Genomic DNA, 55067 nt, shown 5'->3' with positions numbered 1-55067 from the left:
TAAATTTGTAATTGACTTTTGGCGCTGCACCCGCTATAATCATAATGGAAGCAATAATATGCTTGTGAAATAAAATTTCATATTGGGCTGTCACTGGTAATGCAGGCAAAACCAAAGTTTTACAGAACGTATTATTCGTTCTGTGAAATTTTGGTTTTTTGTTTTTCACCAGAAAGAGTGGATAGGATATTATGAAAATTTATAAATCCATAAATAATAATATCGTTACGGCTCTGGACAGCGATGGTATGGAGGTCATCGTTGTCGGAAAAGGGATCGGCTATCATGCGAAAGAAGGAACGGAGCTGAATCCCGCTTCCATACAAAAAGTCTACCGTATGGAAAATCAGAAGGATACCGACCGGCTGAAAGCGCTGTTCTCTTCTTTGCCGCCCGTGTATATTGAGGTAACGGATGAAATTTTCTGTTATGCCAAACGCGTTTTAAACAAGCGTCTGAATGAACGCGCCTATATATCGCTTGCCGATCACATTCATTTTGCCGCACAGAGGCATCGGGACGGTCTGGATTTTTCAAATCCGCTTCTAAACGAAATTCGCCGGTTTTATTCGGTGGAATATCAGATTGGCCTGTATGCCCTGGAAATCATTCGCAAGCGCCTCAACATCACATTCCCCTGCGATGAGGCTGCCTCAATTGCCATTCATATTCTGGACGCGGAATATGATATCTCGGAAAAAGGCACGTTTGACGCGGCGAAGCTTATGAATGGAATTCTGGATATTGTGGAAAACAAAGAACATTTCAAAATACACGACGGGGATTACTACCATGAGAGGTTTTTGACCCACTTGAAATTCTTGACCCTGCGGATTGTGAAGAACCAACCCTTCAACAAAAAAGGCATATCCGCAATTTGCGGATATGCCTTTTCGTTGCAGAAATGCTCAAACAATCTTTTTGACCTTTTTCATGCATTCTTCAATTTCAGCGAGATTCGGCATTGCGGGGATAGCGCCTTTTTTCGTTGTGGTGAGGCTACCCGCTGCGTTTGCAAAGTCGAGGATTTCATTCCATTCGTCAGCGCTTATCTTGCTGATTTCATCCAGCGACTTTCCCTTCAGTTTCCATAGCATAGCACCGAAGAACGCATCTCCCGCGCCCGTGGTGTCGACAGTTTTTACATCGTAAGTGTTAGAAAGGGCGCAAGATGTTTTTGTGTGATAATAAGCCCCTTTGCTTCCCATCGTTATGATGACAAGCACTGCGCCGTATTGCGCTAATTCTTCTGCGCCTGCTTTGAGGTCTTGCTTGCCGGTGAGTAAAACCATTTCTTCATAGGATACCTTGACAATATCAGCAAGTTTCAATGCTTCCAAAATTACTTTCTTAGCTTCGCTCTCGCTTTTCCAAAGAAGCGGGCGATAGTTGGGGTCATAGCTTATAATTGCACCGCTGTCCTTTGCGATTGCCGCCGCTTTTAGGGTGGTGCTTTTGGAAGGCTCGTCCGTTAAAGAAACCGAACCGAAATGGAATACATTGCAATGTGTGAGCATTTCTTTGTTTAGGTCGTCGGCGGAAAGCATGATGTCCGCGCCGGGCTTTCGGTAAAAGCTGAAACTCCGGTCGCCGCTTTCGGTTAGCTGCACAATGGCAAGCGTTGTGGGAATCTCTTCCGAAACGGCAACAGCGGAAACGTCGATTCCTGCATCTTTCATAGTTGCAGTCAGAAACTTTCCGAATTCATCGTTCCCGACCTTGCCGATAAATGCCGTTTTACCGCCGAGTTTTGTAAACATGGCAAGAACATTGGCAGGAGCTCCGCCGGGGTTGCGGACAAACTGCAGCATACCCATTTCATTTGTTCCGTTTGGAGTGAAATCAATTAAGCTTTCTCCTAATGCTACGATGTCGTACATGTCATTCACACTTTCTATATCAGATTATTTCATTTGGTTTTACAATTACTTTGATGATCGGCACTCTTCTGCATCAAAATGACATTGTAATAAAAATTATATCATTGCTAGGTATACTGTCAATGTATTCTAAACCCCATTTATTAATTAACTACCGAATTGCCATAACTTATGCTGATACATTATTCAAATTCTAAATCAGGAACCGGCGCAGAGAACTCATGCCGGTGTGTAAATTTGGGATTGTTCCGCAAGGTTCATTGTGATAAGATTAAATTAGCTATAACAATTTACATCAACAATTTGCAGCGATAAAGAACGAAGATTCAAACAAGGAAGTGATATCGTGGCGCGAGAGCGTTATCTCCTTCATGCTGGTGAGGATACCATACATGATCCAGAGGCGGAAAAAAAGGCAGAACAGGCTAACAAGACTCCGCACGGGAAATGGGAGAATTTTTGGTATTACAATAAGTGGAAAATTATCTTCGGACTGTTTGTAGCTGTTGTGGTTGTATGGTCCATTGTTACTTCCGTCACGTCGGAAAAGGCGGACTACACAGTCGGCTTGTTGACGGAGAAGACATATCCGGATTCTGTACTGGACACAATTTGCACGGAAATGGAGAAATACGGCAAAGACTTGAACGGAGATGGAAAGGTCGTTGTTCAGGTTTCGCAATTCGTGCTGCCGGGCGAAGAATCCGCAAAGACAGCAACAAACATCTCGCCTTCTTCCGACTTAGCCCAACAGCAGCAGAACATCCAGATGCTGCAGGCGTATCAGGCAAAATGGATCTCCGATATGAGCGTGGGCACCAGCATGATTCTGATTTCCGACAACGCTAATTTTATGCAGCAAGAGAAAACCAACAGAATCTTCTCTTATTTAGACGGAAGCAATCCTTCCGAAACAGCGACCGATTATGATAACATGCGCGTACCGATTGCTAAATGCCCCAAACTGGCTAATGTTGACGTTACTCTGGAAGCGGGCACTACCAGCGTGAAGATGAAGCTGTCGGAGATAATGTCCGACTGCAGCATTTCCATTCGCCGCTACAAAGGCACAGCGATTGATGGAAAAGCCGATGATTACTATAATGCCTCAATGGAACTTCTGAAAAAAATTATTTCATAGACGAGCGGAGGTTTTACCATGAGAAGCGATCAGATCAAGGAAGGCGCAAACCGCGCCCCGCAGCGCGCTCTTCTTCGTGCATTGGGCCTTACAGACAGCGAAATCAAGCGCCCGTTCGTGGCGGTTGTGTGTTCGGCAAGCGACTACATACCCGGCCATAAACATCTGCGCGAAATCAGCGAAGCCGTAAAGGCCGGCATCCGCTACGCAGGCGGTGTTCCGTTTGAATTCCAGACCATCGGCGTCTGCGACGGCATTGCCATGAACCATAAGGGGATGAAGTATTCGCTTTGCTCCCGCGAACTGATTGCAGACTCCATTGAAGTCATGCTGACGGCACATCCTCTGGACGCGGCAGTGTTCATTCCGAACTGCGACAAAATCGTTCCGGGCATGCTCATGGCGGCCTGCCGCTTGAATCTGCCGAGCGTTTTTGTCAGCGGCGGACCGATGCTCCCCGGCGAGTTCCGCGGCGAGCGAATCGGCTTCTCCGAAATGTCGGAAGCCGTCGGCAGCCACGCGGCCGGAAAATTGTCTGACGAGGACCTCCGCGAAATGGAAGAAGCCGCTTGCCCGGGCTGCGGCAGCTGCTCCGGCATGTATACCGCAAACTCGATGAACTGCCTGACGGAAGCAATCGGCTTAGCCCTTCCGGGCAACGGAACCATTCCGGCAGTTTATTCCAAGCGCATCCGCTTGGCAAAGCAGGCGGGCGAAACGGTCGTCAAGCTGTTGAAAGAGGGCAGGAGGCCGAGCGATATTCTCACAAAAGAGGCGTTCCTCAATGCGCTGCGCAGCGAAATGGCGCTTGGCTGCTCCACCAACACGGTGCTGCATCTAACCGCAATTGCTCATGAAATCGGCGTGCCGCTCGACATCGACGTCATTGACGCGGTGAGCCGCACCACCCCGCAGATTTGCAAGCTGAATCCGGCAGGCAAAATCTTCATCACCGACCTCGACAAAGTCGGCGGTATTCCTGCCGTGATGAAGGAACTTTCCCGCAAAGACCTGATTCATCTGGATATCCCCACCGTGGACGGAACGGTGCGCGAGCGTTTGGAAAAAGCGCCTGATGCCGACGGCACGGTTATCCATAAAATCGAAAACCCCTACCGTCAGGACGGCGGTATTGCAATCTTGAAGGGCAACCTTGCGCCGGAGGGCTCCGTCGTGAAGCAGGGCGCCGTTGCACCCGAAATGATGCACCACGTCGGCCCCGCCCGCTGCTTTGACAGCGAGGAGGACGCCGTTGCGGCGATTCAAGGCGGCAAAATCAAAGAGGGTGACGTCGTTGTCATCCGCTACGAAGGCCCGAAGGGCGGCCCGGGCATGCGCGAGATGCTTGCCCCGACCTCGTCGCTCACCGGCATGGGCCTCGGCTCGAGCGTGGCACTGATTACGGACGGACGTTTTTCCGGTGCAACGCGCGGCGCGGCCATCGGCCATGTATCGCCGGAAGCGGCAGCAGGCGGCTTAATCGCACTTGTGCAGGACGGCGACATCATTGATGTAGACATTACGAACCGCACGCTGACCCTGCGCGTTGACGAGGCAGAGATTGCAAAGCGCCGTGCCACTTGGAAGGCTCCGGAAAAAGAGCTAACCGGATACCTCAAGCGCTACGCGAAGCTCGTCACCTCCGGTTCCCGCGGCGCCGTGTTTGAAGACTAATTGTTCCATTGGGAGGCAATTAGTAATGTACACGGTGCAGTACGGTGTATTGAGCACGCTGGAAGCAGATGAGATTTTGGACCCTTTGGAAGTTCGTGACACGAAACTGAGGGAACTGCTTACGAAGGGGGACGATTTCGTCGTGTTCCGGCGCGGAAAAGTCACTTATGCCATTAAGCGGAATCGAATCAGAATGATTTCCCTTCGTGACAAATCTTGGAATAAAAAAGGGGGGCTCCTCAGGAGCCCTCTTTTTTGCTGTGCAGTTAATCCGCGTTGAGAAATCGCCGCAGAGCATCTATGTCGATTACGCGGATTTCACGGTAATGCGTCTGAATCCACCCGCGCCAGCAGAAATCGCTGAGAATGCGGCTGACCGTCACCCGCGAGACACCGGCGAGCGCCGCGAGGTCCTCATGCGTGGCGGAAACGACCTTACTTTCCGCCGAAAGCTGAAGCAGAAGCCGCGCAATGCGCTCATCGGCGTTCTGGAACGCGACGGTGTCAAGCTGAGCCGAAAGCATTCGGATGGTCTGTGCCAGATAGGCGAACAGGCTCACGGCAAGCTGCGGCTCCTGCCGAATACATTCCATCAGTCTTCGGCGCGTAATTGGGACGACCTCGGAGCGCGTAACCGCCCGCGCGGAGGAAACGCGCGGCAGGCCGTCGAAAAATGCGGCCTCCCCGAAAATACGCCCCGGCTTTGTGACGGAAAGCGTCTTTTCCGAGCCGTTTTCCGAGCACAGAAAAATCCGTACCCTGCCGCTTTTCAGGTAATAGAATTCTTCGGCGTGGCTGCCCTGCCAGTAAATCATTTCGCCCTTTTCAAAAATTTTTGGGGGATGGGACTTTTCGAGAATTGCCCATTCGTTCGCTTCCGCACCCGCCATTTCGCCACCGCCTTTCTTTTTTCTAGAATTGTATCATTTGTTACATTCTTTCCGCAAGACCTGTGCCATAATAGACGCAACACAAACTATTATGGAAAATAGTGGAAACAATACCGTCCTCTTACGGGCGGGGAAGGGGGATACGGCAATGGGTATGACAATGACGCAGAAAATTCTCGCCGCGCACGCGGGACTGCCGGAGGTAAAGGCTGGGCAGCTAATTGAGGCAAAGCTTGACCTAGTGCTTGGCAACGACATTACGTCGCCCGTGGCAATCAACGAGTTTGAGAAATGCGGCGCGGATTCCGTCTTTGACCGCGAACGAATTGCGCTCGTGATGGACCATTTCACGCCGAACAAGGACATTAAATCGGCCCAGCAGTGCCTAAAAACAAGGACGTTTGCCCGCAAGTACGACATTAAAAACTTCTTTGACGTAGGCCGCATGGGCATTGAGCACGCCCTTCTGCCGGAGCAGGGGCTTGTCGGGCCGGGCGATTGCGTCATCGGCGCGGATTCGCACACCTGCACCTACGGCGCGCTCGGCGCGTTTTCCACCGGCGTCGGCTCGACGGATATGGCCGCGGGCATGTTTACCGGCAAGGCGTGGTTCAAAGTGCCGTCCGCCATTCGGGTTGTGCTCACGGGAAAGCCGCAGAAGTGGGTCAGCGGCAAGGACGTGATTCTGCACTTGATTGGGAAAATCGGCGTCGACGGCGCACTGTACCGCTCGCTCGAATTCACCGGCGACGGGTTGAAATTCCTCGGCATGGCCGACCGCCTTACCATTGCCAACATGGCGATTGAGGCCGGCGCGAAGAACGGCATCTTCCCCGTGGACGAAATTACCGAAGCATACGTAAAAGGCCGCTTCCAGAGAGAGCCTGTCGTGTATACAGCGGACGATGACGCGGAATACGACGAAACCGTCACCATTGACCTTTCGGCGCTGCGCCCCGTTGTGGCGTTCCCGCATCTGCCTTCTAACACAAAGACCATTGACGAGGCAAAGGGCGTGAAAATCGACCAGAGCGTCATCGGCTCCTGCACGAACGGCAGAATCGAAGATATGCGTGTCGCAGCGGAAGTGCTTCGAGGCCGCAAAGTGGCCGACGGCGTGCGCTGCATCATCATCCCGGCTACCCAGCAGGTTTACCTCGATTGCATCCGCGAAGGCTTGGCGGAAATATTCGTCGAAGCCGGTGCAGTGTTCAGCACGCCGACTTGCGGACCTTGCCTCGGCGGGCACATGGGCGTCCTCGCGCAGGGCGAGCGCGCTGTCTCTACGACGAACCGCAACTTTGTCGGCCGCATGGGCCATGTGGACTCGGAGGTTTATCTTGCAAGTCCGGCGGTCGCGGCGGCAAGCGCCGTTACCGGCTGCCTGACCGACCCGGCGGAACTGGAAGGGAGGAACGGACAATGAATGCACACGGCTTTGTTCACCGCTACGGCGACAACGTGAATACCGACGTCATTATCCCGGCGCGCTACCTCAACACTTCGTCCCATGAGGAGTTGGCGGCGCACTGCATGGAGGATCTTGACAAGGATTTTGTCAAGAACGTGAAAAAGGGCGACATCATTGTTGCCGGCAAAAATTTCGGCTGCGGCTCCTCACGCGAGCACGCTCCCATCGCCATCAAGGCGAGCGGCGTTTCCTGCGTGATTGCCTGCTCCTTCGCACGCATCTTTTTCCGCAACTCCATCAACATCGGTCTACCGATTCTCGAATGTGAGGCTGCGGCGAAGGAAATCGCGGACGGCGATGAAGTTTCCATCGACTTCGACACCGGCACAATTAGAGATGAAACGACGGGCAAAACGTATCAGGCCCAGCCGTATCCGCCGTTCCTTCAGAATATCATCGCCAAGGGTGGACTTCTAAACAGCATTATGAAGTAAACGGCCCCTCCAAACTGCGGACTCTGCGTAACAGATTTTGTTGCGCAGAGCCTTTTTGCTTTTTGATTCCGAACGGGGTACAATGAAAGGCAGAAACTTGGCCTTTGCCGGTCTTATGAATACGTTTTTATGAAAAAACCGGGCGAGGACGGCATTACCGATGCTTGAATTGCTTTGCATTTTTTGGCGAAATGCGGTATGATGCTGTTGAACATGGCAACCGTCAAATTTATAAAATGTTCATATCTTCGACGGAAAAAATTTTAACAATTATGTTTATAGTAGCAGAAAGGTTTTGCGCTTTGCGCAGAGTTTTTTATAGCGTAGAAAAGGGGGACTGCCTTTATGGCGAATGTCAAGATCATGGTGGTCGATGACGACCAGAATATCTGCGAATTGCTCCGACTGTATCTGGAGAAAGAAGGATACACGGTTGTTATCGCGGGTGACGGAAAACAGGCTCTGGATATGTTCACAAAAGAGAATCCGGATCTTATGCTGCTCGACATCATGCTGCCTGGGCTTGACGGCTGGCAGGTTTGCCGGGAAATCCGCAAAAAGAGCCAGTGCCCCATTATCATGCTGACGGCGAAGGGCGAAGTGTTCGATAAGGTTTTGGGCCTGGAGCTCGGTGCGGACGACTATGTGGTAAAGCCGTTTGAAGCCAAAGAGGTTGTGGCGCGCATCAAAGCCGTGCTCCGCCGCATTGGCAAAAATGCAGACGATCAGGTCAAGAAGGTTGTCTACGACAAACTCTCCATTAACCTGACCAATTACGAGCTGAAGGTCAACGGCAAGCAGATTGATACGCCTCCGAAAGAAATGGAACTGATTTATCACCTCGCCAGCAACCCGAACCGGGTGTTTACCCGTGACCAGCTTTTGGACGAGGTTTGGGGCTTTGATTATTACGGCGACAGCCGTACCGTTGACGTTCATGTCAAGCGCCTCCGCGAAAAACTGGAGGGCGTTTCCGACAAATGGGCGCTTAAAACCGTGTGGGGTGTCGGTTATAAATTTGAAGTAAAGGAATGAAATATTCCTGATATTAGGATATATTTATGAAAAAGACCCTTTTTAAGAAGTATCTGCGGATCACCACAGCGGTCATCCTTGCAAGTTTTCTTGTCGTCAGCGTAACGATTCTGTTGTTTGTTACGGATTACTGGAAACACGAAAAGCGAGACATTCTGTTTCGGAGTGCGACGAATGTTGCTACGCTGGCGAAAAGCTATGCCACAGAAGCAGGCAAAAACGTCTACGTCATCAATGCCAACACGATGGGCGCATTCACAATGACTTTTGCGCAGAACATTGAGTCGGATATTTTCATCACCGACACATCAGGCAAGACCATCATCGCGTCGTACGGCGGGCAGGGCGGAGTCGTTGACGTCAGCAAGCCGGTTGATGCTAAAATCATGCGGCAAGTTTTGCAAGACCATTACAGTGCCGAAGGCACCATGAATGGCCGTTACCAGAACAATTATTATATCGTTGGTGTGCCGATTATCAAAAATGAAAACGGTGAACGAATCACCATCGGCGCGGTTTTTGCCGCTTACAACACCGAAACCTTTACCGCATTCCGCTGGTCGATTGTGCAGATGCTTTGCTATGCGCTGCTTGCCGCGTTCGCCGTCTCCTTCGCGGTTGTGTGGCTGTTTACCTACCGTTTGGTTCAGCCGCTCCGCAAAATGGCAAGCGCTGCGAACAGCTTCGGCAAAGGGAACTTTTCCGTGCGCGTCCCGATTTCGCGAGATGACGAAATCGGTCAGCTTGCCGAGGCGTTCAACAATATGGCGGATTCCTTGGCGTCAAGCGAATCTGCCAGCAGGAGCTTTATCGCGAACGTTTCCCACGAACTGAAAACGCCGATGACGACCATTGCCGGTTTTATCGACGGAATCCTCGACGGCACGATTCCTCCCGAAAAGGAAAAATATTACCTCGGAATTGTTTCGCAGGAGGTTAAGCGCCTTTCCCGCCTTGTGCGCACAATGCTTGACCTTTCGAGAATCGACAGCGGCGCCCTGAAACTGCGCCCGGCTCGTTTTGACCTGACAAATACCATCTTGGTGGCGCTGCTTTCTTTTGAGAAGAAGATAGAGGAAAAGCAGATTGAAGTGCAGGGCCTTGAGAATGCGAAGAGCATTTTTATCGAGGGAGACCCCGATATGCTTCATCAGGTTGTGTATAATCTGATTGATAACGCCGTGAAATTCACAAATGAGGGCGGCTACCTGAAAATCGAAATCTTTCAGCGCGACGGCCGAACCACGGTTTCGGTGGAGAACAGCGGCCCGGGTATTGCGCAGGATGAGCTCCCTATGGTCTTTGAGCGGTTCTACAAGACCGACAAATCCCGCAGCCGCGACAAAAACGGCATGGGCCTCGGGCTATATATCGTAAGGACTATTGTTCGTTTACACGGCGGTGATATCAAAGCCGAGAGCGAACAAAATCAATTCACGAGGTTTGAATTCTGGGTGCCCGATAAGCCCCCGAAGCACATGGCTGAACAGAGCCGTTTGGTAGAGACCACAGCGGATTCCCCGGAAGAACATCAGAAATAGAAGAAAGGCAGGAAGAAGCATGGAGAATAATCCATGGAACAACGGTTCAAATGGGCAAAACCCATATGACGAGGAGCAGAAGGATACGCAGCAGAGACCCAGCGGGGAAAATCCTTACGGTTCCGGTTGGGGCCAGAATCCTCCGCCCTACTCCCCCTATGGTACGCCCAATAATTATAATCGCTATGAGAATCCATATTCCCAGCCGGGGGGCCAGCGCCCATGGAATCCTTATGGCCAATACCCGGAGAAGGACCCGAATCACAAAATGAGCGAAGGCTTAAAGGTATTTCTCTGGATTTTGGTTGTGATTGCAATCGGCCTTGTCGGTTCATTCGCCTATTTTTCGTCACATCCATCGCTCGTACAGGATAATACGTCTTCCTCCTCGTCGTCCAGTTCTTCGGCTTCGTCAAGCTTTAACGGTACACTGCCGAAGGATTCCAACTCGGATTCCTCCGCCGAAGAGGAAGTCATCGGCGGTGTGACCGGTGACGGCACCGACAAAAATTCAGCTGGGATTACCATTCAACCTAAGCCGACGGGAACTGCGCTTACCGCTTCACAGGTCTACAAAAAGCTGATACAGAGCGTTGTGGGTGTGGAAACCACCGTTACGGCTGAGAACGGTCAAAGCCAAGTCGGCGAGGGCACCGGCATCGTAACGACGTCGGACGGCTATATTCTCACCAATGCCCACGTTGTGAACTATTCAAAGAGCAATGCGGTCAAAGTCGTCCTGCACAACAACAAGGCATACCAAGCCAAAGTCGTCGGGTACGATAAGACGACCGACCTTGCCGTGCTGAAAATCAACGCCACCGGACTTTCTCCGGCGACCTTCGGCGACGCAAATGCCATGGAAATCGGGGAGCAGGTTGTCGCCATCGGCAACCCGGGAGGCCTGAGCTTTGCCGGTTCCATTACCAGCGGCATCATTTCAGCGCTGAACCGTACCATCGAAAGCCGCAGCAAGAACGGCATGACCTTTATTCAGACCGACGCCGCCATCAACCCGGGCAATTCCGGCGGGCCGCTTGTGAATATGTACGCGCAGGTAATCGGCATCAATTCCAACAAGATTGCGCTGACGGGCTATGAAGGCATGGGTTTCGCCATTCCCATCAGCAAGGCACAGCCCATTATCAATCAGCTGATTCATACCGGCTACGTCTCCGGACGCTGCAGACTCGGCATTACAGCGCAGGAGATTGGAAGCGCACAGGCTGCCATTTTTGGCATTTCGGGCGGCGTTCAGATTAAGTCAATCGCTTCGGACAGCGATGTAGCGCGCGCCGGGGGCAAAGTCGGCGACATAATTACCAAGGCCGCCGGAAAAACCATTGAAACTCTGGATGACCTTTACGCGGTTCTGGAAGACCATAAGCCGGGTGACACGATTTCCCTCACCATTGTCTCTCCGGCTTTCTCCGACAACGATACCAAGACCATTCAGGTAAAGCTCTTGGAGGATAAAGGCGAAACACAGAGGTAAAACCATGAAACGTTCTGCGGAAGAGGAATTCTCCCTTTGATATTATCTGGGGGCATGCAATCCTTTTTACAAAAAGAAAAAGGCACTGCTTGGACTACTAAAATCACGAACTTACGGGATTATGAATCTCAGGCTTGTGGAAACACGGGTGTTTTTTCCATTCGCACAAGCGGGAAAAAGACCGAGCAATTTTCACTCAAATAACCCCCGAAAAATGCAGCGGGCAGGCCGAAAAAGAAATTTTCGGTCTGTCCGATTTTTTGAAAAAAACTGTTGCAATTCCCGTACAGCAGTGGTATTATAATAAAGCACGACTGCGACGATATGCGTTGAAGCGGGAGGTTGCGGCAGATACCTGCCGGTTATTTCCGTGGAGTATGTCCGATTTTAAACCGGGCGACAAATATTTTTGAGTGTGCGGATGACTATTGTAATAGTCGAACTCCGTTTGCTCAGACGTTTTTTAAGCCTAACCCGGATTTTCGATTCGCGTGCAGAAAATCCGGTTTTTTTGCGTAACGGGAAGAAACACCCGGCAAGTTGTTAGGATTTAAGAAACGCCGCCCGCCAACTACAATAAGGAGGCGATCCAAAGTGGCAGTCAAAGAAAAAATCAGGATCAGAATCAAAGGGTACGATCACGAGCTGGTTGACCAGTCGGCTGAAAAGATCGTGCAGACCGCGAAGCGTACAGGTGCAAGGGTTTCCGGACCTGTTCCGCTTCCGACCGAAAAGCAGATCATCACGATTCTGCGCGCCGTCCATAAATACAAGGACAGCCGTGAGCAGTTCGAGATGAGAACCCACAAGAGACTGATCGATATTCTCAGGCCGTCAAACAAGACCGTTGAGTCTTTGATGGGCCTGGAACTCCCCGCAGGTGTTGAAGTCGAGATTAAGCTCTGATTCCAACCAACCAGCGGCCGGGGTCATGTTGGCAGAGTGCCAACCAATAACCTGTCAAGGAGGTCAAAACATGAAAAAGGGCATTATCGGTAAGAAGATCGGTATGACACAGATCTTCGACGAGCAGGGCAGGGTCATTCCCGTAACGGTGGTAGAAGCCGGCCCATGCGCAGTAACCCAGAAGAAAACAGTTGAGAACGACGGCTATGCCAGTGTTCAGCTTGGTTTTGGCGACATGAAGGCTGAAAAGGTCAACAAGCCTATGAAGGGCCATTTTGATAAAGCTGGCACTGCACCGAAAAAAACGCTGCGTGAGTTCCGCTTTGATGACGTCGATTCCTACAATGTCGGCGATCTCGTGAAGGCAGATATCTTTGCAGCAGGCGACAAAATTGATGTTACAGCAGTTAGCAAAGGTAAAGGCTACGCCGGCGTCATTAAGCGCTGGAATTTCCACCGCCTCAAGGAATCCCATGGTACAGGCCCGATCACTCGTATGGGTGGTTCCAACGGCTGCAACTCGGATCCTTCCAGAGTATTTCCGGGTAAAAAGATGGCTGGACATCTCGGCGCTGAGCAGGTCACGGTGCAGAACCTGACCGTTGTGAAGGTTGACGTCGAAAACAACCTCATCGCCATCAAGGGCGCGGTTCCCGGCCCGAACGGCGGCATCGTAGTCATCCGTGACAGCGTTAAAGCTGCCAAGGCGTGAGGGAAGGAGGAACAGGAATGCCTACAGTAGCAGTATTCGATATGGCCGGTAAGGAAGTCGAAAAGATGGAACTTGCCGATTCCGTATTCGGAATTGAGCCGAACGTAGCGGCAATGCACGACGCGGTTGTTGCACATCTGGCGAATATGCGCCAGGGAACACAGTCCGCTCTTACTCGCTCGGAGGTTTCCGGCGGCGGAAGAAAGCCGTGGAGGCAGAAGGGAACGGGCCATGCAAGGCAGGGTTCCATCCGTGCTCCGCAGTGGAAACACGGCGGTGTTGTGTTTGCACCGAAACCGCGCGACTATTCCATAACGCTCAACAAAAAGGTAAAGCGTCTCGCTATGAAGTCCGCCCTTTCCAGCAAAGTGGCTGACAATGAGTTTGTTGTCATTGACAAGATTGCGATGGATTCTTACAAGACGAAGACAATCGCGGCTATGCTCAAGGCAATCGGCTCTGAGAAGAAAGCTCTCATCGTTCTGCCTGAGGTAGACGATAAGGTCATCGCATCCGCGGCTAACATCCCGGGCGTGAAGACCACAGTGGTCAATACCCTGAACGTATACGACATCCTTAACGCTGACAAGTTCATTGTTGTAAAGGACGCCGTGGCACGCATCGAGGAGGTGTATGCTTAAATGGCACCGCAGGACATCATTATCCGTCCGGTCATTTCTGAAAAAAGCATGGCCGGTATTGCAGAGAAAAAATATACCTTCGAGGTAGCAAAGAATGCGACTAAGATTGACGTTGCAAGAGCTTGCGAAGAGCTGTTCGGCGTCAAAGTTGCCAAGGTGAGCACAATTAACGTCCGCGGCCGCTTCCGCCGCCAGGGCAGATTTGAAGGCTACACCAGTTCTTGGAAAAAAGCAGTCGTTACTCTGAAACCCGACAGCAAAACGATTGAATTTTTCGACAGCATGATGTAATTCCGCATTTTGCGGAGGCATGGATGGGGAACCGGCACTTCCCCGCAAAGCCGTCATGAGGAGTGTGAAATATGCCAACTATAAACTTTAAGCCGACCACGGCTTCCCGGCGCAATATGTCTGTTATCGATTACAGCGTTCTGACAAAGAAAGCACCGGAGAAGAGCCTGCTGGCCCCTAAGAAAAAGAAATCCGGCCGCAACAGCTATGGCCGCATCACCGTTCGCCATCGCGGCGGCGGAAACCGCAAGAAGTACCGTATCATTGATTTCAAGCGCCGTAAGTTCGACGCTCCTGCAACCGTTTTGAGCATCGAGTATGACCCGAACCGCAGCGCTTTCATCGCTTTGATTCAGTATGAAGACGGCGAAAAGAGCTACATCATCGCGCCGGAAGGCGTGAAGGTTGGCGATACAGTCGTCGCCGGTACCGCAGTGGATATCAAGCCGGGCAACGCCCTTCCGCTTGAGAACATCCCGGTAGGTACGTTTATTCACAACGTTGAGCTTTACCCCGGCAAGGGTGCACAGCTTGCTCGTGCAGCAGGCATCATGGCCCAGCTGATGGCAAAAGAGAACGGCCTCGCACTGCTCCGCCTGCCCTCCGGTGAGCTCCGCAATGTTCCGATCAGCTGCATGGCAACAATCGGCCAAGTCAGCAACATCGACCACGAGAACATGAAGATCGGTAAAGCGGGCCGTAAGCGTCACATGGGTTGGCGCCCGACCGTCCGCGGTTCTGTTATGAACCCGAACGACCACCCGCACGGCGGCGGCGAAGGCAGAGCGCCGATTGGACGTCCCGGACCGGTTACTCCGTGGGGTAAACCAGCTTTGGGCTACAAGACACGTTCGCGTCATAACCGCTCTGACCGCTTCATTGTGAAGCGCAGGAACGGCCAATAAGCGTACGGAAAGGAGCTTGTGAATTATGAGCAGAAGCATTAAAAAGGGCCCTTATGTTCAGCCCGTGCTGCTTAAGAGAATTCAGGAAATGAATAAATCCGGCGAAAAGAAGATTATCAAGACCTGGAGCAGGTCTTCCACCATCTTCCCGGATTTTGTCGGTCATACCATTGCGGTCCACGACGGCCGTAAACATGTTCCGGTATATATTACAGAAGATATGGTCGGACACAGACTCGGTGAATTCGCACCGACTCGTACTTTCCGTGGGCATTCGGGCTCGAAGACAACTTCGCCCACGGGCAATAACGGCTGAAAGGAGTGCACAGCATGGAAGAAAGCATGGAAGCCAGAGCATACCTGAGATATGCCAGGATTTCACCCCGAAAAGTCCAAATCGTGCTTGACCTGATCCGCAACAAGCCGGTGAACGTCGCCATGGCGATTCTGAAGAATACGCCGAAAGCTGCGAGCGAACCGGTCGCCAAGCTGCTCAAGTCAGCCGTTGCAAATGCAGAGAACAACATGAGCATGGATCCTTCTAAGCTTTACGTTGCCAAGTGTTTCGTAAGCCCGGGTCCGATCCTCAAGCGCATCCGTCCGAGAGCTCAAGGCCGCGCGTTCCGTATCCTCAAGAGGACATCGCACGTGACCATGGTGCTCAAGGAAAAGGAATAAGTGAAGAGGAGGTAAATTATGGGCCAGAAAGTTAATCCACACGGTTTCCGTGTAGGCGTTATTAAAGATTGGGATTCCCGCTGGTTTGCGAAGGATGAAGTCTTTGCCGATATGCTCGTTGAAGACTACAAGCTTCGCAAGATGCTGCTCAAGCAGCTTGCACCGGCAGGCGTTCCGAAGGTTGAAATTGAGCGCGACGCCTCTAAGGTTCGCATTCATATTCACTGCGCAAAGCCCGGCATCGTCATCGGTAAGGGCGGCGCTGAGATCGAAAAGCTTCGCCTCCAGTGTGAAAAGTTCCTGGGCAAGCCGGTTACGATCAATATCGTTGAGATTAAAAATCCCGACACAAACGCGCAACTCGTTGCAGAGAACATTGCGCAGCAGCTGGAGAAGCGTATCTCCTTCCGCCGCGCCATGAAACAGTGCATCGGCCGCGCCATGAAGATGGGCGTAAAGGGAATCAAAACACAGGTTTCCGGCCGTCTGGGCGGTGCTGAAATTGCACGGCGCGAACAGTATCATGATGGAACCATTCCCCTTCAGACCATCCGTGCCGATATCGACTACGGCTTCGCCGAAGCTGCGACAACCTACGGCCGCATCGGCGTAAAAGTTTGGATTTACAAGGGCGAAGTTCTTCACGACAACCGCAAACAGCTTCAGTCCCATAAGGAAGGAGGCGGCAGATAATGCTGATGCCCAAACGCGTGAAATACCGCAAAGTTCAGCGTGGCCGCATGACAGGCAAATGCCTTCGCGGCAATAAAGTAGATTACGGCGAATACGGCCTTCAGGCGCTGGAGCCGGCATGGATTACCGCTAACCAGATCGAGGCTGCACGTGTTGCCATGACACGTTACACAAAGAGATTCGGCCAGGTCTGGACGAAGATTTTCCCGGATAAACCGGTTACAAAGAAACCTGCCGAAGTCCGCATGGGTTCCGGTAAAGGTGCTCCCGAGTACTGGGTAGCAGTTGTAAAACCGGGCCGCGTAATGTTTGAAATGGGCGGTATCCCGGAGGAAACGGCTAGGGAAGCCCTGCGCCTTGCCGCGCACAAACTGCCGATCAAGTGCAAAATCGTAACCAAGGAAGAAACGGGTGGTGAGCAGTAATGAAGGCCTCAGAAGTCAGAGAAATGACCACGGAAGAGCTGGAGAGCAAACTTAAAGATTTGAAAGCCGAGCTCTTCAACCTCCGCTTTCAGCTTTCGATTAACCAGCTCGAAAACCCGATGCGTATTAAGGCCGTCAAGAAAGATATTGCCCGTATAAAGACGGTTCTGCGCGAGAATGAGCTGAAAGAAGAAGCGTAAGGGAAGGGAGGATGCACCGTGAGCGAAAGAAATATCAGGAAGACCGAGGTCGGTAGAGTTGTCAGCAACAAGATGGATAAAACCATCGTGGTTGCCGTAGAAGACAGCGTGAAGCACCCGATCTACAAAAAGGTTATTAAACGTACCGTCAAGCTCAAAGCTCATGACGAGAACAATGAGTGCTCAATCGGCGATCGCGTGCGTGTAATGGAGACCCGTCCCCTGAGCAAGGATAAAAGATGGCGTCTTGTCAAAATTTTGGAGAAGGCCAAGTAGCCTTGGCCCCGTGCAAAGGAGGAACGCACCGTGATTCAACAGCAGACTTACCTTAATGTTGCCGACAACACCGGCGCGAAGCAGTTGATGTGCATTCGCGTTCTGGGCGGCACAGGCAGAAGGTATGCAAATATCGGCGACGTAATCGTCGCATCGGTTAAGAAAGCGGCCCCCGGCGGCACCGTTAAGAAGGGCGACGTTGTCAAGGCCGTAGTTGTGCGCACCGCTTCAGGCGTCCGTCGCGAGGACGGAACATACATCCGCTTCGATGAGAATGCGGCCGTGCTTATCAACGACGACAAGAATCCGAAAGGCACACGTATTTTCGGACCTGTAGCCCGTGAGCTGCGCGACAAGGATTATGTCAAAATCCTGAGCCTTGCCCCGGAAGTGCTGTAATGGGAGGTGCTCTGTGATGAAAAATAAAGTTCATGTAAAGACTGGCGACACAGTCGTTGTGCTGAGCGGAAAAGACCGTGGCAAGAAGGGCAAAGTCCTTCAGGTCAGCCCGAAAGAAGGCAAGGTTATTGTTGAGAAAATCAACCTTGTCTCCAAGCATGTAAAGCCCCGCAAGCCCGGCGATCAAAGCGGCATCGTCAAAGCAGAGGGTGCCATGTACGCCTGCAAAGTACAGATTGTTTGTCCTCACTGCGGCAAACCGACGCGTGTCAGCCACAAGATCTTTGAGGACGGCACGAAAGAGCGCATCTGCAAAAAATGCGGCGAAGCGCTGTAAGGAGGAGAAACATGGCAGCAAGACTGAAAGAGTACTATCAGAAGGAAGCCGCACCGGCCCTGATGAAGAAGTTTTCCTATAAGAGCGTCATGCAGATCCCGAAGCTCGAAAAAATTGTCATCAATGTGGCCGCGGGCGACGCCAAAGAGAACTCTAAGGTGATCGATTCGGTCATCAGTGATCTTTCCGCGATCACCGGCCAGAAGCCGATGATTTGCACCGCGAAAAAGTCCGTCGCTAACTTCAAAGTCCGCGCTGGAATGAAAATCGGCGCCAAGGTTACACTCCGCGGCGACCGTATGTATGAGTTTCTGGACCGCCTCTTCAATGTGGCGCTCCCGCGTGTCCGCGACTTCCACGGCATAAACCCGAACTCCTTCGATGGACGCGGCAATTATAATATGGGCATCAAAGAACAGCTTATATTCCCGGAAATTGACTACGACAAGGTTGACAAGGTCCGCGGAATGGACATCTGCATTGTTACGACGGCAAAAACCGACGAGGAATCCAGAGAGCTTCTCAGACTCATGGGTGCCCCGTTCGCGAAATAAGGAGGGTTCACTGTGGCCAAAACTTCAATGAAGATTAAACAGAGCCGCCCTGCGAAGTATTCAACACGCGCTTACAACAGATGCAAGATCTGCGGCAGGCCGCACGCCTACCTTCGTAAGTTCGGCATCTGCCGTATCTGCTTCCGTGAGCTTGCCTACAAAGGCGAGATTCCGGGCGTTAAAAAGGCAAGCTGGTAAGGCTGAAAAGGAGGTAACGGCATGCAAATCACAGATACCATCGCTGATCTGCTTACTCGTATTCGCAATGCGAGCAATGCCAAACACGATACCGTTGAAATCCCCGCTTCCAACATGAAGAAAGCCATTGTTCAGATTCTTGCTGACGAAGGCTATATCAAGGGATACACGGTTACCGATGACGGCAAGCAGGGCGTTATCAAAGTGACTTTAAAATATGGCGAAGGCAAAACGGCCGCGATTAACGGTCTGCAGAGAGTTTCAAAACCCGGCCTTCGCATTTACCGCAACGCAGACGAACTGCCGAAAGTTATGAAAGGCCTCGGAATTGCAATTATTTCTACTTCCAAGGGCATTATGACGGACCGTCAGGCCCGTAAAGAACATGTGGGCGGCGAAGTTCTCGCGTTCATTTGGTAAGAATAAGGGGGTGCAGCAATGTCGCGAATTGGAAGAAAACCCATAAATATTCCCGCCGGCGTCACCGCAACAGTTGACGGCAGCGTTGTTACCGTCAAGGGCCCGAAAGGAACTCTGACTACGAAAATCCACCCGAACATGACCGTGAAGGTCGAGGGCAATGAGATCCTTGTTACCCGCCCGAATGACGAAAAAGAAAACAAAGCCCTGCACGGAACGACACGCTCCATCATCAACAATATGGTGCTCGGCGTTACAGAAGGCTTCAAGAAAGAGCTGGAAGTTAACGGTGTCGGCTACCGTGTTCAGAAACAGGGCAGCAATCTCGTTATGAACCTCGGCTTTTCGCATCAGGTGATTGTTCCGGAAGTTCCGGGCATCACGATTGAATGCCCCACGGCGAACAAAATTGTTATCTCTGGCCCGGATAAGCAGCAGGTTGGTCAGTTTGCAGCGGAAGTCCGCGAGAAACGTCCGCCTGAACCGTATAAGGGCAAGGGCATTAAGTATGTGGATGAACACATCCGCCGTAAGGAAGGCAAAGCCGGTAAAGGCGCTAAGAAGTAAGGAGTGAATCGCAAATGGTGAACAAGGCCGATACGAACAAGGCCAGACTGCACCGCCACAAAAGAGTGCGCGGCAAGATCAGCGGTACGGGCGAGTGCCCGCGCCTAAACGTATTTCGCTCTGCCAAGAACATTTATGCCCAGATCATCGATGATGAAAAAGGCGTAACACTTGTGGCTGCTTCTTCGCTAGACAAGGAGTTCTCCGGCAGCAACGGCGGAAACAAAGAAGCGGCCCGCAAAGTTGGCCTAGCTATTGCTAAGCGTGCCGTGGAAAAGGGAATCGAAAAGGTCGTTTTTGACCGCGGCGGTTATCTGTATCACGGCCGCGTCAAAGAACTGGCCGAAGGCGCCCGCGAGGGCGGCCTCAAGTTCTAAGAGGAGGAGGAAAACTTTTGGCTAGGATTGACGCTTCAGCAATGGAACTCAAGGAACATGTGGTTGCCATCAACCGTGTTTCTAAAACCGTTAAAGGCGGCCGCATTTTCAAGTTTTCGGCACTGGTCGTCGTCGGCGACGGAAACGGCACTGTCGGCTTCGGCATCGGCAAGGCCGGTGAAGTCCCGGACGCAATCCGCAAAGGGATTGAAGACGCTAAGAAGAACCTGATTAAGGTTGCTCTTCACGGCGATACTATTCCGCACGAGATTATCGGTTCCTACGGCGCAGGCAGAGTGCTTATGAAGCCAGCTGCTCCTGGTACCGGTGTCATCGCCGGCGGCCCGGTTCGTGCTGTTGTGGAAGCTGCTGGCATCCGCGACATCCGCACGAAGGCCCTCCGTTCCAATAATCCGTGCAATGTTGTCCGTGCAACAATGGACGGACTGGCTAAACTGCGCAATGCAGAGCAGGTCGCTCAGACACGCGGCAAATCTGTAAAAGAAATTTTTGCATAAGGAGGGCATAGCAATATGGCACAGCTCAAAATAACGCTGGTCAAGAGCACGATCGGCGCCAAGAAAGACCAGATTGCAACCGCCCACTCTCTTGGTCTTACCAAAATCGGGGATTCGTCGATTCAGCCAGACAACGCCCAGACCAGAGGCAAGGTGGCCAAGATTATCCACCTCATCGAGGTAAGCAACGCATAAGCAAGGAGGTGTGAAACTCTATGAAGTTGAACGAACTGACAGCAGTTCCCGGCTCCCGCAAAGCACCGAAGCGCGTTGGAAGAGGCGCTGGCTCCGGTCAGGGAAAGACAGCTGGTAAGGGACATAAGGGCCAGAAGGCAAGATCCGGCGGCTCCATCCGTCCGGGTTTTGAAGGCGGTCAAATGCCTCTACAGAGACGTATCCCGAAGCGTGGCTTCGTTAATCATTTTGCAAAGAATATCCAAACCGTGAATGTTGGTGCGCTTGAGAAATTCGATAACGGGGCAGCGGTTGATGCCAAGTCCTTAACTGAAGCAGGACTCGTGAATAGGTCCGGCGATGGGATTAAGATTCTCGGGAACGGAAAACTCACGAAGAAACTGACGGTGAGGGCGAATGCTTTCTCTGCCTCCGCAAAAGAAAAAATCGAAGCGGCTGGCGGGAAGGCAGAGGTGATCTGATTTGTTTAAGACAATCAAGAACGCCTGGAATATTCCGGACCTTCGCAAAAAGATGCTGTTTACCATTTTCATCATCATTGTGTTTCGGTTCGGTTCCTCCATTCCGGTTCCGTTTCTTGATACAGCGGCTTTGAAGTCCGTTATGGATACCGTTGCCGCTTCGGGAACCGGATTGGCCTATCTGGATACACTTTCCGGCGGCGCGTTTGCGCAGGCGACTTTGTTCGCCATGAGCGTAACGCCCTATATTAACAGCTCCATTGTTATTCAGCTTCTCACTGTTGCCATTCCTGCTCTTGAGCGCATGGCAAAAGAAGGAGAGGAAGGCCGGAAACGCCTCGGTGCTATTACCCGGTATGTTGCCGTTCTGCTGGCACTGATCCAGGCTATTGTCTACTACTTCTACCTGCGCAACAGCGCGGCTTCCGACGGAACTTACATTGTGAAGTACCGCGAAGGCGGAGCAGGCGTCTTTGCTGCATTCGTCATTATTCTGACGTTTACGGCAGGCGCTGCACTGATGATGTGGCTGGGCGAACAGATCAACCAGCACGGCGTTGGCAATGGTATTTCGATTCTGCTTTTCGCCGGCATTGTTTCCAGAATGCCTCATGTGTTCAATACGCTGGGAACTTTCTGGAATGCGGCCAATCAGGATCCTTCCAGCTACGGAAAGTATTACTTCCTCGTTCCGCTGTTTGTTGTCCTGTTCCTGGTCGTTATATGGGTCATCGTCTTTATGTATGACTCCGAGCGCCGGATTCCGGTTCAGTACGCGAAACGTGTTATCGGCCGGAAAATGTACGGCGGTCAGAGCACTCACATTCCGATCAAGGTTGGCCTTTCCGGCGTTATGCCAATTATTTTCGCAAGCTCCATTTTGATTCTGCCGGAAACAATCCGCTTTATGATGGGCAGCAAAGCCCCGACGTCCGGTTTCTGGTATAGCTTCTTTGAGGCCTTCTCAACGACGGGATGGCTTTATGCAATTCTCTATTTCATTCTGATTATTGCATTTGCCTATTTCTACATGACGATTCAGTATAATCCGATTGAAATGGCCAATAATCTCCGTCAGAATAATGGCACGATTCCGGGCATTCGTCCCGGCAAGCCGACTTCCGACTATATCACTAAGGTCCTTTATAAAGTGACATTTATTGGTTCCCTGTTCCTCGCCTTCATTGCTTTGCTCCCGATTATCTTCGGCGGCACGACCGGCATGAGAAACCTTTCTATCGGCGGCACTTCGCTGCTGATTCTTGTCGGTGTTGCACTGGAAACGGTGAAACAGTTGGAATCTCAGATGATGATGAGACATTACAAGGGCTTCCTTGACTGAGAAGGAGTGAGAAGCAATGGGCATGAACCTCATTTTCCTCGGCGCACCGGGCGCCGGTAAAGGAACTCACGCTGAAATCCTTTCAAAGGATGTCGGCATCCCACAGATCTCAACGGGTAATATTATCCGTGAAGCGCTGAAAAGCGGCACAGAAATGGGCCTCAAGGCAAAGTCTTATATTGAGGCAGGAAAACTCGTTCCGGATGACGTCGTAATCGGCATCATCCGTGATCGTCTTGCACAAGACGACTGCGCAAACGGATTTATCCTTGACGGGTTTCCGCGCACCATTCCTCAGGCCGAGGCGCTGGACAAAATGGTGAGAATCGACCGTGTCATCAATCTTGATGTTCCGGAATCGTTGATTCTTCGCCGTCTGTCCGGCCGCCGTGTCTGCAGCAACTGCGGAGCCTCCTATAATGTCGACACACGCCCGCCGAAAAAGGAAGGCATCTGCGACGTTTGCGGTGGCACCCTTGTTCAGCGCAAGGATGACAATCCGGAAACTGTGCGTGAAAGACTCAAAGTTTACCATGAGCAGACGGAGCCTCTGGTTGATTATTATGAGAAGCAGGGCAAGCTTCGTACTGTCCACGGCACTGACGACACTGATTCCACGGCGCGCGACATCAAGAATGCATTAGAGGCTTGATGATGATTGTCCTTAAAACTAGCAGAGAATTAAAGATTATGCGCGAAGCGGGAAGAATTGCCGCAAACGCACTAAAACTTGCCGGAGCAGCGGTCGAACCGGGTGTTTCCACCTGGGAGATCGACCGTATTGTTCGCCGTTACATTGAGGAGCAGGGTGCAAAACCCACGTTCCTCGGTTACGGCGGTTTTCCGGCGAGTGCATGTGTTTCCGTTAACAATGTAGTCATCCATGGCATACCGAGTAAAAAGCAGCTGATTAAGGAAGGCGATATCGTCAGCATCGACGTAGGCGCGACTTATGACGGCTATGTGGGGGATAATGCGTGGACTTTTCCCTGCGGGAAAGTAAGTGCCGAAGCGCAGAGACTGTTGGATGTAACGCGCGAAAGCCTCTATGAAGGAATTCAGAAAGCGCTTGCAGGAAACAGAATCGGCGACATCGGCAGCGCAATCCAGCGGTATGTCGAAGCTCGCGGTTACTCGGTGGTACGCGATTTTGTCGGCCACGGAGTAGGCGCGAAGATGCATGAGGACCCGAGTGTTCCCAATTACGGCACACCCGGCAGGGGTGTGCGCCTGTTGCCTGGCATGACCATCGCCATTGAACCGATGATCAACCAGGGTGTGAAAGAAGTTAAAACGTTGGAGGACGGCTGGACCACAGTCACCGCCGACGGCAAGCTCTCCGCTCACTTTGAAAAAAGCATCGCGGTCACCCCGGATGGACCTGTCATTCTGACGGAGCCTGATTAAGGGGGGTCGACAATGGAATTCGAGAGAGGGCGTGTGGTGCGGTCGCGTGCCGGGCGTGATGGCAACGGTTTTTTCGTTGTTCTACGTTCTGAAGGACGTAGCGCCGTTATTTGCGACGGTCGCCGAAGAAAACTGGAACATCCAAAGCGGAAGAACCTGAAGCATCTTGCGGCAACCGGCACCGTGCTCTCAGAAGACCAAATGAAGACAAACCGCGAAATTCGCCGGGCTCTTGCCCAATTTCAAAGCAAAGAGCCGCTTTCTAGATGAGGAGGCTGATTTAATGTCGAAACAGGATGTAATTGAAACCGAAGGTATCGTAACTGAAGCCCTACCGAATGCCATGTTCACGGTGGAGCTTCCCAACCACCATACAATACTCGCGCATATCTCCGGCAAGCTGCGCATGAATTTCATCCGCATTCTTCCCGGCGATAAGGTAACCATAGAGCTTTCGCCCTATGACCTCACGCGCGGCCGCATTACATGGCGTTCTAAGTAATTCACGAAAAGCTGACAGCCTGCAAAAGGGAGGGCACTCAAATGAAAGTCAGACCTTCTGTAAAGAAAATGTGCGAGAAATGCAAGATTATAAAGCGCAAGGGTAAAATCATGGTTATCTGTGAGAACCCGAAGCACAAGCAGCGCCAGGGTTAACGGCGCAAATCAAAATTTGGAGGTGCAACCACTATGGCGCGCATATCAGGCATCGATCTGCCGCGGGATAAGCGCATCGAGATTGCTCTTACTTATATCTACGGAATCGGCCGCAAAACGGCCAGCGACATTTGCGCTGCAACTGGCGTGAACCCGGATATTCGTGTAAGAGACCTCTCTGAAGATGACGCAGCAAAACTGAGAGAATATATTGACCATAACTACCGCGTTGAAGGCGACCTTCGCCGTGACAATGCTTTTGCCATCAAGCGGCTGATTGAAATCGGCTGCTATCGCGGCATCCGGCACCGCAAAGGCCTGCCGGTTAGAGGCCAGCGCACAAAGACCAATGCACGTACACGCAAAGGCCCGCGCAAGACAATGGCCAACAAGAAGAAATAATCTGGGAGGGATTGAAAGATGGCAGCTCAGAAAACGGCTGGCAAGACTGTTACCCGCAGACGTCGTGAGCGCAAGAATATCGACCGCGGATCAGCTCATATCCAGTCCACTTTTAACAATACAATCGTAACAATTACTGACGTTCAGGGCAACGCTGTGTCATGGGCCAGCTCTGGTGAGCTCGGCTTCCGCGGCTCGAGAAAATCCTCTCCGTTTGCGGCACAGTCCGCTGCTGAAGCGGCAGCCAAAGCAGCTATGGAGCATGGCATGAAGTCCGTTGAAGTTTATGTGAAAGGCCCGGGTGCGGGCCGTGAAGCAGCGATCCGTGCGCTGCAGGGTGCAGGCCTCGAGATCAGCATGATCAAGGACGTTACCCCAATTCCGCACAATGGTTGCCGCCCGCCGAAGAGAAGACGCGTATAGTTTCAGGAGGTGTAAGCAAAAGATGGCTAGATATACCGAATCCGTCTGCAAGCAGTGCCGCCGTGAGGGACAGAAACTGTTCCTGAAAGGCCAGAGATGCTATACAGACAAATGCGCCGTGGCCCGTAGGACTTACGCTCCTGGCCAGCATGGTCAGGGTCGCCACAAGACCTCTGAATATGGCCTCCAAATGCGCGCAAAGCAGATGACCAAACATTATTACGGTGTTCTGGAATCTCAGTTCCGTAAATATTACGCAATGGCAGAGAAGAAGCAGGGCAAAACAGGTGAAGAAATGCTCATTCTGCTCGAGCGCCGCCTTGACAATGTGGTTTATCGTCTCGGCTGGGCAAACTCCCGTCCGGAAGCTCGCCAGCTCGTTACACACGGCCACATCGCTGTGAACGGCAAGCGCGTTGACATTCCTTCTTACCTGACGAGCCCGGATGAAGTTATTTCCATCATGGAAAAGAGCCGCAAGAGTGAAAAGATTAAGAGCGCGCTGGAAGCCAACGCTTCCCGCCCGGTACCGAAGTGGCTCGAAGTAAACCGCGATGCGTTCGAGGGCAAGGTCATCGTTCTGCCGACCCGCGAAGAGATCGACCTTCCTGTTGATGAAACCCTCATTGTTGAGTATTACTCGAAGTAATGCCAGCCCCCTTCGGGGGGCCAGCATGATGGCAGACAGATTCATCCGCTATTTGGTTAGGAGGGTCGCTGATGATCGAGTTTGAGAAGCCAAAAATAGAGACAAGTGATTTATCCGAGGACGGAACCTACGGCAAGTTCGTTGTTGAGCCGCTGGAACGTGGCTTTGGAACGACTTTGGGAAATAGCCTCAGGCGTGTGCTCCTTTCTTCGCTGCAGGGAGTAGCGGTGACCTCGGTCAAAATCGACGGCGTACTTCATGAGTTTTCCACCATTCCCGGTGTCAAAGAGGATGTAACAGAGATTATCCTCAACCTGAAAGGTTTGACCGCAAAACTGCACTGCAATGGCCCCAAAACGGTGGAAATCGCCGCCGAAGGCCCGTGCGAAGTAACGGCAGACTCTATCAAGTGCGACAGTGAAGTGGAAATCCTGAATCCGGATATGCACATTGCCACATTGGGCGAAGGTGCCAAGCTGTTCATGGAAATCACCCTTGACAAGGGCCGCGGCTATGTTCCCGCTGAGCGGAACAAGCAGAACATGGGTGCCAACGTAATCGGTGTGCTGCCGGTGGATTCCATTTATACCCCGGTTTATAAAGTTAATTACAATGTTGAGCCGACCCGCGTCGGACAGAGTATCGACTACGATAAGCTGACGCTGGAAGTCTGGACGAACGGAGTCATTAGTGCGCAGGAAGCCGTTTCACTTGCTGCAAAGGTGCTTACCGAGCATCTCAATCTGTTCGTTGATTTGTCCGATAAGGGCAGCAGCACAGAAATCATGGTAGAAAAAGACGACAAGAGCAAAGAGAAGCTCCTCAACATGACGATTGAGGAACTCGACCTTTCGGTTCGTTCTTTCAACTGCCTGAAACGTGCAGGAATCAATACTGTCGGCGATATCATCAGCAGGACAGAAGAAGACATGATGAAAGTTCGCAACCTTGGGCGCAAGTCCCTGGAAGAAGTCGTCTGGAAGATGGCTTCGTTGGGCTTCAATCTCCGCAAGGAAGACGAATGATCTATCCCGCATAAGGTAAAGGAGTGAAATTCGATGCCAGGAACCAGAAAGCTTGGAAGAGCCACTGACTGCAGAACAGCAATGCTGCGCGCCATGGTTACTTTTCTGTTAGAGAATGGCAAGATCGAAACCACCGTCACTCGTGCCAAAGAGGTTCGCTCCATGGCCGAGAAGATGATTACGATCGCAAAAAAGGACAGCCTCGCCAACAAGCGTCTTGTTTACGGCTTTGTCACAAAAGACGCAGTCGTACACAAGCTCTTCACAGAGATTGCCCCGAAATATGCCGAGCGTAACGGCGGCTACACCCGCATTACGAAAATCGGCCCCCGCCGCGGAGATGCTGCGGAGATGGCCATTATCGAGCTGGTTTGAGCCAATCGGTTAACAAGCAGGGAAGAGCAGAAAGCTTTTCCCTGCTTTTTGATTTACAGAAATCATAGCTGGACATCATATCCCAACAAGGGTATAATACAACCAAGTAAATTTGAAAAGAGAGGATTGGCGCATGGAAGAGTATCAGATCATAACAGACTCCACAAGCGACCTAACGCAGGAAATGGTCGATGAGCTTGGTGTTGAAGTAATTCCTATGAGCTTCACGCTCGGACAGGATTCTTATTATGATTATCCGGATGAACGCGAACTTTCATCTCATGACTTCTACTCCAGAATTGCTGCGGGAGAGACATCAACAACAAACCAGATTACCTTGACGGTGTTTACCGAAACATTTGAAAAATATCTTCAAGCCGGAAAAGATGTCCTTTACATCGGCTTTTCCTCCGGCTTGAGTGGCACATATAATAATTCCGTACTTGTGGCTCGGGAACTTTCGGAGAAGTATCCCAGTCGGAAAATCTATGCGGTCGATACTCTTGGAGCTTCGCTCGGCGAGGGTGTGCTTGTGTGGTACGCAGCACAGATGCAGCGTAAAGGCTCTTCCATTGACGAAGTGAAGAATTGGGTTGAGGAGAACCGCAACAGGCTGCATCACTGGTTTACGGTAGACGACTTGAACCACTTGAAGCGCGGCGGCAGAATATCCGGTACGGCGACAATGGTGGGCACGATGCTCGGCATTAAGCCGGTCATGCATTTTGACGATGAAGGCCACATTGTACTGATTGACAAGGTCCGCGGGCGCAAGCAGTCGCTGGATACCCTTGTAAAGCACATGGAGTTGACAAGCGAAAATCCTAAAGAGCAGACAATTTTCATCAGCCACAGCGATTCTTTGGAGGGCGCGGAATACGTCCGGGATCAGGTGGCACAGAAATTCGGCGTAAAGGAGTTTCGCATTGCACCAATCGGGCCGGTCATCGGCGCACATACCGGAACTGGCACCGTTGCACTGTTTTACTTTGGAAAAGACCGCGAGGCCGGCCTGAAAAAATAATTGAAGGCATGAAAAAAGGCACGCACCCATTTGGGCGCGTGCCTTTTGCTATTTCTTCTTTTTGTTGCAGCTGGCGGCGTACGGACAGGAGGAACAGCCTCCGTCGCAGCTTTCGTTTCTGTGGCGGAACGAGTAACGCACCGCGAAGAAAAGCAAAACCAACGCAGCAGCGATCAATACGTAATCGAGCGGTTTCATAAAAGTGCCTCCTTTTCGGAAACAACGGGCCGCTGAAAAAGATTAATGGACGAACAACATACCGATATGGTAAACGAGGAACGCGGCAATCCAAGCAAAACCGCACTGGTAGAGGACAACGCCGATGGCGCCCTTCGCGCTTTTCATTTCCTGACGGACGACACTGATGGCCGCTACACAAGGGGTATAAAGCAGTGTGAAAATCAAGAATGAAAATGCGGTGAGCGGCGTGAACATGGTGGCAAGCGTCTGGCCAAGGTCGGAAACATTGGTGCCGGTCAGAACCGCCAAAGTGCTGATGACGGCTTCCTTTGCGGTAAAGCCGGTCAAAAGGGCCGTTGAAGCCTTCCAGTCGCCGAAACCAAGTGGGGCGAATATCGGGGCAAGCCACGAACCGACGATGGCCAGCATGCTGTTTTTGCTGGATTCCACAACATTGAACCGCGTGTCAAAGGTCTGCAGGAACCAAATGACGATGGTGGCGGCAAAAATCACGGTGAAGGCACGCACAAGGAAGCCCTTGGCTTTGTCCCAGACGAGCAGCAGAACGCTTTTTGCGCTCGGCAGGCGGTAGTTCGGCAGTTCCATGACGAACGGAACCGGGTTTCCGTGGAAGATGGTCCTTTTCATCAAGAGCGCGCTTACAATGCCCATCAGCACGCCGAAAAGATACAGCCCAATCATGACAAGAGGCGCGTAGCGGGGAAAGAAAGCCGCCGTGAAAACGGCGTAAATCGGGAGCTTCGCGCTGCAGCTCATAAACGGCGTGAGCAGAATGGTCATTTTGCGGTCACGCTCACTGGAGAGCGTTCTCGTCGCCATAATCGCAGGAACTGAGCATCCAAATCCAATCAGCATCGGCACGATGCTTCGGCCGGAAAGGCCGAGCTTGCGCAGCGGCTTATCCATGACAAACGCCACGCGCGCCATATAACCGCTGTCTTCCAGAATCGAAAGGAAGAAGAACAGTACAACGATGATTGGCAGGAATTGAAGCACGCTGCCCACACCTGCGAACACACCGTCGATAATCAGCGATTTTACGACAGGGTTGATTCCGTAGGCCGTAAGTCCGGCATCGGTGGCGTCTGTTACAATGGCGATTCCCTCAGCCAGCAGGTCGCTCAGCCATTTGCCGAGAACATCGAACGTCAGCCAGAAAATCAGCAGCATAATCAGCAAAAACACGGGGATAGCGAGATATTTGCCGGTGAGAACCTTGTCGATACGAACGCTGCGCTTGTGTTCTTTCGATTCACCCATGCGAACGACGGTCGCTGCGCACAGATTCTCGATGAATGTATAGCGCATATCCGCGAGGGCAGCTTCACGGTCCGTCTGGAGTTCGCGTTCCATTTCCTTGACATCGTGCTCAATCATGTCCAGCTCGTTCTGCGAAAGGTTCAGCGCCTTGCGCATTGGCTCGTCGCCCTCAACAAGCTTTGTGGCGGCAAAGCGCGGCGGAACATGGATACGCTGCGCGTGGTCCTCGACCATATGTGCGATGGAGTGAATGGTGCGGTGCACGGCGCCGCTGCAGAAGTCCTGGCGCTTTGGCAGGCGCTTGTTGCGCGCCGTTTCGATGACAACGTCAATCAGCTCGTCAATGCCTTCGTTCTTGCTGGCGCTGATCGGCACCACCGGAACACCGATCTGCTGCCGAAACGCATCAATCTTTACGGTGCCGCCGTTTGCGCGAACCTCATCCATCATATTGAGCGCAATTACCATCGGAATATTCAGTTCAATCAACTGCAAGCTCAAATAAAGATTTCGCTCAATATTTGTTGCATCGACGATGTTGATGATGGCATTGGGGTGGCTTTCCAGCAGAAAGTCGCGCGTAACGATTTCTTCGTTGGAATAAGGCGAAAGGGAATAGATTCCCGGAAGGTCAACGACCGTTGCCGAGTTGTGGCCGCGAATGACACCGTCTTTCCGCTCTACGGTAACGCCGGGAAAGTTCCCGACGTGCTGATTGGAACCCGTCAGCTGGTTAAAAAGGGTGGTCTTGCCGCAGTTCTGGTTTCCGACTAGGGCAAAAATCACTTGGCGGGACCCCCTTCAACGACAATGTTTTTTGCGTCGTCCATGCGCAGTGTCAGTTCATAGCCGCGCAGCTGAATCTCAATCGGGTCGCCCATCGGCGCCACCTTACGAATCATAACCTTCGTGTGAGGTGTTAGGCCCATGTCGAGAAGCCGGCGCCTCAAAGCACCCTGCCCCTTGACCTGCACAATCTTTACCGGTTTCCCAATCGGTACCCTGTCAAGTGTTGTCTCGGCCATTTGGTTCCCTCTTTCCTCGTGTTTGTTTTGACAAACTCTAAGTTAGTCTTAACTAACACAAATATTATATTCCTTGAAGAAACGGTTGTCAACGGGAAAAACGAGAAGAAATAGAATACCAGTATAAAAATTTCTGACGTTCTCAGTGCGAGTTGGCTTTGCACAAAAAAAGAGGTCCCGGAAGGGAACCTCCAATGGATTGTATCTGCTTTTGCGGCTCAATGGGATTGGGATGGATTCAAAAAATCCGGCTGATTAGAACTCTGGGTGGAAATGGCACGAACCGAAGAACTGGATACCAAATATTCATTGCACATGTATTCCCGGATGGTATGATCGGTGCTGAGCTCCTCTTCGCAAACGTCGGAAGAATCCTCAACGAAAACAACACCTCCGGAATCACAGGAGATTGTCATGGTGTAAGAAAGTACAATATGTGAACCTGCTTCGAATGGGCTTTTCCACGCGGAAACTTCTATCTTTCTTCGGGGGCAGCCGGTAAGATAGTAAATTTTGAAGGTTTGCATATTCTTCATTGTGGTGAGCATACAAACGCAAATCAACCCTAAAAAAACGACCAGAAACAAGATAATCAGAAACGGCATAAGGGTTGAGAGAGTCTTGCCGTTTTCAGCTTGTTCCTGAGCAATAATCTCAGTGTCAAGCTGTGTGTAGGCAAGGCCCATTTCGTTCCGAAGTTCGTCAATCTGTGCCTGTGTACAGGAACGGTCCAAATACACAAATGCACCGGTAAATCCCGGATACCCAGCCGGTTTTCCTCCAGTCCAACCGCCCGAAAACAAATTTTCCGGCACAATAAGAAACATATGATGGTTTGTCATGTCCTCAAAGAAATCGGACGCGGGAAGAATACACGAACTGCAGTCCCCGAGGTTCAGCGACATCTGCGGAAGAGAAAGAATTCCCGCTACAACATAATCCCGTGATTTTTCTAGGCTGGAACCGCTTTTTTGAATGATATACCCGGAAATGATATCACCTACGTGGTAACGGTCGGCCGAAGCGCCGCCGACGAGACAGGGAATTCTGCCGTTAATCAGCTTTGCGTCAGGCCAAGATCCCTGCGAAAGCGGCAGATGGATATTGGTGAATGTCGTTTCATCATAAACCTCAACATCCATACCCTCTGATAAAGGAATTGCTTCCCCTTTGTCAAAATGTTCCCGTTCAAACAGTAAAACTGAAGAATATATGCTGGAAAAACCATTCACGAAGGAATATCTTTTTTTAAGGTTTTGCAGCTTTTCAGCAAAATCTTTTTCACTTCTTCCATAATTGCAGTTCGGGTCGGAGCAGTACAGCAGGCGGCTGCCGCTGTTCTGGATGATTTGGATGCAACTCTGACTGTACAGATATATATTGGAAGAGAGCACGACCACAATCATCGCGAGTGCCAGTTCAATGGCGAGAACTGCGTTAGAGAACGGCCTTTTTAGAAACAATTTCCAGCTCAGTATCAGTGATTTCATCATACGCCTCCGCTTGTATCAATCCGCCTGCGGTATTTCAGCAGAGATGGTATCATAATCAGGGCGATAACAATCAGGGAACCGGCGTAAACAGCCAATACATGCGCAATCCGCAGTTCCGAACCGAGAAAGATCGTGTTTTCTGCGTTTGCATACCGAAGCCAGACAAACAGAAGTGTCCCCGCAGTGAAGCATAGCGTGTAAAGCAAAAACAGTTCACAGGCGAAAACGGCTGAAAGTTTCAGTCGGCTGCAGCCGCAGACCAAATATACAGAAAGGTCATTCCGGCTGCATTCCAGCATGTATTTGAAAATAAACAACAGATTTACCAGTGCACTGATGCCTACGATAATCCCAGCAGCCAGCGGAAGAAGCATGTGCGACAAAACACTCTGTGTCATGGGCTTTGGAACGGTTACACTGCACTCCGGCAGCACAGTTTTTACATAATCACCGAGCTGTTCTTTCCTGTCATCCGTAGCATCGACCGGCATACGCAGGCTCACACTTTGTAAGACAAAGTGCTGCAAACCGAAGGTATAGGGGATTTCGCCATACTCGTGATAGGATGGGTAGAAACCGATTACTTTCAGAGTCAGACCATCCAGCAGTTTTGAGTCTCCGACCTTGGACACCGAGGCGCTTCCCACGCTTTCATTTGCGCAGACGAGGACAGGGGAACAGTCGGCTATCTGCTTCGACGTGATGCTTTCGCCTATAATCCGGCTTTTAAACTCGTTCGGGTTTTGGTATGCAATCAAATGCGGCGGGTTTTCCTTTTCAATATCCGAGTGTAGGATAAAATCATACTGGATGTTTGTAAGTTTCATTACGGGGTTATTCTCGAGCTTTTCCGGAAGATCGGTGAGGGAGGAATTCGAAACCGATTGATTCAATGTAGCTACAACCGTGCGCATTCGGTCGTAGTTGCGTATGTAGTTTTCGCCCGAAGTGAAGATGGTTGTAAAGAAAAAGACGAGCCCCAGGCTTACAATGGTTAGAACCGTCGTAAAAATCACAAAAGCAATCCGGTTCCGCCGAAAGAGCAGAATCACAGATACTCGGACTAGAGAAAGAAATTTCATGAAGACCTCCCGATAAAAACGAATAGCATCCCAACGAAGCAGTATGCAGCTTGTAAAAAGGGATGCCCTTCTAAATTAATTAACTGACAGTAAGATGCATAGTACTGAATGCTAGTCCAAATATGGTATCTTGATTACTGACACAGGGGCGGTTTCTGAACATGCAGATTGACATTTCAGAAAGATTTTCATTAAGAAATTCGTGATTTTATGAATTTGATTTTAGCTGGATCTAATTACCGATTATAAATTATTTTGCAAAATGCGTAAACATATGTACAATAATTTATTAATTTTAAGAAATATATCTATTCTGAAACTCAAGAAAGAGGGCATAGAAAACGGCGGTCCGCTGTGAACCGCCGCGCAAAGTTATTTCGGCAAATCGAGGGAAGCGAGAACCTTTTTCAGTTCATCGGCCGAATGCATCAGCTCAAGCTGTTCTTCGCCGCTGAGGTTGATGTCCAGAACCTTTTCAACGCCCTTGCTTCCCACGATAGCAGGCACACCCATGCAAAGCCCCTCAAGGCCGTAATGACCTTGAATCAGACTGGAAACGGGCAGAATGGAATGTTCGTCGCGCAGGATGCACGTTGCAATGCGTCGAACCGACATGGCGATGCCGTAGTATGTTGCACCCTTCTTTTTTATGATAGTGTAGGCGCTGTCGCGCACGTCGGTGTAAAGTTCGTTCGCTGCCTTGCGAAATTCAAAATTGCCGTTCTGTTCGCAGAACCGGTTCAGCTCAATGCCGGAGATGTTGGCGCTGCTCCAGACGGCAAGCTCGCTGTCGCCGTGTTCCCCGATGATGAAGGCGTGCACGCTGCGGCTGTCCACCCCAAGGCGCCGGCCGATGAGATATTTCAGACGGGCAGTGTCGAGCACAGTACCGGAGCCGATGACTCGCTGCGGCGGAAAGCCGGAAAGTTTCAGCGCAACATAGGTAAGAATATCTACGGGGTTGGTGATAATCAGCAGGATGCATTCCGTGTTGTGCTTCACTACTTCGGGGATAATCTGCTTAAAGATGGCGACGTTCTTGTTCACCAAGTCAAGCCGAGTTTCACCCGGTTTCTGGTTTGCGCCGGCAGTAATGATGACAAGGCCACAGCCCGCAACGTCGGAGTAATCGCCGGCATAAATCTCCATCGGGCGGCCAAATGGGAGGCCATGACTGAGGTCCATTGCTTCTCCTTCGGCACGGTCTCTGTTTGAGTCGATGAGAACCATCTCGGAGAACAGACCGCTCTGCATGAGGGCAAAGACGGAACTTGCACCCACAAAACCGCACCCAATCATGGCGCATTTTCTGTAATCTACCATTTGCGTTTCATCCTTTCCGGAATTTATCACTTAACCGATGCCGCTCAAAACGGTATCGGCATACAGCACATTATCTTAGAATGGGAAACAGCGGAAAAATTATTCTGACGCGCTTCTGAAAATTCCGGCCGAACAATAGAAATGATAGTATGTAAGTGCAGAAAAACTCTTTTCTAAAGTCTGGAAATGTTGTATGCTTATTAAAATAAGAAATTGAAGGGGGAAAATATTATGCCATGGCTTCCTTGGGCAATTATCGGCGCAATCATAATCATTCTGATTATATGGGTAGTGAGCAGTTACAACCGCTTGGTTTCTTTTTCGGTTCGTGTGGATAACAGCTGGTCACAGGTTTACGTTCAGCTGCAGAAGCGGTTTGACCTCATCCCGAACCTCGTGGAGACTGTAAAGGGATATGCGGCGCACGAAAAATCTACGCTCGAAGAGGTCACCAAAATGCGGAGTGCGGCGATGAACGCCAAGACTCCGGAAGAAGTAATTGAGAAGAACAACGCTCTTTCCCGCGCAATTGTCAATCTGTTTGCAACGGCGGAGAATTATCCGGACCTGAAGGCAAACCAGAATTTCATCGACTTACAGCATCAACTGCAGGATGTTGAAACAAAGATTGCCGTTTCGCGTCAGTTTTACAACGATACGGCCATGAAATACAATGAATATGTGATGCATTTTCCGTCCAATATTATTGCTTCCGCTTTCCATTTTACACTAAGAAAATACTTTGAGACAGATGACGCAGTGCAAACTGCTCCACAGGTGAAATTCTAATGGATCATACAGGAAAAATGTGGCGGAAAAAGCCCAGTCTTCACAGGACCTTGCGGATTGCGGCGATTGCGCTTGCGGCTGTTATGCTTGTACTTTCCTGCACCGGCTGCGATGATTACCGCGATGACGCCGAGCAGCTGATGGAACAGCTCAACATCGTGGTGGAGCCGCAGAAAAACGGCGATGTGAAGATGACGGAGACATGGCGGGTCAATCTTGAGGAGCGCGACCGCCCTTATAAGAATTTTTACCGCACCTTTCAGAATGACTCCGAAAAAGCGGACGATATCACGGATTTAACCGTTTACGATGAAGACGAACAATGCCAGTACAAATTTATCGGCGATGTTGACCCGGAAAACGGCAGCTATGAAGATAACACCTGCTATATCCACAAAACGGGTGCAATAACCGAACTCGGCTGGTTCATGCCTTCCATGGATTCCGGCGTGCGCACATTTAAAATCTCTTACACCATTAAGAACCTCGTGAGCGTCTACAAGGATACAGCGGTTCTGTATCAATTCCTTGTGCCGGATCAGTTCAGTATTCCGATTGCTTCGCTCACCGGCACTATCCGCCTTCCCGAAGGCGGAAAGAAGGACGACCTGCGGGTCTGGATGCACTCTGACGCAAGCGGACAAATTAGCATAAACTCCGCCACGCAGATTTCGTTCTCCGCAAAAGAAATACCCGCAAACACCTATGTGGATGTTCGTGTCTGCATGCCCACGGGCCTGTTTGCGGATTCTCCAAAGCAGCTGGAATCCTCTGCTTTGCAGTCGATTCAGGCGGAAGAACAAGAGTGGGCAAGGAAGGCGCAGGAGCGGAAGGAAAGGGAACGCCGCCTCGGAATCCTCGATGTGTGCCTCGGTTTATTTGCCGTTGCTACAGGCATAGTTATCCTCACGGTACGCGCGCGCAACAACCGCAGGTTCCGGGTGGATGCGCCGGAATATACCCGTGAAATCCCGGAGGGAAATTCACCGGCCGGCGTCGCGAAACTGTTTTACTATTACTCCGGCGGTGTGAAAAACGTCGCCCAAGACCGTGTGCTCAGCGCGACACTGATGAGCCTAGCTCAGAAGGGATACCTCGTTTTTTCGGGAACCGGCAAAAATTATGCCATTGGCATTGCCCCCGAGGAATACCACAAAAAGCCTTTGAGCAAAAGTGAGGAAATTTTTTACGATTTGATGAAGGATGTCGCGGAAAATAACGGCGGCCAATTTACAATGAAAGATTTCCGCAAATATGCGAGAAAGCAATACAAACATGTTTTCGATACCATCAACACGTTTTTGAGCGCGGCGGATAAGGAACTTGACAATCGAGGCTATTTCCAGAAAAAGGGACGTTTTTCGGCGCCGCTCATCATCACTTCTGTCCTTCTCTTCATCGCAGCTATTAATGTTTTGGCGATAAGCTCCGCAGTGGATTACACGTTGGTTTACCTGCCTCTCGGCATGATTGTGGCAGCAGTTCTGGTTATCATTGCTGCATGCCTGCGCCCGAGACTGACGGAAAAGGGCGAATATGCATATCAGGTTTGGCAGGGACTAAAAAAATTTATGCTGGAGTTTTCCCGCATGAAGGAATACGATGTTCCGCAGCTTCCTTTGTGGGAGGAATACCTTGTCTACGCGACCATGATGGGTATTTCAAGTCAGGTGTGCAGAAACCTGCGCTTGGTGTACCCGCAGCTGAACGATGATGATTACCTGTACACGAACTGGAACGGCACCTACATGTATTACATGTTTGGTTCAAACAGCAACAGTTTTATGGGCAGCGATTTCGGCTCCTCGCTGACTTCTACCATCGGAAGCATCAGCAGAGCGGCAACCCGCCTGGCAAATCCTTCTTCGAGCAGCGGAGGCAGCGGCTTCGGAGGCGGTAGCTTCAGCGGAGGAGGCGGAGGCTTCGGCGGGGGCGGCGGCGGTGTCCGCTGACATTCCTACCAATCGACCTTAATTAACCGCAGAATCAAATCAAAAACAGCGCTGTCCGGTAATTTACCGGACGGCGCTGCTGCGTGTTCGGAAAAGAATTAATCAACTCTGCGTGCAATGTCCTTTTGCCGAATCATACTTCTGCTGGCAAAGTACGTAGCAAGGAAATAAGCTCCGTAGACAATCACAAGAATACAGGCTGTTCCGACAAGACTGCCGAGAATATCCGTGTTGTTTACGTCCATCATTGCCTGATTCACTACATGGATTCCCACAGCGGAATGGACGATTGCAAGAGACAGCGGCAACAGGAAGTACAAAGCGATTTGATGAAACAGAGCGCGGTTTATCATTTTTTCTTCCGTGCCGAGCTTGCGCAGAAGGCCGTAGCGCTCCGCATTGTCGGAAGCCTCCGAAAGCTGCTGCAAGGCCAGAACAGCCGCTGCAGCAATCAAAAACACTAGACCGATGTAAAGAGTGATATATGTGGCAGTCGTTTTTGAACCCGTATAAAAATCATAGATTTCTGACTTTAACAATACTCCGGTGTAGCATTTATCAGCTCCCTCAAATCTTGAGATAGTTTCCTTAAATTTGTGGCTGTCTGTTTCGGGTTTAAACTGAATGTTCAGAATCGTCTGTATGGGTTTCATCCCTTTGAGGTACGAATCCGGAAGGATGAGAGTTCCCCATTCCATGAAACCTTCGTCGCTGTCCATTTCAGATATTAGGGTGGAAAGTGGAGAGAGTTCTGTCCCGTTTATCGTAAGTTTTTTACCGGAGGATACGATACTCTGGTAGCATGGTAACAGGTCTTCTCTTGGGCAGTTTACTGCGTACTCATTTTCTTTGAGAACCAGTTCTTTCTTCCCTTTCAGCTTCAGAATCTTATTGAAGTCCGAGAGTGACATAGCCGTCATCGAAACGCCTTTCATATTGTTGGCGTAATAGTCGGCCAGCCTTTGCGGTAAGCTGCTTTCCGAAATCAATGCATCGTAAGGAATATCTTTTCGTACATATATATAAATTTGGCCATAGCTTTTTGCCCATTTATCAAGGTCAAAACCGGCCGCTTTCAAATTTGCTGTAATATCGAGATTCTCTTCTTTTGCAGTTTCATGTTTGGTCGATTCCGCCTCATCTCCAAAGAAGATTTGAGAATATCCTTCGGAAACGTAAGTCAGTGAGGCATCGAAAGGTGTGGCTACATCTAGGTTACGGTTGATAATCCGCGTTAGGCTTAGACCGGTGGAAATTGTTCCAATGGTGATGAGCAGCATGATACAGATGACGGAAACGGAAACAAACGTCGAGTTAATTTTGGAGTTAAACTGCCGCAGCACGAACATATTGAGACCTTTGAAATACAGCTTTTTGTTCGATTGCGTGACACGGAGCAGAAAGCCGGAAAGCGAAAGAAAGAACAACAGCGTTCCCACGATGCCTAAAATCAGGCAAGAAATAAACTGCGGCGAAATTTGAAGCATTCCGTAAGTTTCAACAAGGTAATATGCGGTTCCGAGGCAGACGACAGAAACGATGAAAATGACGACCGAAACCCAGAGACGCCGAATATGCAGCTTCTCGTTTTTATGGGCAGCACTTAGCAGGTCAATGAGATTCAGCTTAGAAACGGAAACCGTGTTGAATAGCATGACCACAAGGAAGATGACGCCGAAATACACAAGCGTTTTCCAGAGGGCTTCGCTGGAAAAAGTGAAGATGAATTTTGAGAGGTTCACTTCAAACAGTTTGGCGGTCAGTATGGACATTCCCTGTGAGAGAAAGACACCTAAAACAAGGCCGACGGCGAGGGAAATCAGGCCGATAAGCAGCGTTTCCACAATAATAATGATGGAAATTTTGCCCTTCGGCATACCCAGCGTCATATAGATGCCGAGCTCCATTTTGCGGCGTTTCATCAGAAAGCCGTTGGCATAAACGATCAAAAAGCCGAGCACAACGGAGATGAACACGGAAACATAACCGATGATTTCCGTTAGAGTTTGCAATACCTGCTTTTGCGAAGAACTGAGCTGCAGCATGGCAGTCTGCGAGTCAATGGAATTGAACATATAAAAAAGACACACGCCGAACATCAATGTCAGAAAATATACCGTGTAGTCTTTCATACTCTTGGTGACGTTTTTAACGGCGAGTTTATAAAACATTGCTGTTGTCGCCCCCCAAAAGCGTCTGCACCTCAATGATGCGGCCGAAGAACTGCTTGCGGGAATCCTGTCCGCGGACAATCTCATCAAAAATCTTACCGTCGCGCAGGAACAGAATACGGCTGCAGTAGCTTGCCGTAAAGGCATCGTGCGTTACCATCAGGATAGTCGCCTGCAGGTCGCTGTTCAAAGTTTCAAGGCTTTCCAGCAGCATGCGGGAAGATTTCGAGTCCAGCGAGCCGGTCGGCTCGTCGGCGAGAATCAACGAGGGCTTTGTGACAATGGCTCGTGCGCAGGCAACACGCTGCTTCTGCCCGCCGGAGATTTCGTACGGGTATTTTTGCAGAATGTCCCCGATTTCCAGCTCATCAGCCACACGCCTCACGCGGGAGTCGATTTCCGACGAAGGTGTTCCGATGATTGTGAGCGCCAGCGCGATGTTTTCATACGCGGTAAGGGTATCAAGCAAGTTGAAATCTTGGAAAATGAAGCCGAGCTTCGTGCGGCGGAACTGGGAAAGTTGTTTCGATTTCAGCGCGGTGATGTCGGTGCCTTCCAGAAAGATATGTCCGGAAGTTGCGGCGTCAATGGTGGAAAGGCAGTTCAGTAATGTCGTTTTTCCGCTTCCGGAAGCGCCCATGATGCCGAGAAATTCACCTTTTCGCACTTCAAAACTGATGTCGTCCACGGCTTTCGTGATGTTGCCGCGTGTTCCGTAATATTTTTCAAGATGTTCTACCTTTAAAATCTGTTCCATTTTCATGCCCCTTTCTTTGGCCCCATCATACCCTTTTTCCGCAGTGTGTACCATCGAATTCCCTTACAAATGCCTTACAAAATTGTAAGAAAACAAAAAGCCCGGAACCGATTTAAGTTCCGGGCGGCGATGTTAATGCGAATACATGCTGCTCACGGGGAAAACAATAGAAATAACGGTTCCACTGCCTTCCTCGGAATCCACGGATATGGAAAGCCCCATTTTGTCGCAGAGCTGTTTGCACAGGTAAAGCCCGAGCCCTGTGGATTTTGCAGACGTGAGGCGCCCATTATCCCCTGTGAATCCCTTGTCAAAAATGCGCGGCAGGTCTTTCTGCGGAATACCGATACCGTTGTCGGTAACCGTCAGTGTGACGCTGTTTTTCCTACCGATGCCGGAAAAGCGGACTACCGGGTCCTTTCTGCGGTATTTTACGGAGTTGTTGAGCAGCTGGGTGAGAATGAATTCCATCCATTTCGCATCGGTCATCACGGGCAGGTCGAGCGAATCCGTTTTGATTTTCACTCCGTTTGCAATCAGCAGAGGATACCCCTGTCCGCGTTTTGTAATCAGGTAATCTTTCAGCCCGAGGTCCTCGAGCTTTTTGCGCAGCCGGTTTACATTCACGGTTAGCGTGTTGTCGTCCACAAATTCATCGGTCTGCCAGAGCGCATTCATCAGTTCCGCGCGGGTTACAATCTGACCGCGCTTGCTGATGAGCATGTGCAGAATCTTCATTTCGTTTTTTGTCAGTTCCACGGTTTTATCCCCGCAGCGCGCCTCGCTGCGCGAAATATTCAGCTGCAGGCCCCGATGTTCGAGAATCTGCGGCGGTGCGGTAGGGTAGGCGCGCTTCATCACGGCGGCAATGCGGGCAAGCAGAATCTGCGTGTTGTATGGCTTTGTAATGAAGTCGTCCGCGCCGAGGTTCATGCTGATTAGCTCGTCGGCGTCGCTGTCACGGCTCGTCACGATAATCACGGGAATCTGAGAACGCCGGCGCAGTTCCCGGCAGATGCAGTAGCCGTCGCAGACGGGCAGGTTAATATCAAGCAGGACAAGCTGAGGCGCAGCCTGCAAAATAACATCCGCCATGTGCGCGTAATCGTCCGAAGTAATACATTCATAGCCATATCGGTTCAGCAGAAGCGAAAGCTCGCTGCGGATGGCTGCATCATCTTCCACAAGAAACACGGTCGGCATGTTTTTCACTCCTTTGTCTACGGTTATTTTACGCTTTTCCGCTCTCCAAAGCAATTTTTGTGCATTAAGAAAAATTATCCAAAATTCATTCTGTAATGAATAACTGAATTTGTTTTGGGAATGCTATTGACAAAGTTAATATTATATAATATAGTTTCTAACATAATATAGTTTCTAACACTAGATAATAAAGTAATGATTAACAGAAATAGATAGAGAGCGGGTGTGAAGGATGATTAACTCCGTCTGCATTTTCGGCGATTCCGTGGCGAAAGGAGTTGTGCTTGACAGCAGTTCAAAAAAATATGTCATCCTGCGGGATAGCTTTGTAAACCGCGTTCAGGCGGAGAAACATTTTGCGGTCAAGAATTATTCCCACTTCGGCAGCACCATTGTGAAAGGGCAGAGAACGCTTGCGAAGCATATCGGCGAGCTGAAAGATTTCGATTATGTGGCGCTGGAATACGGCGGGAACGACAGCGACTTCAACTGGCCAGAAGTCTCCGAAGCCCCGCAGGATAATCACCTTCCCAAAACGCCGATTTCCCTCTTTGAGCAGGCGTACCTGCAAATGGTTCGCGATGTGAGAAATGCGGGCAGCAGGCCGGTGATTCTCTCTTTGCCGCCGATTGACGCGAAACGCTATTTCGCGTGGATTTCCCGCGGATTGAATGCCCAAAATATCCTGAGCTGGCTCGGCGATGTGGAGCGAATTTACCGCTGGCATGAGATGTATAACGTAGCGGTGATGCGTGTCGCCGTCAAAGCCGGCGTACCGCTTATTGACATCAGCAGCGCGTTCCTGGAAACGTGCCATTACCAGAAACTGATTTGTGAGGACGGAATTCACCCGAACGAGCAGGGCCATGCGCTGATCGCCCGAATCATTGAAGAAGAAGTCAGCAGGAACCGTCTGCTGGCAGGTTGAAGAAAAGCCTTCGGAAAATTTCCGAAGGCTTTTTTCATCGAAAAAACGGGCAGGGATTTCCCTGCCCGTATTATGGTTTTACGGTTTGAGAATACGTGCGCGGATGATTTCCGGCAGGGCTTCCAGATGGGCTCCGGTCTCTTCGGAAACCGCGCCGGTGACATCGAGAATGGTGTAGGCGTAATCTTTCTTCGCCTTACTCTGCATATCCTCAATGTTGATGCCGGCTTGGGCGAGCAAACCAGAAAGCCTGCTGATGGTGTTCGGAATATTGCGGTGAATGAGGCAAATGCGGGTGCATCCGCTGCGCGGCATGGAAACCGCGGGCATATTGACGGAGTTGTGGATGTTGCCGTTTTCGAGGTATTCAATCAGCTCAGAAGCGGCCATGCAAGCGCAGTTGTCTTCCGATTCCGGCGTAGAAGCGCCGAGGTGCGGAACCGCAATCACGTTTTCTTCCCCGAGAAGTGCATCATCGAGGAAGTCGGTGGCATAGCGTGCAATCTTGCCGGAATGCAGACCGTCCAAAATTGCCTTCGTGTCAGCAAGCTCGCCGCGTGCGAAGTTCAGAAGGCGAACGCCGTCTTTCATCTTAGCGATGGATTCGGCGCAGAAAGTGTTCTTGGTTTCCGGCACAAGCGGAACGTGAATGGTGATATAGTCGCAGTTTGCGTAGATTTCATCCAGCGAACGGGCATGCTTGATGGCGCGGGAAAGTCTCCACGCCGCGTCCACCGAAAGATATGGATCGTAGCCGTAAACTTCCATGCCGAGCGAGTGCGCCGCATTAGCAACGAGAGCGCCGATGGCACCGAGGCCAATGACGCCGAGCGTCTTGCCTGCGATTTCCGGCCCGACGAACTGGCTTTTTCCTTTTTCAGCCAGCTTTGCAACGTCGCCGGTTCCCTTCAGCGTCTTTGCCCATTCAATGGCGGGGACAATCTTGCGCGAAGAAAGCAGCAGCATGGCAATGACGAGTTCTTTCACGGCGTTTGCGTTTGCACCGGGCGTGTTGAACACGGCAATTCCGTTTTCGGTGCATTTGTCAAGCGGAATGTTATTTACGCCTGCACCCGCGCGCGCAATGGCGAGCAGGCTTTTCGGAAACTCCATCTCGTGCATCGAAGCGGAGCGGACCATAATGGCGTCATAATCTTCAACATCGGTGCCGACCGTGTACCCTTCGCCGAATTTTGCGAGGCCGGCGGGCGAGATTTTATTCAGGCATTTAATTTTGTACATTTCCATCGTACTCCCTTATCACCCTGCGCATTTATGCGTTTTCTTTTTCAAACTTAGCCATAAAGTCGACGAGCTTTTCAACGCCTTCTACCGGCATCGCGTTGTAAAGGGATGCACGCATACCGCCGACGGTGCGGTGGCCCTTGAGGTTGACGAAGCCGTTTTCCTCTGCGGCAGCAATGAACTTCTTGTCCATTGCTTCATCGCCCGTTACAAACGGAATGTTCATCAGCGAACGGTCTTCCTTCACAACGGTTCCGTGGAACAGCTTGGAGTTGTCGAGGAAATCGTAGAGAATACCGGCTTTTTTGCGGTTGATTTTCTCCATCTCTTCCAAACCGCCGATTGTGTTTTTCAGCCAGTCGAGAACAAGGCCGCACATATAAATGGAATAGCACGGCGGGGTGTTGAACATGGAGCCGTTGTCAGCGTGAGTCTTGTAGTTGAGCATGATGGGAGTAATGTCCATTGCCTTACCGATGAGGTCCTCACGGATGATGACAACCGTAAGACCCGCAGGGCCCATGTTTTTCTGTGCGCCGGCAAAGAGCAGTCCAAATTTCGTAACGTCAATCGGCTGGCTCAAAATGCAGGAGGAAACATCCGCTACAAGAGGCACATCTCCGGTTTCCGGCAGTGTATGATACATGGTTCCGTAGATTGTGTTGTTCATGCAGATGTAGAAATAATCGGCGTCCTTTGTGAATGTTGCGGGGTCTAGTTTCGGAATATAAGTGAAAGTTTTGTCTTTGGAAGATGCAACAACGTTGACCTCGCCATAGCGGGCAGCTTCCTTGTAGGCCTTGGTGGCCCACTGGCCGGTCAGAACATAATCGGCCTTCTTGCTGCGGCTCATCAGGTTCAGCGGAACCATGGCAAACTGCGTTGAGGCGCCGCCCTGAAGGAACAGAACTTTATAATTATCGGGGATATTCATCACGCTGCGGAGCAAACTCTCCACAGACTGGATGATGTCTTCAAAAATTTTAGATCGGTGAGACATCTCCATAACCGACTGTCCGCTGCCTTTATAGTCCAGCATTTCTTCCGCGGCACGGCGGAGGACAGGTTCAGGCAACATAGACGGGCCTGCAGAGAAGTTATAAACTCGTTTCATGATGTACCTCCTAATATAATTTTGAATTTTTAAGAATTAATAGTTTCATTATAGTGTTCCGATTTAGCAATGTCAATTGATGAAGAATAAGGATTTTCAAATGCTATTTTCATATTTTATGTTAAATTATTGTAAATGACAGGATAGGGGAAGTATGGTATAATTACCAAGGTGAGAAAAATGAATCGAAAATTTTCCCCGTGGCAGATTATCCTTTCTCTTGCAGCCGCCGCCGGAGCGATGTGGTTTCTGATTCCCTATGTCCTTTGCAGAATCCTGAACATCGGCAACGGGTGTGGCCTTGCCGTGTGTTTTGTGCTGATTGTGTTGGCGCTGTTCTGGAAAAATTTCAAAGAAGCGGCCAAGCATTCCCGTGGAGTAAAAATTGTCCTTCGCACCGTTGTGGCACTGCTGTGCGCCGGTGCTGCATGGACCGCCGCCATGACGGCTTGTATGCTCTCGGTTTCCTTCCAGACACCGCCGCCGGACGCTCCGGTCATTGTGCTTGGAAGCATGGTGCGCGGCGACGTGCCTAGTGCTGACCTGCAGTCGCGCATCGACACGGCTTCTGCCTACTTGAAAGAACACCCGCAGGCGAAATGCATCGCAAGCGGTGGGCAGGGCAAATATGAAAGCGTCACGGAAGCGTCCGCCATAAAAAACGCTCTCGTTGCAGACGGGATTGAGCCTTCCCGTATTTTGACGGAAGAAACGTCTACCAACACGCGCATGAATTTTGAGTATTCCCTGAAACTCGCAAAAGACAATGGCCTCGGCACAACATTTGCCGTCGTGACAGACGATTACCATGTATTCCGGGCCTGCTACACTGCGAAAAAAGTTGGAATTCAAGCTTACGCGGTTCCCGCCGAAACACCGTGGTATATTCTTTCTTCCTGCTGGTCGCGGGAAGTCCTCGCTTTGACAAAGTATCTGCTGCTGGGTTAAACATACTGAAGTTTATCGGAGGTAACATGAAACTGCTCATCCGTTCTGCCCGCATCATCGACCCGGCTTCCGGTGCCGATTTTCTCGGGGACATTCTGATTTCTGACGGAAAGATTGCGGAAATCGGCAGCGGCCTGCCGCTTCCCGAGGGTACACGCGAAATCAGCGCAGCCGGTTTGGTTGCGGCTCCGGGGCTTGTCGATATGCACGTTCATCTTCGCGACCCGGGCCAGACCGAAAAGGAAGATATCTTTTCCGGCTGCCGGGCGGCTGCGGCGGGCGGCGTGACGAGCCTTCTTTGCATGCCGAACACGGTTCCAGCCGTGGATTCCCCAGAAACAGTGCGCCAAATTCGGGAGAAGGCCAAAACGGCCGATGTGCACGTTTACGTCGCCGCGGCCATTTCCAAGGGCCTAGGAGGGAAAGAGCCGAGCGACTGGCGCGCCCTGCGCGAAGCCGGTGCCGTTGCGCTGAGCGATGACGGGCGTCCGGTGCTGAAATCTTCGCTTATGGCTGCGGCAATGAAAGCGGCACCGAAACTGGGCCTTGCTGTCTGTGCCCACTGCGAGGATCTTTCGCTTTCTTCGGGCGGCAAAATGAACGAAGGCGCAGTTTCAAAAGAACTCGGCGTCAAGGGCGTTCCCGCCGCCGCGGAGGACTGCGGCGCCGCGCGGGAGATTGCCCTTGCCGCGGCATACAATGTTCCGGTGCACATTTGCCATGTGAGCACGAAAAACTCCGTCGCCATGATTCGCGACGCGAAGCGGAGGGGTGTTCCGGTAACCGCGGAAACCGCCCCGCATTATTTTGCACTGACGGAGCAGGAGCTCCGAAAGCGCGATGCGGATTACCGCATGAGCCCGCCGCTTCGCACCGAAGAAGACAGGCTTGCCGTGTGCGAGGGGCTGCGCGACGGCACCATTGACGCAATCGCCACCGACCATGCGCCGCATACGCCGCAGGAAAAGGCGGATTTTCTCTTTGCTCCGAACGGAGCCATCGGCATGGAAACAAGCCTCGCGGCGGGCATTACCTTTTTGGTAGAACGCGGCGTGTTGACACTGCTGCAGCTTCTTCGGCTGATGACAATTTCGCCCGCTCGGATTCTCGGAATTCCCGCCGGTACTCTGCAAAAGGGAGTGGACGCGGATATTGTCTTATTTGACCCAAAGGAAAAGTGGACGGTCTGCCCGGAAAAACTGCACGGAAAAAGCCGCAATGCCGTGTTCAAAGGCCGTGAACTGGTCGGCCGCGTGAAACTGACGGTTTGCGGCGGCAGAATCGTTTATAATGGTATGAGCTGAAAGAGTCTTCGCTCCGCCGTGCGTTCGCACAGCGCGGGGCGGGGATTTGTTATATAACCCCGAATCTTGTGAAAAGGAGAATTCCCTAATGGCATTTGACAGGCTGATTGAGAAAATCGCTGAACTGCAGAACCCAACAGTCGTAGGTCTGGACCCGAAGCTTGAGTACATTCCGGAATCCGATCGCGAAAAGGCATTTGCCGAGCACGGATGCAATTTTGCCGGTGCCGCCGCCGCGATTCTGGAATTCAACAAACACATCATTGATGCGCTGGCGGATATTGTTCCTGCAGTCAAGCCGCAGTGTGCCTATTACGAGATGTACGGCTGGCAGGGTATGAAAGCGCTGGCGGAAACCATCTCTTATGCGAAGTCAAAAGGCCTGTTTGTCATTGTGGACGGAAAGCGCAACGATATCGGCACGACCATGCAGGCTTACGCATCTGCTTGGCTCGGCACGACGCAGGTCGGCGGCGAAGATATGGAAGCGTTCTGCGCCGATGCGCTCACGGTGAACGGCTATCTTGGCACAGACGGAATTCTCCCGCTGACGGAAGTCTGTAAGGCAAAAGACAAGGGAATTTTTGTCCTTGCCAAAACCTCGAACCCGTCATCCAGCGAACTTCAGGACCAGAGATTGGAAAGCGGCAAAACCCTTTATGAAGCGCTGGGCCTCTTCTGCGAAGAGTGGGGCAGCAAGGTGCCGGGCAAATACGGGTATTCCGGCGTCGGCGCCGTTGTAGGCGCGACATGGCCTATGCAGCTGCGCCAGCTTCGCGAAATCCTGCCGCACACGTTCTTCTTGGTACCGGGCTACGGCGCACAGGGCGGCGGCGCGGAAGATGTTGCCCCCGCGTTTGACAACAACGGCCTCGGCGCTGTTATCAACGCATCCCGCTCCATTCTGTGTGCGTGGAAGAAGCAGGGTGCACCGCAGGAAGAGTACGCCGACTGCGCGCGGAAAGAGGCAATTCTCATGCGCAACGAAATTCTCAGGCAGGTGGGTGAGATTCGCCTGTGAAAAAATATGACGTGCGTTCCTGCACGATTCTTCGGAAAGAAAAGCTGACACAGGACGTTTACGATTTTACCGTAGAGGCCGGCCCGCTTGCCGACGCCGCACAGCCGGGGCAGTTTGCGCAGATTGCCGTGCCGGGCAAGACGCTGCGCCGCCCCATTTCCGTCTGTGAAATTGACCGAGCAAGGCATACGCTCCGCTTCGTGTTTCAGGTGCGCGGCGAAGGGACGAGGATTCTTGCCGGCTTTGAGCCCGGTGAAGCGCTGGACATTCTGGCACCGCTCGGGAAGGGCTACGACCTCGGTGACACAAACCGCCGCGTGATTTTTGTGGGCGGGGGCATCGGGCTGCCGCCTTTGCTTGCGGCGGCGCAGCCTTTCGGGAAAAATGCCATTCTCGTGGCCGGCTTTCGCACGAAAAGCGCGGTGATCCTGAAAGAAGATTTTGAAGCTGCCGGATGCCGAGTGCTTCTTGCTACGGATGACGGTTCACTCGGTCGCCGCGGCAATGCGGCGGAGCTTATGCAGGGCCTCGAATTCGATGAGATTTTTGCCTGCGGGCCGCTGCCGATGCTCCGTGCCGTCTGCCGCATCGCGGAAGAGCGAGGAGTGCCCTGCCAAGTGTCGCTCGAAGAGCGCATGGCCTGCGGAATCGGTGCATGCCTCGGCTGCGCGGTAAAGCTGCGCGGCCCGGACGGCGAGGAGCATTACGGCCATGTCTGCAAAGACGGCCCGGTGTTCCGGAGCACGCAGTTGTTCCTTACTTAGCTAAGCACAATCCAACAGAAACGGAGTATTGCTATGGCAAATCTGAACGTTACCATCGCGGGCGTGGAATTTCAAAATCCGGTTATCGCGGCTTCGGGAACCGTCGGCTTTGGACGCGAATTTTCGGAATTCTACCCGCTTTCGGTTTTCGGAGGAATCTCCTGCAAGGGTATTACCTTAAAAGAAAGACCAGGCAACCCGCCGCCGCGCATCGCGGAAACGCCGGGCGGAATGCTCAATTCCGTCGGTCTGCAGAACCCGGGTGTGGAGCATTTCATCAAAGAAGACCTGCCGTGGCTGCGGCAGCAGGGAACCGTTGTGATTGCGAACATCGCGGGCAACACGCCGGAGGATTACTGCGCGATGGCCGAGAAACTTTCCGATTCATCGGTCGATATGATTGAACTCAACATCTCCTGCCCGAACGTAAAGCAGGGCGGCGTGCAGTTCGGCACGACCTGTGCCGGCGTGGAAGGGATAACCGCTGCGGTGCGGAAACACTGCCGCAAGCCGCTGATGGTGAAGCTTTCGCCAAATGTGGCGGATATCGGCGAGATGGCTGCTGCGGCGGAGAGCGCTGGAGCCGACGCCATTTCCATGATTAACACCCTCACTGGCATGCGCATTGACATTAAGACCCGCCGCCCGATTCTGCGGAATAACACAGGCGGCCTTTCCGGCCCGGCTGTATTTCCGGTTGCGGTTCGCATGGTGCGGCAGGCATATAAGAGGGTGAAAATCCCGATTGTCGGCATGGGCGGCGTGAGCACATGGAGCGACGCCGTGGAGATGATGCTTGCAGGCGCGTCTGCCGTGCAAATCGGCACCGTTTTGTTCCGCGACCCATACGCACCGGTAAAAATCGTGGAAGGTCTGGAGCAATACCTCAAGGAAAACAAGATTGCAAGTGTTACGGAGTTGACGGGAGGGATGGAAGAATGGTAGAGAAAAACGAATCCTGCCCTTGCCCGCGCAAAAATTGTGTCCGCCACGGAAACTGCCAAGAATGTAGAAAACATCATGCCATGAGTCACAGCGAAACAAGCTGTGAAAGAATCCAGAGAAAGAAGTCGAAAAAATGACAACCATTTATTTTGTAAGGCACTGTGAAGCAGAAGGAAATACGAAAGGCATCCTGCAGGGGCGATCGGACTGTGATATCAGCGGCAACAGCGCAAAGCAGCTGGAGCTTGTGAGCCTCCGCCTGAGGAATGTGCCGTTTGCTGCAATCTACTCCAGCCCGCTGCAGCGCGCCTTTAAGACAGCGCAGGCCATTAACCGCTACCACGGGCTTGAAATCATAAAAAACGAAGGCCTCGTCGAAATCGACATGGGTGATTGGGAGGGCCGTTCGTGGGCCGACATTGAAGCGGAAGGCCCCGAGATGCTGCGTGTCTGGAACGAGAATCCCGGCGATTTTCAGGCTCCCGGCGGCGAAGCAATTGCCCATGTGTGCGAGCGTATGTGGCAGACAGCGCTTGAAATCGCGAAAGCAAACGACGGCAAAACAGTCTGCGCCGTATCGCACGGCTGCGCAATCCGCTCGCTGCTTTGCCGAGCGCTCGGCAAACCGCTGAGCGAGATGGGGGAAATCCCATGGTGTGACAACACCGCCGTTACCGTCATCGAGTTTGAGAATGGCAAGGCGAATGTCGTCCGCATGAACGACGCTTCGCATATTCCGCCGGAGCTTTCCGTTTACCGCCGCCCTTTGAAAGACGGGAAAGTACGCATGATAAAGGATGTGGCGCCATGAGAATTCTTGCGGTTGACCTTGGCAAGGCACGAACCGGCCTCGCCGTCTGCGACGAACAGGAAATCCTCGCTTCGCCCCTTTGCGTTGTGGAGGAATGGAACCGCCAGAAGCTTCTTGAACGGGTAACCGAAGAAGCAAAGCGCCTCGGGGTCGGCAGAATCGTAGTCGGGTTGCCGCGCAACATGGACGGTTCCGAGGGAGAAAGTGCGCAGAACGCCCGCGCTTTTGCCCAAAGCCTGCAGGAATATTCTAAGATTCCTGTTGTCATGCAGGATGAGCGCGGCACAACCATTACGGCTCATAACTATCTGAACGATACCAACACGCGAGGAAAGAAGCGCAAGGCTGTGGTAGACGCCGTCGCTGCGACCGTGATTCTGCAGGATTATCTGCTGCTTCGGCGTAATGGACATGCGCCGTGACGCTTTTTGGGGGAGAGGGGAATGGGAACATGATTCGCAATGTGGTTTTTGACATGGGAAGAGTCTTGTTTACTTACGAACCGGAAAAATTCGTAAGAAAATATTGCCCCAAAGAAGCAGATGCCGAACTGGTCAATCGGGAGCTGTTCGGTGCGGAAGAATGGGAACTGACGGACCGCGGAATTATAACGGAAGAGGAATATCTTGCGCTGGTTCTCAGTCGGGTGCCGCAGCGCCTTCACGAGGTCACGCGTTGGCTTTACGAGCATTGGGACGAAATGCCGCAGCCTCTGCCCGACATGGAAGAGCTGGTCAGCTCGCTCAAGTCAAACGGCTACGGCATTTATCTTCTTTCCAACATGAGTCCCCGGTTTTACCGCTTTTACCGCCGCATCCCGGCCATGAAGTATTTTGACGGCATGATTGTTTCCTCTGATGTCCGGCAGCTGAAACCGGAACCCGATATCTACCGCTCGCTGTTTGAGCGGTTTCGCCTTAAGCCGGAGGAGTGCTTCTTTATCGATGACCGCGAAGAAAATATCCGGGCAGGCGAAGCACTCGGCATGAAGGGTTTTGTTTTTGAAATGGATATCGAAGCACTTAAGGACGCGCTCCGCAAGGAGAATATAAAAATATAAGGAGAAAAAGTATGCGGGAGGAAGAATTTGTAAAGGCGCTTTTGGCAGAAGGACGGGCGGATGCCATTCCGGAGGAATATGACTGGTACACACCGCTGATTGGAGATTGGGATTTCGATTACTGGGATTCCTTCGGTGTAGCGAACCCTTCGGAAAAGCGCCATGTAAAAGGCGAATGGCTGTTCCGCCGCGTTTTAGAGGGGACAGGCATTGAGGATCTCTTCATCTGCCCGTTGCGTACGACACGCGATACAGATCCCCAGCCGGATGCGGAGTACGGTGTAGCGCTCCGAATGTTCAATGCGGAGAAAAAATGCTATGACATGGTTTATGCGTGCAAGCAATATATGAAGCGGCTCGAAATCCATAAGGTCGCGGAGAAGATTGAGTGCCATGTGGTAGGAGAACAGGAAAAGTGGGTGTTTTCCGATATTACGGAAAACACGTTCCATTGGTGCAACATGACCCTAGCAGAAGACGGAAACTGGAAGGTCAATAGCGAGATTTTTGCAAAGCGAAAGGTAAACGAATAAATAAAAAGCGGCGGCAGAGTGATCTCTGCCGCCGCTTTTGCTTCATAGCAACTTAAAAAGCAAATACGTTCAGGCCGGTTGCCGAGTCGATTTTGCGCCCGATTACCGCAGGAATTGTATGAATAAAGATTTCGCCCGTCCCGCTGACGACAGCCTCGTTCAGGTGGCCGCCGAAAACTTGGCCGTCTTGGTTTGCAAAGGCTGCATGCAGGTGGAGGTAAACCTCTCCGTCCTTCTGGGTTACATCCCCAAGCAGGGAGGTCAATTCCATTTCACCGTCGAAGGTGTTGGAGTAATATTTCTGCTCCGAAACACGGTACAGTCCTACCACCGCATGGTCAACGGCGCCGATGCCGGAAATGCTTCCGAGCGTGATGTGTTCTTTTTCGCAAACCGAATTGATGCAGGCTAAGATTTCTTCGCCGCGGTCAACGCGGAGTGCAACAGTGTCTCCGAATTTTCTGTATTCCATTTTATACTTGCTCCTTTTCGATACAATTTACCGGATTTCCGGTTCCGTAAAATTGCAGAGGAAGAACCGCTAATCTTTGCTGTGAAGGTCGGAAAGGCCGAGGTCGTCGTGCATCAGGGAACCGGTCGTTACGGAACTGCTTCCGAATTTCTCACGGATGCTGTCAAGCGCGGACTCCAATTGTTCCTGACGTTCCCGTGCGTAGGTATCGTCCGGCGAGAACAGGCAAAGCTGTTCACCGGATGCGTCGTCCGGCACGAGATTTGTGCCCGAAACAGCGAGCATGCGGATGGGTGCATTCATGTTCCAGCAGGAACGAACCAGTTCCATTGCCGCCTCGGTCAGCTCTGTGGCAAGGTGGGTGGGGACGCTCAGGGTCTTCTGCCGTGAGATTGTCTTCAGATCCGGATTTTTAATTCCAACCTGCACAACCCAGCATTTCAGCTTTTTCCTGCGCAGGCGCTCCGCAACGCTTTCGCAAATGGCGCGCAGACCGCGACGGATATCCTCTTCGCCGGAAATGTCGCGGCGGAAGGTCACGCTGTTGCCTACGCTTTTTACTTCGCGCACGTCGCGGTAGTCATGCACCGGTTCGTCGTCCAGTCCGTTTGCGTAGTTGTAAAGCATGGCACCGGCCTTGCCGAACTTTTTTTCGAGCACGTCGCGGTCGGTTCCAGCTAACTCGCCAATGGTGTGGATTCCCATTGAGGCGAGCGCTTGCGTCATTCGCCTTCCGCAGAACATCAGCGAATTCACGGGGAGTGGGAAAACAATCTCCCGGTAGTTTTCCCGGCTGATGACCGTTGTGGCGTCCGGCTTTTTATAGTCGCTTCCCAGTTTCGCGAAAATCTTGTTAAACGAAACGCCGACGGAGATTGTCAAGCCGGTTTCCCGGCGAACGACATCCCGAAGAGTGTCGGCAATTGTCTTGCCGTCGCCGAACAGCATGCGGCTGCCGGTTACGTCAAGCCAGCTTTCGTCAATGCTGAACGGTTCCACAAGGTCGGTGTACCGCCGGTAGATTTCGTTGATTTGCTGCGAGTATTTCCGGTATTCCGAAAAATGCGTTCCGGTAAGAACCAGCTCGGGGCATTTGCGCTTTGCCTGCCAAATTGTTTCGGCGGTTTGTACGCCGTATTTTTTGGCAAGCTCGTTTTTAGCAAGGATGATGCCGTGGCGGCGTTCCGGGTCGCCGCAGACAGCCATGGGCACCTTTGCAAGCTCCGGCTGGAGCAGACATTCCACAGAGGCAAAAAAAGAATTGCAATCGCAGTGCAGAATGGTTCTGTCCATGCAGATTCATCCTCCGCTCATGGATTATCTTCATTATAACGCTTCTGTGCGGAAATTTGAATGAAAAAACTTCCGCACAAGACGGAAGTTTCATGCAGGCATAAAAAACGCCGAACCTATGTGTCACAAGGTTCGGGCAAATAGCTTCAATCAAAAATCAAACAGGGAACAACCTGAAAAGGAAGGTGAATCCCATGCCGAGAAGAATGGTGACCGGGAAAGTAACGAACCAAGCGGTTACGATGCTCTTTGCGGTAGACCAGTTGACGGCCGAAAGACGTTTTGCGGAGCCGACGCCCATGATGGACGAGGAGATAACGTGTGTGGTGCTCACCGGTGCGCCGATTGCCGTCATAACCTGAATGACAGCCGCCGCGGAGGTTTCGGCAGCGAAGCCTTCCACCGGCTGCAGCTTAATCATGTTCATGCCGACGGTTTTGATGATGCGCCATCCGCCCATGGAAGTTCCGAGTGCCATAGCTGTGGCACAGACAATTTTGACCCAGAGCGGAACGCCGGTGTCGGCAGAGATGACACCACCGCTCACGAGAGCCATGGTGATGATGCCCATTGTTTTCTGAGCATCGTTGCTGCCGTGGGAGTAAGCCATCAGCGCAGCGGATGCAATTTGCAGCTTGGAAAACCAATGCTTTACATTCTCCTGCTTGGCGTTGCGGAGGAAGAAATAAAGCAGCTTCATGAAAAGGAAACCGATGACAATACCAATGAGCGGTGAGGTAAAGAGCGGGATGATA

68 protein-coding genes and 3 pseudogenes (1 of these 71 only partly in view) are annotated in these 55067 nt (G+C 51.5%); 54 read left to right on the top strand and 17 right to left on the bottom strand.

All coding sequences use genetic code 11. From position 1 onward, the window contains the following. Nucleotides 1-191 precede the first annotated feature (191 nt). Nucleotides 192-662, top strand: a pseudogene (locus NOG13_RS00615) (CAT RNA binding domain-containing protein); the annotation flags it as partial. A gap of 246 nt (nt 663-908) precedes the next feature. Here NOG13_RS00615 and NOG13_RS00610 read toward each other — a convergent pair. Then, on the bottom strand, nt 909-1880 hold the full coding sequence (locus NOG13_RS00610; protein ID WP_283110390.1) for a carbohydrate kinase family protein: 972 nt from the start codon (nt 1878-1880) through the stop codon (nt 909-911). A 346-nt stretch (nt 1881-2226) separates the two neighbouring features. On the opposite strand from NOG13_RS00610, the gene NOG13_RS00605 reads away from it, so the two are divergent. Genes NOG13_RS00605 through NOG13_RS00595 form a run of 3 tightly spaced genes read left to right on the top strand, consistent with a single transcriptional unit; the run spans nt 2227 to nt 4975 of the window. After that, entirely contained in the window at nt 2227-3021 is a 795-nt protein-coding gene (locus NOG13_RS00605) for a hypothetical protein (protein ID WP_283110389.1), read from the top strand. A gap of 18 nt (nt 3022-3039) precedes the next feature. Further along, complete coding sequence (ilvD, locus tag NOG13_RS00600; protein WP_283110388.1) at nt 3040-4695, top strand: dihydroxy-acid dehydratase; 1656 nt, start codon at nt 3040-3042, stop codon at nt 4693-4695. A gap of 25 nt (nt 4696-4720) precedes the next feature. Further along, nucleotides 4721-4975: a hypothetical protein gene (locus NOG13_RS00595; RefSeq protein WP_283110387.1), complete on the top strand. Its 255-nt coding sequence runs from the start codon at nt 4721-4723 to the stop codon at nt 4973-4975. On the opposite strand, the gene NOG13_RS00590 is transcribed toward NOG13_RS00595, so the two are convergent. After that, entirely contained in the window at nt 4962-5585 is a 624-nt protein-coding gene (locus tag NOG13_RS00590; RefSeq protein ID WP_283110386.1) for a Crp/Fnr family transcriptional regulator, read from the bottom strand. The genes NOG13_RS00595 and NOG13_RS00590 overlap by 14 nt on opposite strands. Before the next feature lie 148 nt (nt 5586-5733). On the opposite strand from NOG13_RS00590, the gene leuC reads away from it, so the two are divergent. The 38 genes from leuC (at nt 5734) to NOG13_RS00400 (ending at nt 28618) form a co-directional block, all read left to right on the top strand. After that, nucleotides 5734-7011: a 3-isopropylmalate dehydratase large subunit gene (gene leuC, locus NOG13_RS00585; protein ID WP_283110385.1), complete on the top strand. Its 1278-nt coding sequence runs from the start codon at nt 5734-5736 to the stop codon at nt 7009-7011. After that, nucleotides 7008-7490, top strand: a complete 483-nt coding sequence (gene leuD, locus NOG13_RS00580; RefSeq protein WP_283110384.1) for a 3-isopropylmalate dehydratase small subunit — start codon at nt 7008-7010, stop codon at nt 7488-7490. Before leuC ends, leuD begins: the two co-directional genes overlap by 4 nt. Nucleotides 7491-7835: 345 nt before the next feature. After that, complete coding sequence (locus NOG13_RS00575; protein ID WP_283110383.1) at nt 7836-8525, top strand: response regulator transcription factor; 690 nt, start codon at nt 7836-7838, stop codon at nt 8523-8525. A gap of 26 nt (nt 8526-8551) precedes the next feature. Then, the gene (locus NOG13_RS00570; protein WP_283110382.1) at nt 8552-10066 is read left to right on the top strand and encodes a sensor histidine kinase; all 1515 of its coding nucleotides are present in this window, start codon (nt 8552-8554) and stop codon (nt 10064-10066) included. Nucleotides 10067-10085: 19 nt separating this feature from the next. Next, a complete protein-coding gene (locus tag NOG13_RS00565; RefSeq protein WP_283110381.1) occupies nt 10086-11561 on the top strand; it encodes a S1C family serine protease in 1476 nt (491 codons plus the stop codon). Nucleotides 11562-12155: 594 nt separating this feature from the next. After that, nucleotides 12156-12467 carry a 30S ribosomal protein S10 gene (rpsJ, locus tag NOG13_RS00560; protein WP_283110380.1) on the top strand — a complete coding sequence of 104 codons (312 nt, stop codon included), beginning with the start codon at nt 12156-12158 and terminating at the stop codon, nt 12465-12467. Nucleotides 12468-12537: 70 nt separating this feature from the next. Next, the gene (gene rplC / locus NOG13_RS00555; RefSeq protein ID WP_283110379.1) at nt 12538-13179 is read left to right on the top strand and encodes a 50S ribosomal protein L3; all 642 of its coding nucleotides are present in this window, start codon (nt 12538-12540) and stop codon (nt 13177-13179) included. Between the two features lie 17 nt (nt 13180-13196). Then, nucleotides 13197-13820 (top strand): 50S ribosomal protein L4, encoded by a 624-nt coding sequence (gene rplD, locus NOG13_RS00550; protein WP_283110378.1) that lies wholly within the window; start codon nt 13197-13199, stop codon nt 13818-13820. Beyond that, the gene (gene rplW / locus NOG13_RS00545; RefSeq protein ID WP_283110377.1) at nt 13821-14111 is read left to right on the top strand and encodes a 50S ribosomal protein L23; all 291 of its coding nucleotides are present in this window, start codon (nt 13821-13823) and stop codon (nt 14109-14111) included. A 71-nt stretch (nt 14112-14182) separates the two neighbouring features. After that, complete coding sequence (rplB, locus tag NOG13_RS00540) at nt 14183-15016, top strand: 50S ribosomal protein L2 (protein WP_283110376.1); 834 nt, start codon at nt 14183-14185, stop codon at nt 15014-15016. A gap of 25 nt (nt 15017-15041) precedes the next feature. Further along, on the top strand, nt 15042-15332 hold the full coding sequence (gene rpsS / locus NOG13_RS00535; RefSeq protein ID WP_283110375.1) for a 30S ribosomal protein S19: 291 nt from the start codon (nt 15042-15044) through the stop codon (nt 15330-15332). Nucleotides 15333-15358: 26 nt separating this feature from the next. After that, complete coding sequence (rplV, locus tag NOG13_RS00530) at nt 15359-15694, top strand: 50S ribosomal protein L22 (protein ID WP_283111194.1); 336 nt, start codon at nt 15359-15361, stop codon at nt 15692-15694. A gap of 18 nt (nt 15695-15712) precedes the next feature. Beyond that, nucleotides 15713-16387, top strand: a complete 675-nt coding sequence (gene rpsC / locus NOG13_RS00525) for a 30S ribosomal protein S3 (protein ID WP_283110374.1) — start codon at nt 15713-15715, stop codon at nt 16385-16387. After that, the gene (gene rplP, locus NOG13_RS00520) at nt 16387-16812 is read left to right on the top strand and encodes a 50S ribosomal protein L16 (protein ID WP_283110373.1); all 426 of its coding nucleotides are present in this window, start codon (nt 16387-16389) and stop codon (nt 16810-16812) included. Before rpsC ends, rplP begins: the two co-directional genes overlap by 1 nt. Then, nucleotides 16812-17012, top strand: a complete 201-nt coding sequence (gene rpmC, locus NOG13_RS00515; protein WP_283110372.1) for a 50S ribosomal protein L29 — start codon at nt 16812-16814, stop codon at nt 17010-17012. The genes rplP and rpmC overlap by 1 nt, the downstream gene beginning before the upstream one ends. Before the next feature lie 18 nt (nt 17013-17030). Beyond that, a complete protein-coding gene (rpsQ, locus tag NOG13_RS00510; RefSeq protein WP_283110371.1) occupies nt 17031-17288 on the top strand; it encodes a 30S ribosomal protein S17 in 258 nt (85 codons plus the stop codon). A 30-nt stretch (nt 17289-17318) separates the two neighbouring features. After that, nucleotides 17319-17687: a 50S ribosomal protein L14 gene (rplN, locus tag NOG13_RS00505; protein ID WP_283110370.1), complete on the top strand. Its 369-nt coding sequence runs from the start codon at nt 17319-17321 to the stop codon at nt 17685-17687. Between the two features lie 16 nt (nt 17688-17703). Then, nucleotides 17704-18024, top strand: a complete 321-nt coding sequence (rplX, locus tag NOG13_RS00500) for a 50S ribosomal protein L24 (RefSeq protein ID WP_283110369.1) — start codon at nt 17704-17706, stop codon at nt 18022-18024. A gap of 11 nt (nt 18025-18035) precedes the next feature. Beyond that, nucleotides 18036-18578: a 50S ribosomal protein L5 gene (rplE, locus tag NOG13_RS00495; protein WP_283110368.1), complete on the top strand. Its 543-nt coding sequence runs from the start codon at nt 18036-18038 to the stop codon at nt 18576-18578. A 12-nt stretch (nt 18579-18590) separates the two neighbouring features. Then, the gene (locus NOG13_RS00490; RefSeq protein ID WP_283110367.1) at nt 18591-18776 is read left to right on the top strand and encodes a type Z 30S ribosomal protein S14; all 186 of its coding nucleotides are present in this window, start codon (nt 18591-18593) and stop codon (nt 18774-18776) included. A 21-nt stretch (nt 18777-18797) separates the two neighbouring features. Beyond that, nucleotides 18798-19196, top strand: a complete 399-nt coding sequence (gene rpsH, locus NOG13_RS00485; RefSeq protein WP_283110366.1) for a 30S ribosomal protein S8 — start codon at nt 18798-18800, stop codon at nt 19194-19196. Between the two features lie 18 nt (nt 19197-19214). Beyond that, the gene (gene rplF, locus NOG13_RS00480) at nt 19215-19763 is read left to right on the top strand and encodes a 50S ribosomal protein L6 (RefSeq protein WP_283110365.1); all 549 of its coding nucleotides are present in this window, start codon (nt 19215-19217) and stop codon (nt 19761-19763) included. 14 nt (nt 19764-19777) lie between these two features. Next, nucleotides 19778-20140, top strand: coding sequence for a 50S ribosomal protein L18 (gene rplR, locus NOG13_RS00475; RefSeq protein ID WP_283110364.1), 363 nt, complete (start codon nt 19778-19780; stop codon nt 20138-20140). Nucleotides 20141-20157: 17 nt separating this feature from the next. After that, nucleotides 20158-20658, top strand: coding sequence for a 30S ribosomal protein S5 (gene rpsE / locus NOG13_RS00470; protein WP_283110363.1), 501 nt, complete (start codon nt 20158-20160; stop codon nt 20656-20658). 15 nt (nt 20659-20673) lie between these two features. After that, entirely contained in the window at nt 20674-20853 is a 180-nt protein-coding gene (rpmD, locus tag NOG13_RS00465; RefSeq protein WP_283110362.1) for a 50S ribosomal protein L30, read from the top strand. 20 nt (nt 20854-20873) lie between these two features. Further along, on the top strand, nt 20874-21314 hold the full coding sequence (gene rplO / locus NOG13_RS00460) for a 50S ribosomal protein L15 (protein WP_283110361.1): 441 nt from the start codon (nt 20874-20876) through the stop codon (nt 21312-21314). 1 nt (nt 21315) lies between these two features. Then, on the top strand, nt 21316-22656 hold the full coding sequence (gene secY / locus NOG13_RS00455) for a preprotein translocase subunit SecY (RefSeq protein ID WP_283110360.1): 1341 nt from the start codon (nt 21316-21318) through the stop codon (nt 22654-22656). Nucleotides 22657-22678: 22 nt separating this feature from the next. Further along, nucleotides 22679-23308, top strand: coding sequence for an adenylate kinase (locus NOG13_RS00450; RefSeq protein ID WP_283111193.1), 630 nt, complete (start codon nt 22679-22681; stop codon nt 23306-23308). A 2-nt stretch (nt 23309-23310) separates the two neighbouring features. Beyond that, nucleotides 23311-24063 (top strand): type I methionyl aminopeptidase, encoded by a 753-nt coding sequence (map, locus tag NOG13_RS00445; RefSeq protein ID WP_283110359.1) that lies wholly within the window; start codon nt 23311-23313, stop codon nt 24061-24063. A gap of 12 nt (nt 24064-24075) precedes the next feature. Then, nucleotides 24076-24333 carry a KOW domain-containing RNA-binding protein gene (locus tag NOG13_RS00440; RefSeq protein ID WP_283110358.1) on the top strand — a complete coding sequence of 86 codons (258 nt, stop codon included), beginning with the start codon at nt 24076-24078 and terminating at the stop codon, nt 24331-24333. 13 nt (nt 24334-24346) lie between these two features. Beyond that, nucleotides 24347-24565, top strand: coding sequence for a translation initiation factor IF-1 (gene infA / locus NOG13_RS00435; RefSeq protein ID WP_066650266.1), 219 nt, complete (start codon nt 24347-24349; stop codon nt 24563-24565). A 41-nt stretch (nt 24566-24606) separates the two neighbouring features. Continuing rightward, the gene (gene rpmJ / locus NOG13_RS00430) at nt 24607-24720 is read left to right on the top strand and encodes a 50S ribosomal protein L36 (protein ID WP_177675409.1); all 114 of its coding nucleotides are present in this window, start codon (nt 24607-24609) and stop codon (nt 24718-24720) included. A 33-nt stretch (nt 24721-24753) separates the two neighbouring features. Then, complete coding sequence (gene rpsM, locus NOG13_RS00425; RefSeq protein ID WP_283110357.1) at nt 24754-25122, top strand: 30S ribosomal protein S13; 369 nt, start codon at nt 24754-24756, stop codon at nt 25120-25122. A gap of 18 nt (nt 25123-25140) precedes the next feature. After that, a complete protein-coding gene (gene rpsK, locus NOG13_RS00420) occupies nt 25141-25545 on the top strand; it encodes a 30S ribosomal protein S11 (protein ID WP_283110356.1) in 405 nt (134 codons plus the stop codon). 22 nt (nt 25546-25567) lie between these two features. Then, nucleotides 25568-26194 carry a 30S ribosomal protein S4 gene (rpsD, locus tag NOG13_RS00415; protein WP_283110355.1) on the top strand — a complete coding sequence of 209 codons (627 nt, stop codon included), beginning with the start codon at nt 25568-25570 and terminating at the stop codon, nt 26192-26194. A 71-nt stretch (nt 26195-26265) separates the two neighbouring features. Further along, entirely contained in the window at nt 26266-27219 is a 954-nt protein-coding gene (locus tag NOG13_RS00410) for a DNA-directed RNA polymerase subunit alpha (protein WP_283110354.1), read from the top strand. Nucleotides 27220-27252: 33 nt separating this feature from the next. Then, nucleotides 27253-27594: a 50S ribosomal protein L17 gene (gene rplQ / locus NOG13_RS00405; protein WP_283110353.1), complete on the top strand. Its 342-nt coding sequence runs from the start codon at nt 27253-27255 to the stop codon at nt 27592-27594. A 133-nt stretch (nt 27595-27727) separates the two neighbouring features. Continuing rightward, a complete protein-coding gene (locus NOG13_RS00400) occupies nt 27728-28618 on the top strand; it encodes a DegV family protein (protein WP_283110352.1) in 891 nt (296 codons plus the stop codon). 48 nt (nt 28619-28666) lie between these two features. Here NOG13_RS00400 and NOG13_RS00395 read toward each other — a convergent pair whose 3' ends face one another. From NOG13_RS00395 to NOG13_RS00370, 6 genes are all read right to left on the bottom strand, one after another. Continuing rightward, a complete protein-coding gene (locus tag NOG13_RS00395) occupies nt 28667-28816 on the bottom strand; it encodes a FeoB-associated Cys-rich membrane protein (protein WP_283110351.1) in 150 nt (49 codons plus the stop codon). 42 nt (nt 28817-28858) lie between these two features. Beyond that, nucleotides 28859-30865, bottom strand: a complete 2007-nt coding sequence (feoB, locus tag NOG13_RS00390; protein ID WP_283110350.1) for a ferrous iron transport protein B — start codon at nt 30863-30865, stop codon at nt 28859-28861. Further along, nucleotides 30862-31104, bottom strand: a complete 243-nt coding sequence (locus NOG13_RS00385) for a FeoA family protein (RefSeq protein ID WP_283110349.1) — start codon at nt 31102-31104, stop codon at nt 30862-30864. Before NOG13_RS00385 ends, feoB begins: the two co-directional genes overlap by 4 nt. Before the next feature lie 218 nt (nt 31105-31322). Further along, complete coding sequence (locus NOG13_RS00380; RefSeq protein WP_283110348.1) at nt 31323-32594, bottom strand: hypothetical protein; 1272 nt, start codon at nt 32592-32594, stop codon at nt 31323-31325. Then, a complete protein-coding gene (locus NOG13_RS00375; RefSeq protein ID WP_283110347.1) occupies nt 32594-33679 on the bottom strand; it encodes an FtsX-like permease family protein in 1086 nt (361 codons plus the stop codon). Before NOG13_RS00375 ends, NOG13_RS00380 begins: the two co-directional genes overlap by 1 nt. Nucleotides 33680-34051: 372 nt before the next feature. Beyond that, the gene (locus NOG13_RS00370; RefSeq protein ID WP_283110346.1) at nt 34052-35002 is read right to left on the bottom strand and encodes an L-lactate dehydrogenase; all 951 of its coding nucleotides are present in this window, start codon (nt 35000-35002) and stop codon (nt 34052-34054) included. 231 nt (nt 35003-35233) lie between these two features. Here NOG13_RS00370 and NOG13_RS00365 point away from each other — a divergent pair, with 231 nt between their 5' ends. Continuing rightward, nucleotides 35234-35791, top strand: coding sequence for a LemA family protein (locus tag NOG13_RS00365; RefSeq protein WP_283110345.1), 558 nt, complete (start codon nt 35234-35236; stop codon nt 35789-35791). Continuing rightward, nucleotides 35791-37743, top strand: coding sequence for a DUF2207 domain-containing protein (locus NOG13_RS00360; RefSeq protein ID WP_283110344.1), 1953 nt, complete (start codon nt 35791-35793; stop codon nt 37741-37743). The genes NOG13_RS00365 and NOG13_RS00360 overlap by 1 nt, the downstream gene beginning before the upstream one ends. A gap of 98 nt (nt 37744-37841) precedes the next feature. Here NOG13_RS00360 and NOG13_RS00355 read toward each other — a convergent pair whose 3' ends face one another. From NOG13_RS00355 to NOG13_RS00340, 4 genes and pseudogenes are all read right to left on the bottom strand, one after another. Next, complete coding sequence (locus NOG13_RS00355) at nt 37842-39914, bottom strand: ABC transporter permease (protein WP_283110343.1); 2073 nt, start codon at nt 39912-39914, stop codon at nt 37842-37844. Continuing rightward, a complete protein-coding gene (locus NOG13_RS00350; protein ID WP_283110342.1) occupies nt 39904-40671 on the bottom strand; it encodes an ABC transporter ATP-binding protein in 768 nt (255 codons plus the stop codon). The genes NOG13_RS00355 and NOG13_RS00350 overlap by 11 nt, the downstream gene beginning before the upstream one ends. Before the next feature lie 132 nt (nt 40672-40803). Further along, nucleotides 40804-41142 (bottom strand): annotated as a pseudogene (locus tag NOG13_RS00345) (ATP-binding protein); the annotation flags it as partial. Nucleotides 41143-41211: 69 nt separating this feature from the next. Next, nucleotides 41212-41874: pseudogene (locus NOG13_RS00340) on the bottom strand (response regulator transcription factor); the annotation flags it as partial. Between the two features lie 232 nt (nt 41875-42106). Here NOG13_RS00340 and NOG13_RS00335 point away from each other — a divergent pair. Further along, nucleotides 42107-42802, top strand: coding sequence for an SGNH/GDSL hydrolase family protein (locus NOG13_RS00335; RefSeq protein ID WP_283110341.1), 696 nt, complete (start codon nt 42107-42109; stop codon nt 42800-42802). A 78-nt stretch (nt 42803-42880) separates the two neighbouring features. Here the strand turns inward: NOG13_RS00335 and NOG13_RS00330 are convergent, their stop codons facing one another. Beyond that, nucleotides 42881-44044, bottom strand: coding sequence for a phosphoglycerate dehydrogenase (locus NOG13_RS00330; RefSeq protein ID WP_283110340.1), 1164 nt, complete (start codon nt 44042-44044; stop codon nt 42881-42883). Between the two features lie 31 nt (nt 44045-44075). After that, entirely contained in the window at nt 44076-45161 is a 1086-nt protein-coding gene (gene serC / locus NOG13_RS00325; RefSeq protein ID WP_283110339.1) for a 3-phosphoserine/phosphohydroxythreonine transaminase, read from the bottom strand. Nucleotides 45162-45341: 180 nt separating this feature from the next. Here serC and NOG13_RS00320 point away from each other — a divergent pair, with 180 nt between their 5' ends. From NOG13_RS00320 to NOG13_RS00280, 9 genes are all read left to right on the top strand, one after another. Continuing rightward, nucleotides 45342-46109: a YdcF family protein gene (locus NOG13_RS00320; protein WP_283110338.1), complete on the top strand. Its 768-nt coding sequence runs from the start codon at nt 45342-45344 to the stop codon at nt 46107-46109. A 26-nt stretch (nt 46110-46135) separates the two neighbouring features. Continuing rightward, nucleotides 46136-47413 carry a dihydroorotase gene (locus tag NOG13_RS00315; protein WP_283110337.1) on the top strand — a complete coding sequence of 426 codons (1278 nt, stop codon included), beginning with the start codon at nt 46136-46138 and terminating at the stop codon, nt 47411-47413. Between the two features lie 88 nt (nt 47414-47501). After that, the gene (pyrF, locus tag NOG13_RS00310; RefSeq protein WP_283110336.1) at nt 47502-48434 is read left to right on the top strand and encodes an orotidine-5'-phosphate decarboxylase; all 933 of its coding nucleotides are present in this window, start codon (nt 47502-47504) and stop codon (nt 48432-48434) included. Further along, nucleotides 48431-49198: a dihydroorotate dehydrogenase electron transfer subunit gene (locus tag NOG13_RS00305; RefSeq protein WP_283110335.1), complete on the top strand. Its 768-nt coding sequence runs from the start codon at nt 48431-48433 to the stop codon at nt 49196-49198. The genes pyrF and NOG13_RS00305 overlap by 4 nt, the downstream gene beginning before the upstream one ends. Nucleotides 49199-49231: 33 nt before the next feature. Next, complete coding sequence (locus tag NOG13_RS00300) at nt 49232-50143, top strand: dihydroorotate dehydrogenase (protein WP_283110334.1); 912 nt, start codon at nt 49232-49234, stop codon at nt 50141-50143. 133 nt (nt 50144-50276) lie between these two features. Then, nucleotides 50277-50954, top strand: coding sequence for a histidine phosphatase family protein (locus NOG13_RS00295; RefSeq protein WP_283110333.1), 678 nt, complete (start codon nt 50277-50279; stop codon nt 50952-50954). Beyond that, entirely contained in the window at nt 50951-51376 is a 426-nt protein-coding gene (gene ruvX, locus NOG13_RS00290) for a Holliday junction resolvase RuvX (RefSeq protein WP_283110332.1), read from the top strand. The genes NOG13_RS00295 and ruvX overlap by 4 nt, the downstream gene beginning before the upstream one ends. A gap of 29 nt (nt 51377-51405) precedes the next feature. Beyond that, the gene (locus NOG13_RS00285; RefSeq protein WP_283110331.1) at nt 51406-52014 is read left to right on the top strand and encodes an HAD family hydrolase; all 609 of its coding nucleotides are present in this window, start codon (nt 51406-51408) and stop codon (nt 52012-52014) included. 11 nt (nt 52015-52025) lie between these two features. After that, entirely contained in the window at nt 52026-52547 is a 522-nt protein-coding gene (locus NOG13_RS00280) for a hypothetical protein (RefSeq protein WP_283110330.1), read from the top strand. Nucleotides 52548-52599: 52 nt separating this feature from the next. On the opposite strand, the gene NOG13_RS00275 is transcribed toward NOG13_RS00280, so the two are convergent. The 3 genes from NOG13_RS00275 to NOG13_RS00265 all read right to left on the bottom strand — a co-directional run. Next, nucleotides 52600-53019, bottom strand: a complete 420-nt coding sequence (locus tag NOG13_RS00275; protein ID WP_283110329.1) for a PPC domain-containing DNA-binding protein — start codon at nt 53017-53019, stop codon at nt 52600-52602. Between the two features lie 69 nt (nt 53020-53088). Beyond that, nucleotides 53089-54312, bottom strand: coding sequence for a DNA polymerase IV (gene dinB, locus NOG13_RS00270; protein WP_283110328.1), 1224 nt, complete (start codon nt 54310-54312; stop codon nt 53089-53091). A 157-nt stretch (nt 54313-54469) separates the two neighbouring features. Then, on the bottom strand, nt 54470-55067 hold the 3' portion of the coding sequence (locus NOG13_RS00265) for an inorganic phosphate transporter (protein WP_283110327.1). The gene runs 398 nt beyond the window's last position; only the last 598 of its 996 coding nucleotides appear in the window; its start codon lies off the right edge, out of view; its stop codon occupies nt 54470-54472.

The sequence above is a fragment of the Thermocaproicibacter melissae genome (assembly GCF_024498295.1).
In the GTDB taxonomy this organism is placed as follows: Bacteria; Bacillota; Clostridia; order Oscillospirales; family Acutalibacteraceae; genus Thermocaproicibacter; species Thermocaproicibacter melissae.
This window is presented reverse-complemented; position numbering and strand designations above follow the sequence as displayed.

Coding starts and splice junctions, on each gene's coding strand:
- NOG13_RS00610 (WP_283110390.1), bottom strand. CDS start 1,880: ATGTACGACATCGTAGCATTAGGAGAAAGCTTAATTGATTTCACTCCA.
- ilvD (WP_283110388.1), top strand. CDS start 3,040: ATGAGAAGCGATCAGATCAAGGAAGGCGCAAACCGCGCCCCGCAGCGC.
- NOG13_RS00595 (WP_283110387.1), top strand. CDS start 4,721: ATGTACACGGTGCAGTACGGTGTATTGAGCACGCTGGAAGCAGATGAG.
- NOG13_RS00590 (WP_283110386.1), bottom strand. CDS start 5,585: ATGGCGGGTGCGGAAGCGAACGAATGGGCAATTCTCGAAAAGTCCCAT.
- leuC (WP_283110385.1), top strand. CDS start 5,734: ATGGGTATGACAATGACGCAGAAAATTCTCGCCGCGCACGCGGGACTG.
- leuD (WP_283110384.1), top strand. CDS start 7,008: ATGAATGCACACGGCTTTGTTCACCGCTACGGCGACAACGTGAATACC.
- NOG13_RS00575 (WP_283110383.1), top strand. CDS start 7,836: ATGGCGAATGTCAAGATCATGGTGGTCGATGACGACCAGAATATCTGC.
- NOG13_RS00570 (WP_283110382.1), top strand. CDS start 8,552: ATGAAAAAGACCCTTTTTAAGAAGTATCTGCGGATCACCACAGCGGTC.
- NOG13_RS00565 (WP_283110381.1), top strand. CDS start 10,086: ATGGAGAATAATCCATGGAACAACGGTTCAAATGGGCAAAACCCATAT.
- rplC (WP_283110379.1), top strand. CDS start 12,538: ATGAAAAAGGGCATTATCGGTAAGAAGATCGGTATGACACAGATCTTC.
- rplD (WP_283110378.1), top strand. CDS start 13,197: ATGCCTACAGTAGCAGTATTCGATATGGCCGGTAAGGAAGTCGAAAAG.
- rplW (WP_283110377.1), top strand. CDS start 13,821: ATGGCACCGCAGGACATCATTATCCGTCCGGTCATTTCTGAAAAAAGC.
- rplB (WP_283110376.1), top strand. CDS start 14,183: ATGCCAACTATAAACTTTAAGCCGACCACGGCTTCCCGGCGCAATATG.
- rpsS (WP_283110375.1), top strand. CDS start 15,042: ATGAGCAGAAGCATTAAAAAGGGCCCTTATGTTCAGCCCGTGCTGCTT.
- rplV (WP_283111194.1), top strand. CDS start 15,359: ATGGAAGCCAGAGCATACCTGAGATATGCCAGGATTTCACCCCGAAAA.
- rpsC (WP_283110374.1), top strand. CDS start 15,713: ATGGGCCAGAAAGTTAATCCACACGGTTTCCGTGTAGGCGTTATTAAA.
- rplP (WP_283110373.1), top strand. CDS start 16,387: ATGCTGATGCCCAAACGCGTGAAATACCGCAAAGTTCAGCGTGGCCGC.
- rpmC (WP_283110372.1), top strand. CDS start 16,812: ATGAAGGCCTCAGAAGTCAGAGAAATGACCACGGAAGAGCTGGAGAGC.
- rplX (WP_283110369.1), top strand. CDS start 17,704: ATGAAAAATAAAGTTCATGTAAAGACTGGCGACACAGTCGTTGTGCTG.
- rplE (WP_283110368.1), top strand. CDS start 18,036: ATGGCAGCAAGACTGAAAGAGTACTATCAGAAGGAAGCCGCACCGGCC.
- rpsH (WP_283110366.1), top strand. CDS start 18,798: ATGCAAATCACAGATACCATCGCTGATCTGCTTACTCGTATTCGCAAT.
- rplF (WP_283110365.1), top strand. CDS start 19,215: ATGTCGCGAATTGGAAGAAAACCCATAAATATTCCCGCCGGCGTCACC.
- rplR (WP_283110364.1), top strand. CDS start 19,778: ATGGTGAACAAGGCCGATACGAACAAGGCCAGACTGCACCGCCACAAA.
- rpmD (WP_283110362.1), top strand. CDS start 20,674: ATGGCACAGCTCAAAATAACGCTGGTCAAGAGCACGATCGGCGCCAAG.
- rplO (WP_283110361.1), top strand. CDS start 20,874: ATGAAGTTGAACGAACTGACAGCAGTTCCCGGCTCCCGCAAAGCACCG.
- NOG13_RS00450 (WP_283111193.1), top strand. CDS start 22,679: ATGAACCTCATTTTCCTCGGCGCACCGGGCGCCGGTAAAGGAACTCAC.
- map (WP_283110359.1), top strand. CDS start 23,311: ATGATTGTCCTTAAAACTAGCAGAGAATTAAAGATTATGCGCGAAGCG.
- NOG13_RS00440 (WP_283110358.1), top strand. CDS start 24,076: ATGGAATTCGAGAGAGGGCGTGTGGTGCGGTCGCGTGCCGGGCGTGAT.
- infA (WP_066650266.1), top strand. CDS start 24,347: ATGTCGAAACAGGATGTAATTGAAACCGAAGGTATCGTAACTGAAGCC.
- rpmJ (WP_177675409.1), top strand. CDS start 24,607: ATGAAAGTCAGACCTTCTGTAAAGAAAATGTGCGAGAAATGCAAGATT.
- rpsM (WP_283110357.1), top strand. CDS start 24,754: ATGGCGCGCATATCAGGCATCGATCTGCCGCGGGATAAGCGCATCGAG.
- rpsK (WP_283110356.1), top strand. CDS start 25,141: ATGGCAGCTCAGAAAACGGCTGGCAAGACTGTTACCCGCAGACGTCGT.
- rpsD (WP_283110355.1), top strand. CDS start 25,568: ATGGCTAGATATACCGAATCCGTCTGCAAGCAGTGCCGCCGTGAGGGA.
- NOG13_RS00410 (WP_283110354.1), top strand. CDS start 26,266: ATGATCGAGTTTGAGAAGCCAAAAATAGAGACAAGTGATTTATCCGAG.
- rplQ (WP_283110353.1), top strand. CDS start 27,253: ATGCCAGGAACCAGAAAGCTTGGAAGAGCCACTGACTGCAGAACAGCA.
- NOG13_RS00400 (WP_283110352.1), top strand. CDS start 27,728: ATGGAAGAGTATCAGATCATAACAGACTCCACAAGCGACCTAACGCAG.
- NOG13_RS00395 (WP_283110351.1), bottom strand. CDS start 28,816: ATGAAACCGCTCGATTACGTATTGATCGCTGCTGCGTTGGTTTTGCTT.
- NOG13_RS00385 (WP_283110349.1), bottom strand. CDS start 31,104: ATGGCCGAGACAACACTTGACAGGGTACCGATTGGGAAACCGGTAAAG.
- NOG13_RS00380 (WP_283110348.1), bottom strand. CDS start 32,594: ATGAAATCACTGATACTGAGCTGGAAATTGTTTCTAAAAAGGCCGTTC.
- NOG13_RS00375 (WP_283110347.1), bottom strand. CDS start 33,679: ATGAAATTTCTTTCTCTAGTCCGAGTATCTGTGATTCTGCTCTTTCGG.
- NOG13_RS00370 (WP_283110346.1), bottom strand. CDS start 35,002: ATGGTAGATTACAGAAAATGCGCCATGATTGGGTGCGGTTTTGTGGGT.
- NOG13_RS00365 (WP_283110345.1), top strand. CDS start 35,234: ATGCCATGGCTTCCTTGGGCAATTATCGGCGCAATCATAATCATTCTG.
- NOG13_RS00360 (WP_283110344.1), top strand. CDS start 35,791: ATGGATCATACAGGAAAAATGTGGCGGAAAAAGCCCAGTCTTCACAGG.
- NOG13_RS00355 (WP_283110343.1), bottom strand. CDS start 39,914: ATGTTTTATAAACTCGCCGTTAAAAACGTCACCAAGAGTATGAAAGAC.
- NOG13_RS00350 (WP_283110342.1), bottom strand. CDS start 40,671: ATGGAACAGATTTTAAAGGTAGAACATCTTGAAAAATATTACGGAACA.
- NOG13_RS00335 (WP_283110341.1), top strand. CDS start 42,107: ATGATTAACTCCGTCTGCATTTTCGGCGATTCCGTGGCGAAAGGAGTT.
- NOG13_RS00330 (WP_283110340.1), bottom strand. CDS start 44,044: ATGTACAAAATTAAATGCCTGAATAAAATCTCGCCCGCCGGCCTCGCA.
- serC (WP_283110339.1), bottom strand. CDS start 45,161: ATGAAACGAGTTTATAACTTCTCTGCAGGCCCGTCTATGTTGCCTGAA.
- NOG13_RS00320 (WP_283110338.1), top strand. CDS start 45,342: ATGAATCGAAAATTTTCCCCGTGGCAGATTATCCTTTCTCTTGCAGCC.
- NOG13_RS00315 (WP_283110337.1), top strand. CDS start 46,136: ATGAAACTGCTCATCCGTTCTGCCCGCATCATCGACCCGGCTTCCGGT.
- pyrF (WP_283110336.1), top strand. CDS start 47,502: ATGGCATTTGACAGGCTGATTGAGAAAATCGCTGAACTGCAGAACCCA.
- NOG13_RS00300 (WP_283110334.1), top strand. CDS start 49,232: ATGGCAAATCTGAACGTTACCATCGCGGGCGTGGAATTTCAAAATCCG.
- NOG13_RS00295 (WP_283110333.1), top strand. CDS start 50,277: ATGACAACCATTTATTTTGTAAGGCACTGTGAAGCAGAAGGAAATACG.
- ruvX (WP_283110332.1), top strand. CDS start 50,951: ATGAGAATTCTTGCGGTTGACCTTGGCAAGGCACGAACCGGCCTCGCC.
- NOG13_RS00285 (WP_283110331.1), top strand. CDS start 51,406: ATGATTCGCAATGTGGTTTTTGACATGGGAAGAGTCTTGTTTACTTAC.
- NOG13_RS00280 (WP_283110330.1), top strand. CDS start 52,026: ATGCGGGAGGAAGAATTTGTAAAGGCGCTTTTGGCAGAAGGACGGGCG.
- NOG13_RS00275 (WP_283110329.1), bottom strand. CDS start 53,019: ATGGAATACAGAAAATTCGGAGACACTGTTGCACTCCGCGTTGACCGC.
- dinB (WP_283110328.1), bottom strand. CDS start 54,312: ATGGACAGAACCATTCTGCACTGCGATTGCAATTCTTTTTTTGCCTCT.